The following is a 57,016-nucleotide window of genomic DNA, read 5'->3' as shown; positions in this document are numbered from 1 at the left end:
GATTCGCGCCAGCTTTTTTGACTTTACTGGCGTGGTGGATCAGCCCGACGACCTGGCCGGAAAGGCACGCTATCTGGAGGATGGCGTCATGGTGCTGCGTGACGGTCGCGTAGTGGGGCTGGATAGCTGGGAGAACAGCGAGGCGAAACTGGCGGGGCTGCCCGTCACCGACCTGCGCGGTAAACTGATTGTGCCGGGCTTTGTCGATACCCACATTCATTATCCCCAGACAGAGATGATCGGCGCTTTCGGCGAACAGCTGCTGGAGTGGCTGAATCACTACACCTTCCCGGTTGAAGCGCAGTATCACTGCCCGGATCACGCTGCCAGGATGTCCGCTTTTTTCCTGCATCAGCTGCTTTCTAACGGCACCACCAGCGCGCTGGTGTTTGGCACCGTGCATCCGCAATCTGTCGACGCGCTGTTCAGCGCTGCCGAAGCGCTCAATATGCGGCTGATTGCCGGTAAAGTGATGATGGATCGCAATGCGCCGGATAACCTCACCGAAACGCCGGAGCAAAGCTACCAGCAGACGCGGGCACTGATTGAGCGCTGGCATCAGCGCGGACGGCTGAGCTACGCCCTGACACCGCGCTTTGCGCCAACCTCATCCCCACAGCTGCTGGAAAAAGTGCAGCAGCTCCGTCAGGAATTTCCGGATACCTGGCTGCACACCCATCTCAGCGAAAACCCGCAGGAGGTGGCCTGGGTGAAAGAACTGTTCCCGGAGCGTGCGGGCTATCTGGATGTGTATCATCACCATCAGCTGACCGGCCGCCGCAGCGTTTTCGCTCACTGCCTGCATCTGGAAGAGGAGGAGTGGCAGTGCCTGCACGATACCTGCTCCTCTATAGCCTTTTGTCCCACCTCAAACCTGTTCCTTGGCAGCGGCCTGTTTAACCTCAGACGCAGCTGGCAGCAGGGCGTAAAGGTGGGGATGGGCACCGATGTTGGCGCGGGCACAACCTTTAATATGCTGCAGACGCTGGGGGAAGCCTACAAGGTGGGCCAGCTGCAGCATTACCGGCTCAGCGCCGCCGAAGCCTTCTATCACGCTACGCTGGGCGGGGCGCGTGCGCTGGATCTCGACCACCTGATCGGGAATTTCAGCGTCGGAAAAGAAGCGGACTTTGTGGTACTCGATCCGGCAGTTTCTGCCCTGCAACAGCTGCGCATCGGCAACAGCAAAGATATCTGGGAAAAACTGTTTGTATTAATGACGCTGGGCGACGACCGCAATATTGCCCAGACCTGGGTAGCTGGTCGTCCGGTCTGGCAGCGTGACGCACAGGAGCAAGCCGCATGATCCAGTTTCTGTTGAACAATCAGCTGGTCAGCGAAGACGCGCTTGACCCCAATCTTACGGTCCTGAACTATCTGCGCACCCGACAGCATCGCCCCGGCACCAAAGAGGGCTGTGCCTCCGGCGACTGCGGTGCCTGCAGCGTGACACTGGGCAAAGCCGTTGCGGGTGAGATGCAGTATGAAACGGTGAACAGCTGTCTGACGCTGGTCTCCTCGTTGCAGGGCAAACAGCTGATCACGGTTGAAGACTTGCGCCACGGTCGCGCGCTCCATCCGGCGCAGCAGGCGATGGTCGACTGCCACGGATCGCAATGTGGGTTCTGTACGCCAGGCTTTGTGATGTCGTTGTTCAGTCTGCAAAAAAACGCGGCAGGCTGGGATCGCCATCATGCGGAAACCGCGCTGGCGGGCAATCTCTGCCGCTGCACAGGCTACCGGCCGATTATGGCTGCCGCTGAACAGCTCTGCTCGCAGCCGGTCAATGACCAGTTCGACCACAGCGCCACCACCACCGTGCAGCGGCTGGAGGCGCTGGCTACCCCGGAGATGCAGGAGATTGGCGGTGAAGGTCGCCGCTGCTTCCTGCCAAAAACCCCGGCCCAGCTGGCGGCGATCTATCAGGCTTATCCCGATGCGAAACTGATTGCCGGTGGCACCGATCTCAGCCTGCAAATCACCCAGCAGCATAAAAAAATACCGCTGCTGATTGCACTTGAGCAGGTTGCCGCGCTCAAAGTCTGCAGCGAATTTGATGACCACTACCTGCTGGGTGCAGGCGCATCGTTGCAGCAGGTCAGCGAATTCCTTGCCAGCCGCATTCCCGGCGTCAGCGAGATGCTGCAGCGCTTTGCCTCACTGCAAATCCGTTTGCAGGGCACATTAGGCGGTAATATCGGCAACGCCTCCCCGATAGGTGACGCCTCACCGGTGCTGCTGGCACTCAATGCCAGTCTGCTGCTGCAGCGCGGTGAGCAGCAGCGCAGCCTGCCGCTGGATCAGTTCTTTACCGGCTATCGTCAGACGCTGCTGGAAAAGGGGGAGTTTATCCGCGCTATTCGCATTGATAAGGTGACGGTGTCACCTGATTTTGTGGCCTGGAAGGTCTCGAAGCGGCTGGATGATGATATCTCAGCCGTATTCGCCGCCTTTAACCTGCAAATGGAACAGGGCGTGGTCAGTGCTGCACGCATCGCATTTGGCGGCATGGCGGCCGTACCGCAACGCGCCCGCCACTGCGAACAGGTGCTCATCGGTCAGCCGCTGAATGCTGTGACGGTGTCACGTGCAGCCGCCGCGCTTGCAGACGATTTCCAGCCGCTTTCCGATTTCCGCGCCAGCAGCGACTACCGTTTGCAGGTCGCACGAAATCTGCTTCGCCGCTACTGGCATCGCCACAACGGCGAAATAACCTGTCTTGAGGTCTCCCGCTATGTCTCATAACCGTCCTGAACTCAACGAAGAGGTGATCAAGGCGCAGTTTGCCGCGGATTTACAGAGCGGTGTGGGCCGAAACCATCGTCATGAGAGCGCAGAAAAACATGTCTCCGGTGAGGCGCGTTTTATCGACGACAAGCCGGAACTGCCGGGTCTGCTGCATCTCTGTCCGCGCCTGAGTGAACATGCGCATGCGCGCATCCTGCACATTGACGTTCAGCCCTGCTATGCCGTTCCCGGCGTCGTCAGCGTTTTGACCTGGCAGGATGTACCGGGCATTAATGATGTCGGGCCGCTGGAACCTGGCGATCCGCTGCTGGCTCATGACAAAGTGGAGTATCTGGGGCAGATCATCATCGCGGTTGCAGCGGAATCCCCCGACGCTGCCCGCCTTGGTGCGGCGGCGGCGGTGATTGAATATGAGGTGCTGGAACCGCTGCTCGATGTGGAGCAGGCGCTGGCACAGGGCAGTTTTGTACAGGAACCCCATATTCATCAGCGCGGTGACGTGGAAGCGGCCCTGGCGCGGGCACCACACCGGGTCAGCGGATCGTTTCATATTGGTGGTCAGGAACATTTCTATCTGGAAACCCAGACGGCGCTGGTCATTCCTGGCGAGGACCAGCAGTTGCAGGTCTTCTCCTCAACCCAGAACCCCACCGAAGTGCAGAAGCTGGTGGCGGGAGTGATGGGCATCAGCCTGAATCAGGTCACCATTGATATGCGGCGGATGGGCGGTGGCTTTGGTGGCAAAGAGACGCAGGCGGCTGGCGTCGCCTGTCTCTGCGCTATCGTTGCGCGTCAGACCGGGCGGGCGGCGAAGATGCGGCTTTCCCGCCGCGATGATATGCGCGTCACCGGCAAGCGCCACCCATTCTTTGTGCGCTATGACGCGGGCGTTGAAGAGGACGGGCGTCTGTGCGGCATCAAAATCGATCTGGCCGGTAACTGCGGTTATTCACTGGATCTCAGCGGATCCATTGTCGATCGTGCTATGTTCCACGCCGATAACGCTTATTACCTGGGAGATGCACTGATTACCGGCTATCGCTGCCGTACCAACACGGCGTCGAATACCGCCTATCGCGGTTTTGGCGGGCCACAGGGCATGGTGGCGATTGAACAGATCATGGATCACATCGCCCGTGACCGTGGGCTGGACCCGCTGGCACTGCGCAAGCGGAATTACTACGGCAAGCAGGATCGTAACATTACCCATTACCACCAGCAGGTTGAGGACAATCTGCTGGATGAGATCACCGTACAGCTGGAGCAGAGCAGTGATTATCAGGCCCGCCGTAAAGAAATTACGGCCTTTAACGCCCGTAGTACGCTGCTGAAACGCGGTCTGGCGCTGACGCCGGTAAAATTTGGCATCTCCTTTACCTCCAGTTTCCTCAATCAGGCCGGGGCGCTGATCCTGATCTACACCGACGGCACGGTGCAGCTTAACCACGGTGGCACCGAGATGGGCCAGGGGCTGAACACCAAGGTGATTCAGATTGTCGCCGAAGTGTTGCAGATTGAGACCGATAAGATCCAGATCACCGCTACCGACACCGGCAAAGTGCCCAACACCTCGCCGACGGCGGCCTCCAGCGGCGCTGACCTTAACGGTAAAGCGGCGCAGAATGCAGCGGAAATTCTGCGTGACAGAATGACCGCTATGCTCTGTGAACTGCATCAGTGTGATGCGGCGGCGGTGAGCTTCCGTAACGGCGTTGTTCGCGCCGGCGAAAAACATTACACGTTTGCCGAGGTGGCAAAGCTGGCGTGGCTGAATCAGGTGCCACTCTCGGCCACCGGGTATTACCGCGTGCCGGGCATTCATTACGACCGGCAGGCGGGGCGCGGCACGCCGTTCTACTACTACGCCTTTGGTGCGGCCTGCTGCGAAGTGGTGATTGATACCCTGACCGGTGAATCCCGCCTGCTGCGTGCTGATATCCTGCATGACGTCGGGGCATCCCTGAATCCGGCTATCGACATCGGCCAGGTTGAAGGCGGCTTTGTTCAGGGCGTCGGCTGGCTGACCTGCGAAGAGCTGGTCTGGAATGACAAAGGTCAGCTGCTGACAGATGGCCCGGCGAGCTACAAAATCCCGGCCATCAGCGACGTCCCGGCAGATCTGCGGGTGACGCTGGTGGAGAACCGCAAAAACCCCAAAGACACGGTGTTCCACTCCAAGGCCGTAGGTGAGCCGCCCTTTATGTTAGGGATAGCCGCCTGGTGTGCGTTGCAGGATGCTGTCGCCAGCGTCGCCGGTTACCGGCAGCATCCGCTGCTGGATGCGCCCGCCACGCCTGAACGCATCTTCTGGGGCGTGCAGCGCCTGACAGGAGCCAGTGATGATCTATCATGACTGGATCGGCGTACTGCATCAGCTGCGTGAGAAACGTCAGAGCTGTGTATTAATCACCGTGCTCAGTGAGCACGGTTCAGTGCCGCGTGACAGCGGCAGCAAAATGGTCGTCACGCAGCAGGAGAGCTTTCTCACCATTGGTGGCGGGCATCTGGAGTTTGCCTGCATCGCTCAGGCCAGAGCCATGCTGCAAAGCGGGGCGACCGCGCCCCACACAGAGGATTACAGTCTGGGCGCACGGCTGGGGCAGTGCTGCGGGGGCAAGACCACACTGCTGTTTGAGCCGCTGCTTCAGGCGCAGCCGGAAATCCACCTGTTTGGCGCGGGCCATGTCGGGCAGGCGCTGGTGAACCTGCTGTCCACGTTACCCTGTCACATAAACTGGATCGACAGCCGTCCCGGCCAATTCGGCCACGTTCCTGCCGGGGTCGTTACGCAGCAGCCCGATGATCCGCTCGACTGCGTGGCGCAGGCCCCTGCGGGCAGCTACTTTATCATCATGACCCATCATCATCCGCTCGACCTGGCGCTGTGCGAAGCGGTACTCAAACGTGGTGATTTCCGCTATGCCGGGGTCATTGGCTCAGCAACGAAAAATCAGCGTTTCCGTTACCGGCTGGCGGGCAAAGGTGTTCAGAGCGAAACGCTGGCGCGGCTGCGCTGTCCGATTGGCCTGCCGGACGTCAAAGGCAAGCTGCCCGCCGAAATTGCGGTGGCGATTGCCGGTGAAATCATCAGCGTGTATCAGCAGCACGTCGCCTGAGTTGTCGCTTTCGCGGCAACCTGTCAGGATAAGACTTTGCGATGCCCATCAGGAGCGAACCATGAACGCCCGTCAGAATCCCTTCTTTAGCGTCAGCACACTGCCTTATCAGGCGCCTCCCTTTGATCAGATTGAGGAGGAGGATTTCATGCCCGCGCTGCAGGCGGGCATCAGCGAGAAGCGCCAGGAAGTGGAAGCGATCGCCCTGAACAGCGAAGCGCCCACCTTTCTTAACACCTTTGAGGCGCTGGAGAAGAGCGGACAGCTCCTCAGCCGGGTAAACCTGGTCTTCAGCGCCATGACCTCGGCCCACACCAGCCCGTATCTGCAACAGGTGGATGAGGAGATTGCGCCACAGCTCACGGCGCTTAACGACGACATTATGCTGAACCGCCCGCTGTTTTCACGGCTTGATGCGGTTTATCTGCAACGCGCAAAACTGGATGCTGAATCAAAACGGCTGGTTGAGGTGATCTGGCAGCGCTTCCAGCTGGCTGGCGCTAATCTGCCGGAGGCGCAGAAACAGCAGCTTAAAGCCCTGAATCAGGAAGCGGCGCGCCTCAGTACCCGTTTTACCAACAAACTGCTGGCCGCGACTCAGGCGGGCGGGCTGGTCGTCAGCGATCTGCACCAGCTGGCAGGACTGTCACCCGCCGATCTGGCGGTGGCCCAGGCAGAAGCGCAGGCACGCGGACTGGAAAAAAGCTGGCTGCTGGTACTGCAGAACACCACGCAGCAACCGGCGCTGCAGAGCCTTGCCAATCGTGCCACCCGTGAAGCGCTGTTTAAGGCGGGCGTGACGCGCACGGAAAAAGGCGATGAGAACGACACCCGCGAGCTGGTGCTACGGCTGGCGCAGGTCAGGGCGGAGCAGGCGCGGCTGCTGGGATTCACCAGCTATGCCGAATGGAAGCTGCAGGATCAGATGGCTAAAACCCCCACGGCGGCGCTGGCATTTATGCGCAACATCGTCCCGGCCGCGCGTGCGCGTGCGGAGCGTGAAGCGGCGGCCATTCAGCAGACGATCGATCAGCAGCAGGGCGATTTTACCCTGCAGGCCTGGGACTGGCGTTTTTATGCGGAGCAGGTGCGGCGTGCCCGCTACGATCTTGATGAGAGCCAGATCAAGCCCTACTTTGAACTGAACTCGGTGCTGCAGAATGGGGTGTTCTGGGCCGCAACGCAGCTTTATGGCATCCGCTTTACCCCGCGACAGGATCTGCCGGTTTACCATCCTGACGTTCAGGTCTACGAGATTTTTGATGCTGACGAGACGCCGCTGGCGCTGTTCTACACCGACTTCTTTAAGCGCGACAGCAAAGGCGGCGGGGCGTGGATGAGTAACTTCGTCAACCAGTCAACGCTGCTGGACAGCAAACCGGTGATCTACAACGTCTGTAACTACACCAAGCCGCCAGCGGGTGAACCGGCGCTGCTGAGCTGGGACGACGTGATAACGCTGTTTCATGAGTTCGGCCACACGCTGCATGGCCTGTTTGCCAGCCAGCGCTATCCGAGCCTGTCGGGAACAGAAACCCCGCGCGATTTCGTCGAATTTCCGTCGCAAATCAATGAGCACTGGGCCAGCGAGCCTTCGGTGTTCCGCCATTACGCCCGTCACTATCAGACTCAGGCACCGATGCCCGCTGAACTGCATGAAAAGATCGTTCGGGCCGCGACGTTCAACAAAGGCTATGAGATGAGCGAGCTGCTGGCTGCCGCGCTGCTGGATCTGCACTGGCACAGCATAAACCGTGACGCTGCGCCGCAAAGCGTGGACGGGTTCGAACAGCAGGCATTACAAAGTGACAATATGGCGCTTGTGGCAGTGCCGCCGCGCTACCGCTCCAGCTATTTCCAGCACATCTGGGGGGGTGGCTATGCGGCGGGGTATTACGCCTACATCTGGACGCAGATGCTGGCCGACGATGGCTATCAGTGGTTTGCGGAACAGGGCGGACTGACGCGTGAGAACGGCGAGATCTTCCGGCAGAAGATTCTGTCGCGGGGAAACAGCAGCGATCTCAAAGCGCTGTATGAAAGCTGGCGGGGCGCAGCCCCTCAGCTTGAGCCGATGCTGAAAAATCGCGGTCTGGCAGAGTAATAACGGGCAGAGCTGTCACGCTGACAGCCCTGATTTTTTTAACCCAGCGGGCCGCCTTCTATGGTTTCGCACATGCCGGCCAGCACCCGCTCACCGGTTTCGCTTTTCAGCGACTGATACCATTCTGCTGTGACCGCCGGGTCACGCGCATGGGTCACATCACAGCGCTTGCGCGCTTTCAGCACCAGGTCTTTTACCCGTTCAACCCGTCGTGCCTGATAACGCAGCAGGGCATCTTCTATACCCAGCGAATGCGAAGCCAGCGTCGTGGCCAGCACCACGGCATCTTCCATTGCTGCACAGCCGCCCTGACCGATATCGGGGGTGGTACTGTGGGCGGCATCGCCAAGCAGCGCAACGCGTCCTTTAACAAAGCGGCTGAACGGTTCGATGTCGTGGATCTCAACCCGGTTAGTGGTGTCGGGATTAATGGCCGCAATCAGTTGCTGCACCGGTTCCGCCCAGCCCTGGAAATAGCCGGTCAGGTCTGCTTTCACGGTGCTGCGATCCTGCGGCAATCCCTTCGGCAGCGGCACATCAAAGAAGAAGTAGAACCGATTGCCGCTGACCGGCATCAATGAAACACGCTTGCCGTCACCCACAAAAGTGGTCCACTGATCGGCGGGCGCAATGCGTTCATCGATGGTGACCAGACCATTCCAGTTAACGTAACCGGCATAGCGTCGCTCCAGCTTCTGCTCCAGCACATAGTCGCGGACTACCGAATGCGTACCATCGGCGGCAATCAGAAAATCGCCGTGCGCCTGGCTGTTGTCAGAGAAGGTGGCGATAACGCCATTTTCAGTCTGTTCGACCTGGATCACCCGCTTGCCAAACTGCACCCGTTCACGGCCGAAGGTATCGATCAGCATCGCCTGCAGTTCTGCGCGTGCCACCGGACAGGGATATTCGCCGACCTGCTCCACCAGCGGGGCCATGCTGAAGCGGGTCAGGGGCACGCCGGTTGCGCCGTCGTGATAGGCCATATACGCCATATTTCCGCCCAGCTCACGCAGCGCAGTTTTCATTCCCAGCGCATTCAGACATTTAACGCCATTGGGCCAGATGGAAATCGCCGCGCCGACGGGCTTCATCTCCTGTACGGCCTCAAAGACCTCGACGTCAAATCCCGCTTTCTCCAGCGCAATGGCGCTGCTCATTCCGCCAATACCGCCACCAATTACGATTGCTTTCATAATGCTCTCCTGTCTGCATGGACAACATCCTGCAACTTTTGTACCAGACCGGCGGTAACGGTGTGATTGCGTATTATTTCCAGCAAAAATAACAGGTTAACGGCACTGTGATGGCGTGCATCCTGCGTGTGCTTTTTCGCGCAATGCACTTTAATGAGGCAGAATGGGGGGCTAAAAGGGTGCAGCTGTGAATATGCTGTACCTTTTGTTTCAGCGATTTTCATAATCGCGCCTGGTTTCAGCGACAAACATCAGCCCGTCAGAATCGCCATGCTTTTATCCCGATCATCCTGTTTATTACTTTAAAAGTTATAAACTAATTAGCCGTTTCGCTTTGATAATATTCCTCATAAATATTTAAACAAACGCATAACAACTGGCGTGAATATTGCCCGGATAATTCTTGCTTTATTCAACAAGGGTTTAGCCTGACACAATTAAACACACCTGTTAATAAAAAACATACATTCATAAAAAGACACAACTGTGACCGTTTAATCACCGGGAGCAATCATTAGGAAAACTGTGTAAGCCGCGCCAGAAAAGGCTTTTAGGATATTGCTCAAGCGAATCAGCAGCAATCGCGTGATATAGATCACTCTGGACATAAAGGACTCTGGAAGACGATCATGAAAATTGGAATCACGAACAATCAGTATCCGGAGCAACGTAACATCCTGGTTAACCCGGATAACGAATATATCAATCTGAAAAAGAGCAATCTGTTCTATTTTATTAATCCGTTACGCACCCGATTGCTAAAAAAGAATAAAACCTTTGTTTTTCAGCCTGTGCCTTTTTCAGGCGCATCCCGGGCTGACATCCTGCATCTGTTCAATGAAGTTGCGGTCACGCAGCAGAAGTGGGTCGCGTCTTTTGAGACGGAGCTGCCGCGTGTGCTGCCGGTGGCGGGTGTCGCCAAGCAGGATAACCCTGAGCTGAAACGCCTGATCCCCTGGCTGTTAAAAGATAACTGCCTGGGGCTGATTGCCATCTCGGATGCCACGCTGAACATTCAGATGAAACTGTTTAAACCGGATGTTGCGCAGCAAATCCGCCGCAAAACCGTGGTGCTGCATCCGCCACAAAAGCTGTTTGTTCAGCAAAAAGCGCCGCGTCAGCCAGGCGTCCTGAAGCTTATCTTTGCCGGTAACGAGTTTTACCGCAAAGGCGGGGCGGAAGTCGTGCTGGCAATCAGTGAGCTTATTGAAGAGCACAGCGTGGATGAGTCGCAGCTGAACCTGCAGCTTATTGGCGACCTCACCAAACGTCGCAACGTTGCTCACCGCCAGTTCCAGGATGATGACGCTTTCTGTCGCGACATTGAGAACCGCATCAAGCGCTATCGCTGCATAACGCATCATTCACAGATGGAAAACAGCGCGCTGATGCAGCTGTTCCGCCAGAGCGATGCCGGGCTGTTACCGACCTGGCAGGAGACTTACGGTTTCTCCGTGCTGGAAATGCAGGCTAACGGCTGTCCGGTGATCACCAGCAACGTGCGTGCGCTGCCGGAGATCAATCCTGACAATGCGGGCTGGGTCATCGAAAGTCCGCTGAACGCCGATCGCGAATACGCAATTACGTCACCTGAGCAAAAATTGCAGCTGCGCCGGTCGCTGGTGGATGGGCTGAAAGCGACGCTGCTCGCCATTATCGAACGTCCCGAAATACTGCAGGAGAAAGGGGAAGCGGCCATACTGCGAATCAGGGAGCAGCATGACACTCAGCGTTACATTGCCCGGCTCAACGAGATTTACAGCCGTGGCGTGATAAATGTCACTCAACAGCCCCCCGTTGTCTCAATTTGATTAGATTTCTCTGACGGCGCACGCCAGACTGACCATACTTAGTGCTGCGTTCCTCAGGAGAAATGTTATGAAAATTATCCTTACTCTGCTGCTGTCCGGATTACTGGCCAGCAGCGCTTTCGCTCAGCCTGCACCGCTTTTTCCGGCCCGTGCGCCGCTTGCCCGGCTGACGCCCGTCGCTGAACGCTGCGATCTCTCCACCTGTCAGACCAACTGCTACGTAGAACAGTCCCACTGCAATACCCGGGACAGCGGTGCCTGCAGTTCAAAAGCGCAGATGTGCGTGCAGGCCTGTTCCAGCCAGTGTAAATAATTCGATTCAGTGAAAACCCTTAGTTGCCAATGAAAAAGTCCCTGTTTTACCTTGCTTTATTGTCTCTTTCTGCCAGCTGTGTTGCCGCCGATCTCTCTTCACAGCAGGTAACGTCTTTGGTTAAAGCCGCGATTGAACCGCTGATGGAGCAGCAGGCGATCCCTGGCATGTCGGTGGCGGTGCTTTACAAAGGCCGGGCGCAGTTTGTGAATTTCGGGGTGGCCGATCTGGCGTCAGGCCGCCGGGTCACGGAAAACACGCTGTTTGAGCTGGGCTCGGTGAGTAAAACCTTTACCGGCACCCTGGCCGGGGTCATGATCCGCAACGGCGAAATACGCCTTAACGATCAGGTGCAGAAATACTGGCCACAGCTGACCGGTGAGCAGTGGCGTCCGGTGCGTATGCTGCATCTGGCGACCTATACCGCAGGCGGCCTGCCTTTGCAGCTGCCGGAAACGGTCACTGACCAGGCGTCGCTGCTGCGTTTCTATCAGGAATGGCAGCCCGAGGCAGCGCCGGGTACGCAGCGCCAGTACTCAAATGCCAGTATCGGTCTGTTTGGCGCGCTGATGGTAAAGGGCGATTATGAGCAGGCGATGGCGCGGAATGTGTTTCAGCCGTTACGCCTGACGCGTACCTACATCACCGTGCCGCCCTCAATGATGCTCAGTTATGCGTGGGGCTACAAAAATGGTCAGCCGGTGCGGGTTTCGCCCGGCATGTTAGACGCGGAAGCTTACGGCATTAAATCTACAGCGCGAGACATGCTCACCTTTATGCAGGCGAACGTTGATCCTAACCGCTTATCGGCGGGCAATGCGGTGCTGCGTAATGCTATCCGCACCGCGCAGTCGCGCTATTTCAGCGTCGGCAGTTTCTATCAGGGGCTGGGCTGGGAGATCTACGACTGGCCGGTTGCTGCCGGGACGATCGCCAGCGACGCCGATAACGGTGTTGCGCTGAAGCCGCGTCCGGCGACGCAGGTGAATCCGGTCGGGCCGTCGCAGAGCGCCAGCTGGGTACACAAAACCGGTGCCACCAATGGGTTTGGTGCCTATATTGCCTTCATTCCTGAGCAGAACAGCGGCATCGTGATTCTCGCGAACAAAAACTACCCCAATCCGCTCCGCATCAGGGCAGCGTGGCAGATTCTGCAGGCGTTGCAGCAGGGGGTGCCTGAATAACGCCTCTGGAGTCTGGAAGGGATGCTGACTGGCCTGCCAGCCCGGACAACGGCCCTGTGCCGGGCAGGTTGTCCGTCAGACGGCATACCCTGAGAAACCCGTCATCCGGCGGCAGCTGGCATCATCCGTTATGGGGGGGATCCGTTTTTGGCCACCCGCCTGTCCGGCTGCACCAGGACGCGCGGTCGCCCAAAAATGCATCACGCTGACGCCTGCGATTCTGATAACGCCTGCGCCGCGCAGATGAGCGCCAGATGGCTCAGCCCCTGCGGCATATTGCCACGCCAGCTCTGACTGCGGACATCAAACATCTCATTGAAGATATCGACGTTACCCTGACCGTCCAGCGTCGTCAGAATCTCCTGCATCGCCTGTTCTGCCCGGCCTGTCTCACCCAGTCCGGCCCAGGCTTCCACCAGCCAGAAAGCGCAGGCGAGAAAGGTACTCTCTTCCTCTCTGACGCCGCTGTAGCGGTAAAGCATGGCGCTGCCGTCGCCCAGCTCCTGCTGAATGACACGGTAAGTTGAGCGCATCCGCTGCGGATTCACTGTGGTGCCATAGTTGTGAACCAGCGCCAGCGAGGCGTCGAGACGCTCGTCACTGCCCGCGTAGAAGAGATAAGCCTGTTTCTGTTCTGACCAGCAGTGTGACTCAATCCAGTCGCGGATGCGGTCACGCTCGCGCTGCCAGCGCCCCAGCCACGTCGGTTCTATATGCTGGCTTTCGGCCAGAGCTACCGCCCGGTCCAGCGCCATCCAGCAGGCCATTTTGGACTGGGTATAATGCTGCAGCTCCGGCAGTTCCCAGATGCCGCAATCTTTCTGCCGCCAGTGGTCGGCACAGCAGTTCGCCAGTTCGCCCAGCATGCGCGAGGTCGTGATATCCAGCACGTGTCCCGCCTCAATAAATCGCTGCGCGGTAACCAGCATGTCGCCATACATGCTGAGCTGCAGCTGGTCACGGGCATTGTTGCCGACCCGCACCGGCTGAGAATGCTTATACCCGCTCAGTGGCGGATAACGTTCGGCGGGGACTTCATCACCGTTCAGGGCATAGCAGGCGCGCAGCCTGACGCCGTGGCGCATAATGGTCTGCGACAGCCAGGAAAAAGCGGCTTTACAATCTTCCAGCGCGCCAATGTAGACGAACGCTTTAATGATCAGGCAGGCATCACGTACCCAGGCGTAGCGGTAATCATAATTTTTCTCGCCGCCGATCCCCTCCGGTAAAGATGTCGTCGCGGCAGCGGCCAGTGCGCCGGTCGGGGAGTACCAGAGAAATTTCAGCGACAGGGCAGAGCGCTTCACCAGCGCCGGGTAGCTGCCAGCATAAGTCAGGCTCTCTACCCAGCTGGTCCAGCCGGTGTGACTGGTTTCAATTCGCTGATCGATAGCCTCCAGCGGCGGCACCGCCAGCGGCTCTTTCTCGGTCACCAGCAGTGCGCAAAGCGATCGGGAACCGGCTGTGGTGCCCAGCGTGGCGCAGACCTGCTCGTCATCCAGTTCTGTTATCTGAATATCTTCACTGGTGCGGAACATCGCCATGATCTCCGCGATGTGAAACACCCGGCCTTTCTCATTGTCAGCGACCCAGGGCGACCGGGTTTCGGCAGCGGTGCCGAAGCGCAGGGTAATGGCGAGTTCCACTTCACCGCTGACGCCTTCAATGCGGCGCGCCAGTTCACACCAGGGCAGGCGGCCCGCCAGCGTGCTGTTGATCGATTCAGTCAGCAGCACAATGCCGCTCTCCGTTTCAAAACGGGTCTCCAGCACGTTGCTGTTGTCACGGTAGCGACGAGAAACCTGATAAGGCATGCGCGGGGCGATCTGAAAGTAGCCACCGAGTCCGGCATCCAGTAAACGATCAAACAGCGGTTTCGCGTCAAGATTCGGCGCGCACCACCAGTCAATAGATCCATCCGGCGCAATCAGTGCGACCGAACGGCCCTCACCAATAGCGGCATAATCACCCAGACCCGCAAAGCCATCTTCTCTGACCGGCGAATGAAAGATCGGGTTTTCCATGGTCTGCTTCCTCCCTTCACGGTAACGAGGGGTTTTCTGTGCGGTAAACGCGGGACATAAAAATGGCCGCGTCAGGCGGCCATTAAAGAAACGTTACAGCGTACCGGTGCCGCCATCAGAGCACCAGACCTGACCAGAGGCGTAGCTGCTTTCGGTTGACGCCAGGGTTACGTAAAGCGGGGCGATCTCAACCGGCTGGCCCGGGCGGCCCATTGGCGAATCGGCACCAAACTGCTTCACTTTTTCCATTGGCTGTCCGCCGCTTGACTGCAGCGGCGTCCAGTATGGACCTGGGGCGACGGCATTGACGCGGATTCCGTCACCACCCAGCTGTTTAGCCAGTGATTTAGTAAAGGCAACGATGCAGGCTTTGGTCTGTGCATAGTCGAGCAGAATATCGCTGGGTTTAAATGCCTGTACTGACGAGGTATTAATAACAGATGCACCGCGTGGCAGATATTCCAGCGCCGCTTTGGTGATCCAGAACATCGCATACACGTTGGTTTTAAATGTCGCGTCGAAATCTTCCGTACTCAGGGTACGAATGGACTCATTAAATTGCTGACGACCGGCGTTATTTACCAGAATATCCAGTCCGCCTAATTTATCAGCGGCTTCTTTAACCAGTTGCTGACAGAATTCTTCAGAACGAATGTCGCCGGGAATAGCGAAAACTTTACGGCCTTCCGCTTCGATTAATTTAATCACCTCATCGGCATCGGGCTGTTCTTCCGGCAGATAGTTAATAACCACATCCGCGCCTTCGCGGGCATAAGCAATTGCCACTGCGCGGCCAATACCGGAGTCACCGCCGGTGATCAGCGCCTTGCGGCCGGTCAGGCGGCCAGTGCCGCGATAGCTGGTTTCACCGTGGTCGGGAACCGGGATCATTTTGCTGGCAAGACCGGGTGCCTGTTGTGGCTGATCCTCAAACGGAGGCTTAGGAAAGTGATCCAGATCGAGCGTCTTGTTAGTCGTTGTAGCCATTGTATGCTCCTTGAACAGAGTTATCTGAGACGTTTTTATCTGAGACATTAAGCCTGGCACAAATGTGATGTTTGTCACATCTGACTGCTGATTCATTGAGCAGATAAAACCAGATGAGTTTAATAATGCAGATAAAGCGTAGACAGGAAATCGGTGATGTGTGCCGCACTGTCCGATTATTTTTCAGGGGAGGGAGGTGATATTAAAAGCGAAGCGTAAAACTGTCCGGGCATTATTTCAGCACGTGAAAGGCACCGGAAGAAAATAAAAGGGCAGTGATCCGCCGCGCACCAAACCCGCCAGAGCCCATCGGCCGGATATATTCTCCGCGCAGGCCGCTGTTCATGTTTTGGTTTCCGGTTGCGCTTCTGTTTTCACCCGCCAGGCAATGGCATCGCGGGCGAACTGCTCGACTGGCTGGGCAAAGGTGGAGAGCTTGTAAGAGGAGCAGCACGACTGCGGGATATTCTCCTTTGATGCCGGGGTCGTCCGGGATACGCCGCGCAAAGCGGTAACGCGCCTTATCCATAAAGCCGCAGGCGAGGGTTCTCGTGCGGGTATCTGTGCAGGGCTGGCGCTGCGTCATCCGGCCGCAGGAGAGCGTCATGGATTTTTCGCGAAAACGGCTGTGGCTGATGATGAGCTACCGCAGCGTCGCGAGTCGCTGGTGGGCACCCGGCACACGACCGGCCGTTTTATATCGGGTTTGAGCAGCCGGGCCTGCTGAAATGGCGACTGAGGGCCAGTTGAATCACACATTGGCTAAACAACAAACAAACGATCAGTTAAAACTTGAGAGTTAATGAGCCATTAAGTTAAATGGTCTTAACACTGGCATTTCGCCATGACAACGGACTTGTAATGAAATTTTTAAAACGGTTCTCAAAGGACTATCGCCGCATTACCTCCCGGCACAATATCCCTTACGCGCAGGTTGCGGGCAGCCATAGCCGCAATGACATATCCAGCGTGGTTATCCCGACTGTAGGCGCTGATTTCACAGACGAAGCTATGCTCAGCGCCGCGTTTGCGGCACGCTTTGCACCCGACTTACGCGAAATCGTTATCGTGACCGATCAGCCTGCAGCCGCATTTACCCGTCTGCCGGAAAAGGCGCGGGTAGTGACGCTGGATATTCAGATCCCGAACCCTGAACATCGCTATGCGCAGATCTACAAAAGCCGCCTTTTAAAAATGCAGGCTCCCTTGTCAGCCAGCCCGGACTCGACTGGCGTACTGATGATTGACTCAGACCTGAACCTGCTGAAAATGCCGAACTACCGGCTGGAGAAATTCAGCCTCTATTCATGCTTCCGTAACGGACGTATGGGGGCGAAGTTTGAAAAGCAGGGTTATCCGTATGTACCGGCGTACTACGCTAACAGCGTGCGTCCTGGGCTGGAGCAGCATGTTAACAGCGCGTTCCTGGCGGCGACCTGCCTCACATGGCAGAGGCTATGCCCGCTGTGGATTGACCTGTTCAATGACACCTGGACGACGTTGCCGGATGATCAGCCTCCTACAGATCAGCCCCCACTGGCGGCAGCACTGGATATCCTGGACTATCAGACTGTTAACCTGGGTGACTGGACTAACTGGCCGGTATCTAAAAAGATTGGCGGCACGCCATCGGTTATCCCAAAAGACGTGATCGGTGCGCACGGTGGCTTCCCGTTAAGCGAATGGCAGAAGTATCTGGAAAACCCGGATCAGCCGCTGCTGTTTCACGGTCAGGATTATACCCGCAAGGTCCGCTATCTGACGGACGAAGAAAAACGTGCGGGTTCAGCATCCTGATCTGAATGACCATCGGCTGTCCGATCGATGGTACCAGCCCGTTTCTCAACGGGGTGGTGTGTCTATCGCGCTTATACCAGCCTGTGACCCTGTCACATTCACTGCATGGTGTTTAAATCATTTCAGACAACCCAGTTTGCCCGCCTCCTGTTCTGCGGCTTCCAGCAGTGCGCCACCCAGACCACTGCCACGCAGCGTTTCATCCACCCAGAGATAATCGATGCAAAGCCAGTTGCCTTTGCGTGCGGCGATTAATACGCCCGCGGTATCCCGGTGAGAAACCGACAGCGGGCCCCAGTTCTCACGGCGGATAAACTGCCGGTTATAAGCGCCTAATCCTGCCAGCAGTTCTTCCCGGTCGTCGTCATTTAGCTGATGGGTAAGGGTAAATGCGCTCATCCTGTTCCTCTTTTATCCGTGAGGTGTAGTTATCCCTTATAAGGGATAATTGTGTATTTATCCGCTATAGAGTATAAAATACTTATTATCCCTCCCAGGGTATAAGGTGGTATTTATCCCCTTTAAGGGATAATAATCCTGCGCTATGCTTATCGCCTGTGATCCTGAAGGAGTCACCCCATGATATACAGCCCGCTACAGCTGGCAAACCGGCTAAAGCTTATCCGCCAGCGCAATGGCTGGACCCAGAGTGAACTGGCGAAAAAGGTTGGTCTGAAACAGGCCACTATCTCTCACTTTGAAAATGCGCCAGACAGCACGTCGCTCGCCACGCTGTTCAAGTTGTTACAGTCGCTGGAACTAAGCCTGGAAGTAGTGGAAAAAGAGGCGTCCAGTGCGCCTCAGTTACATGATGAGGATGAGTGGTAATGCAAAGGCTGATTGCGTGGATGAACGGCGAGCGGGTGGGCGTGCTCACCCGGCAGCGAAACGGCGCTCATGAATTTCAGTATGATACCGGCTGGCTGAGTAACCCGCTCTGCAGGCCGCTGTCACTTTCTCTTCCGTTGCAGGTTAAGGCGATTACCTCACACGCCGTGATTAACTTCTTCGATAACCTGCTGCCAGATAGCCCATTGATTCGTGACAGAATTGTGGCGCGCTACCAGATAAAATCCCGTCAGCCTTTTGATTTGTTGCAGGAAGTGGGACGTGACAGCGTCGGGGCGACCATGCTGTTGCCGCCCGATATGCCGTTGCCCGCGCTGCAGGCTCGCTATGAGGTCCTGGATGAAGCCCGGCTCGAAAGCGTGTTGTCAGCTTATCAGTCAGATATTCCGCTGGGGATGCTGCGTGAAGAGACCGACTTCCGCATCTCGGTGGCGGGAGCGCAGGAGAAAACAGCGCTGCTGCTGACTGAGAAGGGCTGGAGCATTCCCGCCGGTGCCACGCCCACTTCGCACATCATTAAGCTGCCAATCGGTGAAATTAAGCAGCCAGCCGCCACGCTGGATATGCGCGACAGCGTGGAGAATGAGTATCTCTGTCTGGCGCTGGCCCGCGCACTGGGTATCGACGTCCCGAAGGCAACCATAATCCGGGCCGGAAAGATGCGTGCCCTCGCCGTGGAACGCTTTGACCGGCGATGGTCACGCGACAAAACCCGGCTGATTCGTCTGCCGCAGGAGGATTTCTGTCAGGCGCTGGGGCTGCCATCGTCCACCAAATATGAGTCGGACGGCGGGCCGGGCATCGCAGAAATCATGCAGATTCTGATGGGATCGAGCAACGCCATTGAGGATCGCTATCGCTTTATGCTGTTTCAGGTATTTCAGTGGCTGACGGGCGCAACCGACGGTCACGCCAAGAACTTCTCGCTGTTTATTGAGCGCGGCGGCAGTTATCGTCTGACACCTTTTTATGATGTGATCTCCGCTTATCCGGTGCTGGGCGGGACCGGTCTGAATAAGCGCGCACTGAAACTGGCGATGGGGCTGCGTGCAACTAAGGGCAGAAAGACGGAGATCGATAAAATCTTCCCGCGTCATTTTATCGCCACGGCAAAGCAGGTGAGTTTTGATCGTGACAGCCTGCAGCAGATCTTCGACTTCTTCGTGCGTGAGTTCCCCAAAGCGGTTGTCGCGGTGCGCGACGCCTTACCGGCTGATTTCCCGCAACACATCGCTGACGCAATTTTCAGCCATTCCCTGATTATGCTGGAGCGGTTACGGCACCATGAGTAATGGCGAATTTAAGATGGCACTATCCTGAAAACCCTTCTCTCCCGTCCCGATTAAAAGCCTGTCAGCTATGCTTGTCTGACAGATGCGATAAAGGAGTGAGGGTATGAAGTGTCCGGGATGTGAAGGAGAGGCGTTTGTTTACGCCACGCGTGATGTCAGCCTTAATACGGGGAATCCCGATGACGTTGTGCCGGATGTGAAGGGTGACCACTGTATCCGATGCGGGGCGGTGATCATGAACGCCGGAACGTCGGCGCTTTACCCGGAAAAGGCAGAAGCGCTGGAGAATGCAGGCGTGCCGATCAAATAACCCCCTGAGCCCGCTTAACGCGGGCTTTTTTTGCTGAATAAGCAGCGTGCGCAGGGGCGTCAGGAGAGGATTAACCGGCGGCATCAGGCCGGTAATAATTTGTAAAATTTAACTGAGAGTAAAACGCAGGCGCTTCTGTCAGGATACGCGCCTCAGACGTTCCTGGTTGCTCTCATTCGATGAAATGGTTTACCAAAAACGCGGTTTTGTTTGCCTGCAAAACCTCCCTTGCCGCGTTTATCGCACTCTCTGTGGCACTGTTACTTAACTTTGAAAAACCGGCCTGGGCGCTGACCACCGTGTTTGTCACCTCGCAACTCTATGCTGCATCGACCGTCTCGAAATCGCTGTTTCGTCTGATGGGCACGCTGCTGGGCGGCATCTTTATTCTGCTGATTTACCCCGAAACGGTGCAGTCGCCGGTGCTCTTCAGCCTCTGTGTGTCACTGTGGGTGACGGTCTGCCTTTATCTTTCTCTGCATGACCGTACGCCAAAGAGCTATATCTTTATGCTGGCAGGGTACAGCGCGGCGATTATGGGCTTTCCCGATGTGGATACGCCGTCGGCGATCATCAATACCGTGATTTCACGGATTGAGGAGATCACGCTGGGCATCCTCTGCAGCACGCTGGTCCACCGGCTGGTGTTTCCGGTGTCGATGCATCATCTGCTGGGGCAGAGCGTCAATCTCTGGTTTCAGAACGCGCGCAAATTATGTGACGAACTGATCAGCGGAATGGCAAAGAACAAATCGCTGGAGCGGGAAGATATTCTGATTCAGATGGCGGGATATCCGCTGAACGTTGAAACGCTGCTGACCCACTGCGTGTATGAGGGCGAAGCGGCGCGTAATGTCATCCGTCTGGTGAGCGTACAGTATCAGCATCTGACCTATCTGCTGCCGACCCTGACCGCGATTGAGTCACGACTGGGCGTGCTGGCCGAACTGAATATTCGTTTTCCGCAGTGTGTCACCCGCGTTTTTCAGGAGTTTCTGCTGTGGCTGCATCACGATCGCATCAACGATATTGCCGGACTGCGTGAGGCGATTGCGGCCAGCCAGGTGACCCTGGAAGAACAATGGCGGGCAGGGCAACTGGCCACCGAAGAGAGTCTGCTGCTGATTGGCCTGCTGGAGCGGCTGGCTAATTTTGTGCGTATTGCCGATGCCTACGAGAACGTCAGTGCGCGTGCCGGGGATCTCTACAGCCATGGGGATGGGGCGGCGATCCGCAATATCCGCGAACACCGCCACATCGACAAAGGCCTGCTGAGGCTTTCTGCACTGACCGCTTTTCTGGCGACTTTTCTTTCCAGCCTGTTCTGGATTGGCAGCGGCTGGGCCGACGGCGCGAATGCGCCTTTAATGGCGGCGATCATCAGCTCATTTTTTGCCGGCGTCGACTCCCCGGTGACGCCGATGAAACTGTTTGTTAAAGGCGTGATGATTGCGCTGGTGGTCAGCCTGTTCTATATCGCGTTTCTGATCCCGCAGGCCAATACCTTACAGGCGCTGATGATCTGTCTGCTGCCGGGATTGATGCTGCTGAGCCTGGTCATCGCCAATCCGGCAACCAATATGGTGGGGCTGAGTGTCGCCATTCAGATCCCCGGCTTTATCGGCCTGAGCCATCACTATGTCCCCAACCTGATCGTCACGCTGAATGCGGCCATCTCCTCAATGGTGGGAATTATGTTTGCGGTGGTGCTGACGGCGCTGATCCGTAACAAACGCCCATCGTGGATAGCCAGAAGAGCGGTGCAGCGCGGCCTGCGCGATCTGTTAGGGTTTATCAAAATGGTGGAGCGCAATTCGGCCACGCTGCTGTCACGCCAGCAATTTATTGCGCGGATGCTCGACAGGGTTAACATCATTCTGCCGCGTAAACGGCTCGATCCGGTGCCGGATATCGTGGTGGGTGGGTATCTGATTACCGAAACCTGGCTGGGGGCCAACTGCTACGATTTCTATGCACGCTATCGTGAGGTGCTGGAGAGCCATCGGATTGATAGCGGGCAGATGTTTCACGAGCTGGCGCTCTATCTGAAGCGCAAAATGAAGAGGTTGCAGTTGGCACCGCATCAGGATCTGCTGGATGAACTGGACCTGTTACTGCTGCGGCTGGAGCCGATTGCCCGGCAGGAGAGCGTTGCGGTCGCACCGTTAATTCACCTGTTCAATATTCGTGTTTCGCTGTTTCCGCATCAGCGCTGGCCGGCGTAACGCAGGGGCTGCTGGTGGGCTAAAAGGACATGGAATTAAGGCAAGTAGCCTTTTAGTTACATCATACAATCGATCTTTAAAAAACTCATCTGGCAACATGCCTGTATTTTTTAGCCTGGCAGTAAAGGAAAGCTGGCTATTAAGAATAGGTGAAGGGGGAACCGATGCTCACGCGCTGGCAATATAGCCGTCAGGCAGCATCAGAATACCCGTTACAGCACGCGGCACATAGCGCCAGCAATAAGAGCAGGGCGCGTGTACCTTGCTGAGAGAGACAAGATTCAGCAGTTTACCTGCGGCTGAAGCTGATAAACCCATGCAGTGCATGGCTGACTGTCTTTAACACAAACGCGAACTTCGACGCGGTCATAGCCATCTTCAAAGGCATCCAGCATCGGCCAGTGAGCCTCCAGCTGGTCGGAAACAAACAGGTAGCCCGGCACTGCGGGGCCATTTTCATCCAGGATAATGCCGGGGAAATCGGCCGCCGCACCCCAGCCACGCTCATAGAAGGTGCCGTTCACCGAACCGGCCAGCCATTCTCCGCCAATGTTTTCCAGGATAGAGGCGTTCTCACGGCCCGGACAGAGCGTGCCATAGACAAATAAGCGTTTCATTGTTTCCCGTCATACCCGCAATCGAAGCCAGCAACTTTAGCGTGACGGGAGTCTAATGTCATGCAGGTGATGGAATTACCTGACATCAGACAATAAGAAAATGACGTGCTGTCGTAAATTCTGTGTGCCATCAGCCACACGGGCGTCTCAGAATTCACGTAGCGTTGTCATTTTGATTCCTGCGGATATGTTCTGAAAGGCAGGCTGCCTGAAAAACGCTGTGGTGATCGTCAATGTGAAGCGTCCTGAGCGGATTCAGAAGCCTGGTCGGGAACGGCAGGATAGCAAAGCCAGAAAACAGATCTGCAGGCTTTAGTTAACGGATAAGCCGCAAAGAAAAAAGAAACAGCAGACGCTCATAGATGACGTGATGCAGACATTGCTCGCCAGCGAAATGACATGAGGGATGCAGCACGGAAACCGTCGATACCGCAGCGGAGTTGCGGAGTTAAGGCTATCGATAATGACATCAGTCCGGGAACAGTCCAGGATAGCAGCGGCATTTGATGAAAGGGATAATTGAGTGGCAAAGGTGAAACAGCGGTCAGAATCCGGCAATGTCGGGATGTCCGGGCATCATAACCAGATACGCACTAAAGAGCGCATAATGTATATTATGTTAAATAAGGTATTTGATTGCCCGGTCAGACCCGTTCTTCTGTTCCCTTCCGTGCCTTTACCTATTTGCTGAATATGGTCCTGAATGACTTTTGCACCCGGCGGCTCGTTAAACCGTCATTGCCTCTTTTGCCTGCGATGAGCTGCCAAACTCACTGGCAGCAAAACGCGCACTCGCGGCAGATAACTAACCTTCCCGCTGCTGACCCGCATCTGTTGACGCAGGATGTTAATCTTTTCCGGTTTCAGAACAGCACCCGATTGTCGCCACGCGCATACCGGACATGCTTTCACTTTTCCGCGATGCTCAGGCTTTGCATAACCGGACACAGCGGCAATCTGGTCATCGTTAAGTAAACTGAAAAGCCGACCTGTTTCGGAAAGACGTCTTGCAGGCAGACATTGCCTGCCACAGAATTATGCAACTGCAACTGCAACTGCAACTGCCGTGGAGTTATCCGCGTTGCCGGTGCCGGATGTTTTCTTTTGAGGCCAGCCAGACGCCGAAATGCGGTTTGAGTCACACCTGAGGCGATCTCAGCAGGCTGTTTTGCCGCAACCAGCGATCGGCGTGTCACCACCCTGCTTTTCAGCACCGAATCGCGCGAAGGTTCAGGTTGTCGCCCCGACCACGCTGCTTAGCCATTAACGCACCGTGGCTGAATGGTTAAATAGACAAATATTGTATGATGTAACTAAGTAAGCATCTCGGAAATTTCACATTTCTTTCAGGTAAATATCGCTTTGCCCGCAGGCACATTACTCTTTCAGCACTGTCACCCGACCTCAAACAGTCAATAAAGGAAACATTGATGAAAACGTCATATGCTTTGATTGCCACATTACTGATGACCTCTGGCGCATCCGCTATCGCAGCCCAGCCCGCTGCCGCCAAAAACCCACTGAGCGTACACGTGCTTAACCTGCAGACCGGCCAGCCCACAGCAGGCATTGAAGTTGAACTGGATCAGAAGCAGCAGGATAACTGGGTGAAACTGGCGTCAGGCGTCACCGATAACAATGGTCGCATCAGCGCCCTGTTCCCGCAGGACAAAACGGCCAGCGCAGGCAGCTACCGCGTCGTATTTAAAACCGGCGACTTCTATAAAAAGACCAGCCAGAAGACTTTCTTCCCGGAAATCCCGGTTGAGTTCAACATGGAAGCCAGCGGTGAGCACTACCACATTCCGTTACTGCTCAGCCCGTTTGGTTACTCAACCTATCGCGGCAACTGATGCTGATCCGGCACACAGGTGCCGGATTTCCCCTCTCTGGTCATAAAATCTCGCGTTGCTTTAACCCCGGTCTGTGGAATCTCCCGCTATAGTTATTGCCTGTCACGTTAGTCATAAAACCACGGAGATAACATGAGCCAACTTTTTTCGACTGTCTCACTGGGCGAACTTACGCTGGATAACCGCATTGTGATCGCGCCAATGTGCCAGTATTCCGCTGAAGCGGGCAATGCAACGGCCTGGCATCGGATTCATCTTGGTCAGCTCTCCTTTTCCGGCGCCGGTCTGATGATTATTGAAGCCACTGCCGTAGAGGACATTGGTCGAATCTCTCCCGGCGATCTGGGCCTGTGGAATGATGACAATGAAGCAGCACTGAAAACGGTGCTGGACGATGTACGCCGTTACTCCTCTATTCCGGTGGGCATTCAGCTGGGTCATGCAGGCCGTAAAGCATCGTGCGCCGTTCCCTGGGAAGGCGGTAAGCAGATTGCACCGGATGCCGGCGGCTGGCAGACAGTGGCCCCGTCAGCGCTAAGCTACAGCGCGGATGAAGTGAAGCCACTGGCTATGTCCCTTGAGGATATGCAGCGGGTAAAACAGGCCTTTGTCGACAGCGCCCGACGCGCGGTGCGTCTGGGCATTGAGCTTATCGAAGTGCATGCTGCGCACGGCTATCTGCTGCATCAGTTCCTGTCGCCGCTGTCGAATCAGCGCAGTGATGAATATGGCGGTTCGCTGGAAAACCGTATGCGTTTCCCGCTGGAGGTGTTCAGCACCGTTCGTGACGCTGTCCCCGCTTCTGTGCCGGTTGGCGTGCGTATTTCCGCTACTGACTGGGTCGAAGGTGGCTGGGAAATTAAGCAGTCGATTGCCTTCTCACGTGAGCTGGAAGCACTGAACTGCGCCTACATCCACGTCTCAAGTGGCGGCCTGTCAGAAGATCAGAAAATCAGCGTCGGGCCTAATTATCAGGTGCCGTTTGCCCGCGATATTCGTGAACAGGTATCGGTTCCGGTCATTGCGGTAGGTTTGATTACTGAACCACAGCAGGCAGAAGATCTGCTGCAACAGGGTGAAGCTGACCTGGTGGCGCTGGCACGCGGTATTCTCTACGACCCACGCTGGCCGTGGCACGCGGCAGCCGCCCTGGATGGCAACGTTCAGGTTCCGCCGCAGTATCTGCGTTCTGAACCCCACGATGTTAAGGGCATTCTGACGCAGGATCAGTAAGCTTAACGGGCAGAGCTGACAACCAGCGCTCTGCCCGTTCTCTTATAAAATGCCTTTCAGTCGCAGATGCTGCAGCAGCATGATGGTTTTGGCATCCACAATCCCGCCCTGGTCAATCGCCTGCAACGCCTGGTCGAATTCAAGTTCCAGCACCTCGATATCTTCACCCTCTTCCGCTATCCCGCCGCCTTCACCGCTGCGCTGCTGGTCACCGTACTCCGCGATAAAGAAATAGAGCTTCTCCGTTACTGACCCTGGACTCATAAAGGCTTCAAACACCTTCTCTACCCGGCTGACACGAAAACCGGTCTCTTCTTCCGCTTCAGCAACAATGCGCGCTTCCGGCGAGGCGTTATCCAGCAGGCCCGCTGCCGCTTCAATCAGAAAACCATCATGACCATTCAGGAAAATCGGAAAGCGAAACTGGCGGGTCAGCACCACCGTGCGTTTATCGCGGTTATAGAGCAGGATCACCGCGCCGTTGCCACGATCATAGGCTTCACGGCTCTGCTCCTGCCAGCGGCCGTCACGACGCAGCAGCGAGAAAGTATATTTCTTCAGGGTATACCAGTTATCTGACAGCAACTGCTCATTGATGATGCGCACGCGGGGATGATTCTGCTGCATGATGCTCTCCAGGATGGGTAGACAGCCATCACGCTATCATGCACAATCGTGCAACTTCAAGAAAAAACATGCAGGCGTTAATGATGCTATCCAGCCAGCGAAAACAGACGATACTCACCCTGCTCGCCCAGGAAAAACAGGTGCAGTCGCGCGATCTCAGCCAGCGCTTTGGCCTTTCCGAAGACTCAATCCGTCGGGACTTACGTGAACTGGCAGCAGAAGGATTATTGCAGCGGGTACATGGCGGTGCGCTGCCGGTTTCCGCTGCGCTGGGCACCTTCGAAACACGCAAAAGCGTGCAAACTGCGTCTAAGCAGATTATCGCGCAGAAGGCGGTCTCACTTATCCAGCCGGGTCAGATCGTCCTGATTGATGGCGGGACCACCAGCGCCGAACTGGTGCGGCAGTTACCGGCAACGCTGAGCTTTACCGCCGTCACTCACAGTCCCAGCGTCGCGCTGGCATTAGCCGATCATCCGCAGGCAGAGATCATTATGCTTGGCGGGTCGCTGTATAAACATTCGGTGGTGACCGTAGGTGCAGCGATGCTGGAGTCGATTAACCGCATCAGCGCCGACCTGTTTTTCATGGGCGTCACCGGTGTGCATCCGGCTGCAGGCCTCACCACCGGAAATTTTGAAGAGGCGACGGTTAAACGTGCGCTGGCAGGACGCGCTGCGGAAACCGTGGTGCTGGCGTCAGCCGAAAAGCTGAACTCCGCTTCGGCTTTTGCCATCGGCGATCTGTCCCTCGCCAGCATGCTGGTCGTCGAAACGCCGCCCGACGACGCGCTGCAACAGGCGCTGCGCCAGCACAATGTCACGATCATCTGAGATCGTAGCAGGCCTGCAAAGCAAGATAGGGTCCGGTCAATGGCCGCTGCCTGTCGGGAAAATGCTGTGCGGCTGGCGTCATGGAGCTTTGCGCCAGCGCCACCGCAACAGCGCCCTGCTCATAAGCCTGCCCGGTCGCCGCCGCAATCAGCGCAAAGTAGCGTGTAACGTCCCCGGCTTTAAACGCCGCCCATGCGCCCTCCACCAGCGCGACCTCAACCTGCGTCCCCGGCTGACAGAAAAGTGCCCGCGTTGCCGCAAGCGTGGATTCTGCCGCACAGAGCGCCACCGTCCGGCCTGTCTGACGCTGCAGCGCCTGCGCTAACATCGCGTCGGTGCGCATAACCCGATCCTGCTCATTAAAATCATCGGCAACGGGTGCCAGCGTCGAACAGGTTATCAGTACAGCATCGAACTGCGGCACGACCGTCTCAATCAGTTGTGCGATACGGCGGCGTAACGTCGCCGTCATCCCGCCACTGCGTTCGGCCTCCGCCAGCAGCGCGGGCATCACCAGATGATTCAGCGGCGGATTGTCCCGCCCCAGTGCGGCGGCGGCATCATCAAATATCGCGATATTACTGGCGGCGGTGTGGAAGCAAAGAATATTCAGGGTGAACTCCACGTTATCAAAGGGGTCAGGGAGCAGGCGGCCAGGCGGCCTGCTGAATAACAACACGATAACCATCGCTGTCCATAAATGTCACGCCCCGTTGCGCCCAGTAAGGATTAAACGAAGGCACCCGCCGGAACCCGGCGTCATCCATACAGCTGCAACGCGCCAGCCAGTCAGGCTGATGTGGCATGTAAAGCACCAGCAGATCATCATCTGATGGCGAGGGGCTGATGGGATGGGTATGACAGTGCGTGAATTCGAGATGCCAGGCCAGCCCTTCCGCGCCCAGCATGACGCCACTGAACCCCTGATGTTCGCTAAACTCGCCGATTCTTTGCAACCCCAGTCCCTGGCAGTAGCTGTGCATACTTTGAATCAGGTCACTTACCGGTCGTGCAATACGCAGATGCTGAATTGTCATCATGCTTTTCTCCTTTGTTGCCTGATCTCTATCACACTCCGTTGTGCTACCCGTGGCGCTGGATGCGATGCAATATCGTCGCACCTTTTATTGCAAGCGGATGTGAACACACTCAGGGTCATCGCATGGGGAATATCGCCCCGCAACCTGTGTGCCGCTGCGGCATGCCCGCATACCCCTGTTATCCGCTTACCGCTCACAGCGCTAAATGCATTCCCGCCGCAGTCATCTACACTTTCCGGGTATTCATATGGCAATGCCCTGTGTATTGCCCGGCGATAAAAGGAAGACACTATGACTGAACAAGCAACCCAGAACCACGCCTGGTTACTGGCTTCACGCCCGCAGGGTGAGCCGACCAAAGAGAATTTCCGCCATGTGGCGCAGCCCATCCCGGAAATCAAAGAAGGCGAAGTGCTGCTGAAGACCATCTACCTTTCACTCGACCCCTACATGCGGGGCCGGATGGATGACGGTAAATCTTACGCTGCACCGGCAGAGCTGGATCAGCCGATGGTGGGCGGCACCGTGTGTCAGGTCGCTGAATCAAAAAACAGCGATTTCAAAGCGGGTGACTGGGTGCTGGCGCAGAGCGGCTGGCAGGAATATGCCGTTTCCGATGGCAAAGAAATTGCGAAGCTGGGCAACGATCTGCCGCATCCATCATGGGCGCTGGGTATTCTCGGGATGCCAGGCTTTACCGCCTATATGGGGCTGATGGATATTGGTCAGCCTGAAGCGGGTGAAACGCTGGTGGTCGCTGCGGCAACCGGCCCGGTAGGCGCAACGGTGGGTCAGTTAGGTAAACAGAAAGGCTGTCGTGTGGTGGGCGTCGCGGGCGGTGAAGAGAAATGCCGTTATGCGGTCGATACGCTGGGCTTTGATGCCTGCCTCGATCACCACAGTGCCGACTTTGAAGAACAGCTGAAAAATGCCTGCCCGGATGGCATTGATATCTATTTCGAAAATGTCGGTGGCAAAGTGTTTGATGCGGTCTTCCCGCTGCTTAACACCGCCGCACGCGTGCCGGTCTGTGGCCTGGTTTCTGCGTACAGCCAGCGTGAACTGCCGGAAGGCCCGGACAGAACGTCACTCATTATGGCGGGCATTCTGAAGCGCCGTATCCGTATGCAGGGCTTTATTATCTTCCAGGATTACGGTGACCACTATCCGGCGTTCCTGGAGGCGATGCGTCCCCTGGTGGAGAGCAAAAAAATCCACTATCGCGAGCACATGATCGACGGCTTAGAAAACGCACCGCAGGCGTTTATCGATATGCTGAATGGCAAAAACTTCGGTAAAACCGTGGTGAACGTCGGCGCATAAGGGTCAGCGTGCTGCGTCACTGACGTGGCACGCTGCAATCAACGTACTCTCCCCGCTGCGTGACCTCCCTGAAGTCAGCCCCCGCGTAATCCGAAGACGTCCCCGTACCTGTTGCAAACCCATTGAGACAGTCTGAAAGCGAAGGTGTGATGCCGGAAGGAAACCCGCGTGAGCACGGGAAAAAACTGAGCGCCAGGGCGGCGCTCAGCATGACTTATTTCAGACGGAACGCGACAACGCTGTCGCCTGGGGTGGTGCCAAGCGAGCCGTGGCCGCCTGCGGCGATCACCACATACTGCTTACCATCTTTGCCCATAAAGGTGGATGGCGTGGCCTGCGCACCCGCACTCAGTTCAGTCTGCCACAGCAGTTCGCCAGTGGTGCTGTCATACGCCCGGAAGAAGTTATCTGCCGTTGCGCCGTGGAACACCAGATCACCCGCAGTCAGCAGCGGTCCGCCGTGCGCCACCATACCCATCGGGAAACCGAGCGGGAAGCGGCCTGGCAGGAAGCTGGTCTTCAGGTTTTTGGTGGTGCCGACGCGACGCAGCCATTGGGTTTTGCCGGTGGTGAGATCCACACCCACCATACGACCCCACGGTGGCGCGATGCAGGGGATCCCCAGACCCGACGCCATTTGCTGAATGTGGATAGCGTAATCCCCGTGGAAGTTCTCGTTCCAGTACGGCGTGCCATCTTTGGTGAAGGTACGCTGGGTTTCCGTTTCCGGCGTGCGTCTGATGAGGTTGTATTTGTACGCGAGGCGCACCGGTGCCGCAATCAGCATCTGACGCTGTGGGTCAACGGCCACGGAACCCCAGTTGAACACCCCGATATTGCCCGGGAAGATCAGGGAGCCTTTCTCCGTTGGCGGCGTCCACGGGTTACCGTCATACCGCAGCTCACGGAGGGTGGTACGGCACGCCATCTGATCAAACGGCGTAATGCCCCACATCGACTTCTCCGTCAGCGGCTGCGGAATGAAGTTCAGGCTGGAGACCGGCTGGGTCGCCGCATACTGCTCACCTTTAATCCCATCCGTAGAGACCTTAACCTGCTCTACCGGGTAAACCGGTTCACCGGTCAGGCGGTTCAGCACAAACAGGTTGCCGGTTTTGGTCGGCAGGATCACCGCCGGTTGCGGTTTGCCCTGATAGTTGATGTCCACCAGCGACGGCTGTGACGGGTTATCGCGATCCCACAGGTCGTGGTTCGAACTCTGATAACGCCATTTGAAGGCACCGGTTTTCAGATCCAGTGCCACCAGCGCATCACGGAATTTTTCGGTGTTGCTGGCAGGATCGCGTTCAATACCGACTTCATCCGGTGAGGCGTTACCAAATGGCACATAGACCAGACCGTTTTTCAAATCGGCGCTCAGGGTGGCCCAGGCGACCGGCGTATCCTGCGGGTAGGTTGCCCCTGTAGCGATCGGTGCGGTGTTATCGGGATTCGCCGGATCGAAGTTCCACACCAGACGCCCGGTGACGGCATCATAAGCACGGATCACACCCGATGGGTTACCGCTGTTGAAGCCGTTATCCATCACCGAACCGCCAACAATCACCAGATTGCCAGCCACCAGAGGCGCGGCAGTCTGCATCAGCGCGTGCGGACGCACGTCACCCATGCTGGTGCGCAGGTTCACGACACCATTGTCACCAAAGTCAGCACAGGGTTTACCGGTGTCGGCATCCAGCGCCAGCAGGCGGGCATCGGTCGTTGCATTGAAGATACGCTTGCGGCAGAGAGCCGGTGATGCGCCCGTCTGCTGCTGCGCCTGCTGACCGGCATCAAAGTAGCTCACGCCACGGCAGGTCTGATGCTGCTGCAGATAAGAGCGGTTTTTATCCGGCATCGTTTTCCACTTCACCGCACCGGTTTCCGGGTCAAGGGCATGAACCTCGTTGTGCGGTGTACAGAAATAAAGCATACCGTTGGCTTTCAGCGGCGTCGCTTCAAAGGTGTATTCGGTTGCATCATCACCCTGACGCAGATCGCCGGTGTGATAGGTCCAGGCGACTTCCAGATCTTTCACGTTCTCTTTAGTGATCTGCTTCAGCGCTGAAAAACGCTGTCCATCTGCGGTTCCGCCATAGGCGCGCCACTCTTCAGCAGCACCGCCGGTCGCAGAGGCGTTGCGCGGCGTATTAATGGTGCCCTGTTGCGGCAGCGGATCGTAAAAGCAGAGGCCAATGACCAGCAGCACCATCAGCACCACGGAGCCGCCAAGGAAAGGATGGAAGCGACGCTGCCCCTGATAGAGAGGACGTACCACCCACGGCAGTGCGAGCCAGACGCCCAGCACACCAAACAGGTCGCCACGTGGGATCCACTGCCATTTATCGAAGCCCACTTCCCAGATTGTCCAGAACAGCGTGACCCACATCAGCAGCGCGTAGAGCGTCAGCGCACTGCGTTTGTTCATCATCAGCAGAATTGCGCTGAGCAGTACGCCCACGCCCATCAGCGCATAGAACGCGCTGCCGCCTGCAAGCAGAAGTTGTCCTCCCATGTAAATCAGGGCAATAGCAAATATCGCCATGATTATACTGGTTATTTTATTGATCATGATCCATCCTCGGGTCATTAGCGGTAATCAGAAAGTTAAGCCAGAAACATAAACTCAACGATATTTTAACTTACGTGTGAAATATGTAAAAACGTGTACAGACGTAACCCATTAAAAATATTTATTAAACATATTGAATACAGCGGCTCTGAAGCCGCTTTTTTTACTTTCCTAAGGGGTAAATACGCGATATCCATCACAAAAAGTTAACCATAGGCCGACAGTTACCGCACCTTTTGTTCAAAGGCGAACAAATAACAGGCCAGCCGCGCTTCTTTAACGCCAGCCTGATTTCGATCAAAGAAGGATAATGAGTGTCAAATAATAATAATGGTTTGCACGCTCTGCTCTGCAACAACTCTTAATGCCAGAATCAGGAAACTTAGCGCCCTGTTGTTTTTAACCTTCCGGTTATCAGTGCTCATGCGGTTTTAAGGGTTTTCAGATTATTAATAATGGCCGTTGACTTTACTCTGCCCCTATTTTTTTAACGCTGCCTTCAAAAAGGAATAGATTAATAATGGAAAGGATTCTGACGATGAAAACGATTTCAGATATTCCGTAGCCTGACGCCACTTTTATCTGTGATATATATCATCACTCTTATTTTATATTCATCCGGCCAGCAGGCGGGATTTTCTCTGGCAGCAATAACCAGGCAGGTTAACTATGTCCGCACTCAACGCTATTTATCGCAAGTTTCGTTTCCCGTTTAAATTTATTAATGCGGCCATTCGCTACCCTGCTGCACAGGCACGGGTAAAGCGTTATTCCGTCATGTCGATAGAAGAAACTATCGATCTGCTATTACGTAACCCGCAATTATCGCTGGCCCGTTACGGCGACGGGGAGCTGGAAATGACCTGGTATAAAAATATTGGTTTTCAGCCCTTTGACCCAAAACTGTCGGCAAGGCTCAAGGCGCTGCTGCAGCAGGAACCCCAGCACAACCCGAACTGCCTGATTTGCCTGCCGGATGCCTTTCGCACAACCCGCAATATGCGGCGTGGATCGGCCCTGTTCTGGTTCTTCCATAAATCATTTTACTTTAAACATTATGATGCTCTGCTGAATAATCAGTACCAGTATGGAAATACCTCCGTTACCCGCCCCTATCACGATTATAAAGCCAAACACTTATCACAGACGATATTCGACAAATTTAAACAGCTTTATCAGGGTCGCCGGGTTTTAATTGTTGAAGGCAGTGGTACCCGTCTGGGATTAGGCAATAATTTACTGGAGGGAGCCAGCGAAATTAAACGCATCACGACACTGAACCGTAATGCTTTTTCCGTTTATGATCGTCTCTTTGATACGGTATTAGCGAATGCAGTCAACTTTGATCTGGTCTTGATTTCATTAGGGCCGACGGCAACCGTCCTGGCCTATGATTTGAGTCAGCGTGGAATTCGCTGCATCGACAGCGGCCATGTGGATATTGAATATGAGTGGATGCTGGCCAGTGCCACCCGTAAAGTAAAAGTGGAAGGGAAAAACGTCAATGAAGCGGGCGTGCTGCTGAGTGAACAGACCACGGTCGCCGATGCGACGTATCAGCAGCAGATTTTGCAGCACATCGGCGAAATGCCGGAAGATCACCCAGCAGCTGAAACCCGGGTTCTCCCGCTGCCCCACGTCAGCACCAGCCATCATAACGCCGCCTGAGGTTCCCCATCGACAGGCAACGACTGCACCGCATTGATGCGCAGGCGAATAATTAGCGGGCTCATTGAGCCCCTGAGCAGCCCGCAGCCGCTGTCAGCCCAGGTTTTGCCGGATGCCCCTCGTTTCCGGCATTAATCTTGCTTCGGCTCTCCTGAGACATTTAATCAGGAGACGTGAGATGACATCCAGCCGTTACCGTTACACCATTTTTTCACTGCTGTTCCTGATCGCGCTGATCAACTACATCGATCGCGGCGCGCTGTCGTTCGCGGCCAACGCTATTGCGGCGGAGTACCACTTCAGCAAAGTCCAGCTTGGCGCAGTGCTGGGGTATTTTGGCTTTGGCTATCTGTTTGGTTCGCTGTGTGGCGGTTTTCTTGCCGACCGTATCGGCACGAAAAAGGTCTGGCTGCTGGCTGGCGTGCTCTGGTCGCTGCTGGAGATCGCCACCGCCTGGGCCGGTGAACTGGGCATGGCGCTGTTTGGCGGCTCTGCCATTATGGGGTTTGCTGCCCTGCGGATACTGTTTGGATTTTCCGAAGGCCCGGCCTATGCACTGATGAATAAGGCGATTGCCCACTGGGCACCCGATAACGAACGCGGCTTTGCGCTGGGCATCGGCCTGCTCTCTACCCAGGTTGGGGCGCTGCTGACCGCCCCCATTGCGGTGGGCCTGCTGCTGCTGACTCACGACTGGCGCATGATGTTTATCCTGCTCGGGGTTTTCTCCCTGCTGGCGATGGCGCTGTTTGCCCGCACCTTCAGCGACAGCCCGGAAACGAGCCCCCACACCAGCGAAGCCGAACGGTTGCTGATTCAGCGCGGTCAGCGTCGCAGCGCAGGCGACAGCCGTTCACTGCCCTGGTGGCGCTTTTTTACCAGCCGCACGCTGGTCTGCAACGCGCTGGGCTACTTCTCCTTCCTCTACATCACCTTTACCCTGGTGACCTGGATGCCGAAGTATCTGCAGGATAATTTTCATTACGACCTGCACTCGCTGTGGTACGTGGCGATGATCCCGTGGAGCGGTGCCTGCATCACGGTACTGCTGGGCGGGCGTATTGCCGATGCCCTGCTGGCCCGCTTCCGTAATCTGCGGCTGGCGCGCAATCTGTTTGCGGCGGTCACGCTGTGCGGCACCGCCTGCTGCTTCATGGCCATTCCCCATGTGCAGTCAGCCGCCGGGATTATTGCGCTGATGACGCTGGGCAATGCGCTGAATGCGCTGGTAAATAATGTCTACTGGTCGGTGGTGATTGATGTCACCCCGAAAGCCTCGGTCGGCACCTTCAGCGGCATGACACTGGCGATTGCGAATCTGGCGGCGATCATCTCTCCGATGCTCTGTGGCTGGCTGGCGGAATATTACGGCTACAACGCCATGTTTACCGTTACCGCACTGATCGCCTTCGGCAGCATGCTGGCGATGACGCTGCTGCAGCCGGAAAAACCGCTGGTCGCCGAGGCGCAGACCGGCGCAGCGGACGTTTCAGCGGCATGATCTCATGCCCTGTCACGACAGAACCGGCAGCTGCCTCGCACACGGGCGATCCGCCCTCCGGGAAGCCTGACAGCCCCTGAATAAAAGCCGCCTCCAGGCGGCTTTTTCCTTGTTATACCGCGTCATAAACGGACTGCACGGGTTTGCCACGGCGATCCCAGCGGCTGGCGATAAGCCATAACAGTGCCGTCGCCAGCCAGCCGATAATCCACGAGACATCATTTCCGGCAAACATCCAGGTCAGTGAGCCGTGGTGCAGAGGGTTGTCGATAAAAGGCAGTTGCACCGCGACCCCCAGAAAGTAGACAGCAATGCCTGTCAGGTTCCAGCGTCCATAACGTCCGTCCGGCTGCGACAGTGCGGGAACATCAACCCGGCCTTTGGTGATCAGATAGAAATCGGTCAGGCTGATTGCGCTCCAGGGCACAAAGAAAGCCAGCAGAAAGAGCAGGAAGTGGGTAAAGGATTTGAGAAAGGCCGGTTCACTGAGCAGAGCAATAACGCAGGCCAGAGTCACCATCAGCACCACAAACAGAATGCGTGCCCCCCGGCTCAGCGTGGTTTGCTGGCGGAAGCCAGAGACGATGGTCGTCAGTGACATAAAACTGCCGTAGGCATTCAGCGTGGTAAACGTGATTTTTCCAAAGCAAATCGCGAAATAAATCACCATAGCCATGGTCGCAGTGCTGCCCATGCTCACGATGTAACCGACCTCATTGCCTGCAAACGCACTTCCGGCAATGGCCGCAACAATCACGCCCAGCGTCATCGAGGCCTGCGTGCCCAGTACGGTGCCAAAAAAGACCGCGCTGAACAGCTTCTTCGCGGAGACGTCTGCGGGCAGATAGCGTGAATAATCCGAGACATAAGGACAGAAGGCAATTTGCCAGGAGGAAGACAGGGAGACGGCCAGCAGGAAATTTGCCAGGGTAAAGTGCTGGTTTTGCCACACCGCAGATAAGTCATGCGCAGAGAACAGCGTGATAAACAGATAAGCAAAAGCTAAAACGCCAATGATGCTCGCCAGCTTCCCTAACTGGTGGATCACGCGATACCCCAGCACCGCAATGATCACGATAAGGGCGCTGAACAAAATCATCCCGGCTGAATGACTGACATGGATAAGTTTAGCCAGCGCCTGCCCCGCCAGCACTGTCCCGCTGGCTGAGAACCCCACATACATAATGCAGACCAGCACAAGCGGAATCACGGCCCCAAACACACCAAACTGCATACGGCTGGTAATCATCTGCGGTAAGCCGAGGCGCGGTCCCTGAATAGCATGCAAAGACATGATCGCTGCACCCAGAATCTGCCCCACCAGTAACCCGATGAGCGACCATACAACGTCTCCTCCGAGAACTACGGCCAGCGCACCCGTAACAATGGCCGTGATTTGCAGGTTGCCACCGAACCAGAGCGTGAACTGGCTGAAGGGATGACCGTGCCGTTCGCGCAACGGGATGTAATCAATGGAACGGGTTTCTGAGAGGCGCTGTTTCTCTGCGCCTGAATACTCTGCTACAGATGGTTTGACCGACATAGATTCCTCGCTGAACCAGTGAGAGACGCATTAATTGAAAGAGTGATCTGCCAGAACTGCGGTTGAAGAGACATGTCTATACAATTGGCAATGGTGTCATGCGCTCCGGGAACTTACAAGGCAACCCGTCATTGGAAAATGTGATGATACCGGCCGTTTCGTTTTACTGCGGATCAGTCAGATAAGAGCGCGTGCGGCGCGGTTTTTGAGGAAAACGGCATTATAGCGAGGCGTAAATCGGGCGTGATGCCATCTCCGAACACCGCAAGCGATGATCGGTGATGTCAGGCTCAGAAAGCACCCAGAAGGAAAGACTTAACCTTCGGCGACTACCCGCTGACGATGACAGTCGGCAGGGCCAAGTTTTTGCCCCGTTGAGGAGTACACTTCCAGGCGCGGCAGCGGCTTCCCTTCGGCATTATCCAGCAGGACCGAGTGCGTTTCGCCCTTCTCAAACAGATAACGCTCACCCCACTGACGCATGGCCACCACAACCGGAAACAGCGAACGGCCTCGCTCGGTCAGGACATATTCGCTGTAGGCACTGCCATCGGAGGCGGGTGCAATCGCAAGCACGCCCGTCTCCACCAGCTGCTTCAGGCGCGACGCCAGGATATTTTTCGCCAGCCCTAAATTGCGCTGAAAATCACTAAATCTGCGGACGTCATCAAAAGCTTCCCGCACGATCATCATGCACCAGCGTTCACCTATCGTTTCCAGAGTTCGGGCAACCGGACACTCACTGGTCCTCAGGGATTCCTGCTTAGCCATGCTCTTTTCTCACTTTACCTGTCACAGAGTGTCAGCTTAACCACCCGGAAAAGAAGTTGCAAAAAAAAACCTCTGCTGCTAATTGTATTGCCAATCCAGTTTCAAATAAAAACCAGAGTGCTAACATGAATACGACAATTGGCAGGGTTCGCAAGTCAGACACCGATTCGCCCCCCGGCGCGACGCCAGCGCTTACGCCCCGGATGATCTTTTTGTTTTCACTCACCTCGGCACTGGCGGTCGCCAACGTTTACTCCGCTCAGCCGTTGCTGGAATCAATCGCCGACAGCCTGCAGGTTTCACCCGGCAGCATCGGTACGGTGGTAACCGCCACGCAGACCGGTTATGCCATCGGGCTGATCGTTCTGGTGCCGCTGGGCGACTGCGTGAACCGCAAAAAACTGGTGATGACCCAGCTGCTGCTTTCCGTGCTGGCGCTGACAGTTGCGGCTTTCGCCCCCGATCTGATCACGCTGCTGGGTGCCATGCTGCTGGTGGGATTCATGGCGGTAGTGACGCAGCTGATGGTGGCCTGGGCCGCCATGCTGGCGTCGCCAGAACAGCGCGGACAGGTGGTGGGCAGCGTGACCAGCGGCATCGTCATCGGCATCCTGCTGGCACGTTTTGTTGCCGGGATAATAGCTGACGTGGCGGGCTGGCGCGGGGTCTATCTGACGGCCGCCAGCCTGCTACTGCTGATCTCGCTGGTACTGGCAAACGCGCTGCCCGCCACCGCCGGTACGACGCAGCGCACATCCTATCCGCAGCTGTTCATGTCGGTTTTGCGGCTTTTCCTCACGGAACCGCAACTGCGCCGACGCGGTATCCTGGCGCTGCTGATTTTTGCGGCCTTCAGTATGCTCTGGTCCTCAATGGTCCTGCCGCTGACCGCCCTGTCACTTTCACACACCCGAATCGGGTTGTTCGGACTGGCGGGCCTGGCCGGTGCGCTGGCGGCCGCCCGGGCAGGTGGATCGGCTGATCGGGGCCGGGGGCAGCGAGCCACCGGTCTGGCGCTGGCGCTGCTGACCGTCGCCTGGCTGCCAATAGCCGCGCTGCAAAGCTCACTGTTGTTGCTGGTGTTGGGGGTGATCCTGCTCGACTTTGCTGTTCAGACGGTCCACGTGATTAACCAAAGCCTGATCGTGGCTGCCCGGCCTGAGGCGGCCAGTCGTCTGATCGGTGCCTACATGTGCTTTTACTCGCTGGGCAGTGCGCTGGGGGCCATCGCCGCAACTCAGCTTTACGTCCACGGGGGATGGCACGCCGTCTGTTATGCCGGAGCTGCGGTCAGTGCCTCTGCCTTTCTTTGCTGGTACGGAGCACGTCACGTATGAAACGTTCTCATCTGTTACTCGCCGTGCTGATCACCGCCATCTGGGGCGTTAACTTTTCTGTTATCAGGCTCGGGCTGCACGCGGTCGATCCGTTTATCCTGGCGGGCATCCGCTTTACGCTCTGCGCCCTGCCCGCGCTGTTCTTTATCCGGAAACCGGACGTGCCGTGGCGCTATCTGATCAGCTATGGCCTGGTCTTCGGGATCGGTCTGTGGGGGCTGGTAAATCTGGGAATTAAAACCGGGCTGTCGGCGGGCATCGCCTCGCTGCTGTTGCAGTTCAGCGCCTTTTTCACCCTGCTGCTGGGAAGCCGGGTATTCAAAGAGCGCCTTAGCCGCTATCAGATCGCCGGTTTTTTGCTGGCCTGCGCGGGTCTGCTCAGCATATTTTCCATCACCGATGGCTCGGTGACGTTCTCCGGGCTGCTGCTGGTGCTGGCGGGAGCGATAGCCTGGAGCATCGCTAACATCATCAGCAAAAAAGCCGCCACCCGGCAGGTGTTTGCGTTTCTGGTCTGGTCGAGCGCCTTTGCGCCAGTCCCGCTTTTCCTGCTCGACGGGCTGGTCAATGGCAGCGCGGGCTATCACGCGCTGTTCACCCAGCTGGATGCAAAGGCTCTATTTTCGATACTGTTTCAGGTCTATCCCAACACCCTGCTGGGCTACTGGGTGTGGAACTGGCTGCTGAAACAGTATCCGGTCTCCACGGTAGCACCGCTGTCGCTGCTGGTGCCGGTTTTCGGCATTCTGGGATCGGTGGCGATATTTGACGAAACCCTTTCAGCGCCGAAACTCGTTGCCCTGCTGCTGATCGTCGCCGGGCTGGTGGTGGGACTCTACGGGCATCGGGTCGTGCGCGTTATCGGCGTGCGAACCGGCTGACGCCGTTAGGGTTATTCACCGTGCCGCTGGCAGAACTGTTCGATGTCGCCGTGCTGAAAGTCGGGCAGATTCGCCAGCAGTTTCTCCAGCGGCCAGTTCCACCAGGCAATGCGCTGCAGGCGGGCGACAATCGCAGGGGTAAACCGCATCCGCAGCGGCCGGGCCGGAACACCGCCCACCACGCTGTAGGGGGCGACATCTCTGGTCACCACTGCGCCCGCTGCCAGCACTGCGCCATCACCGATCGTAACGCCGGGCAGCACAATCACCCCATGCCCGATCCAGACATCGTTTCCTGTCACCACCCGATCGGCACGACGGGCAGCAAAAAAGCCCTGATCGCGGCGGGCGTCGGGGTGGTAATACTCCGGGCAGTAGGTAAAGCGATGCTGCGAGGCGCGGTCCATCGGGTGATTCGGCGCGCCGATCCGCACATAATTGGCAATGGCGCAGAAGCGCCCGACCTGCGTGTCGGCCAGACAGCAGTACTCGCCGACATAAGAAAAGTCACCCAGCTCGCTGTATTCCAGCGTGCTGTGCGCCAGAATCTCACACTGCTGACCCACGGTGGTTTCCCGCATCCGCACACTCTCATCAATCCAGGTGTGCGCTAATCGCGCGGGCATAACGGCGGCTATGGACATATGACTCCCGGTCAGGATACGCAACGCCCCGGCGGCGTGCTTTTGTCGCCCCACCTTACCCGCCTTTAATGACAGCGAATTGACACAGAAAAAAGGCGGAGTGGTTAGCTCCGCCTTGTTTCAAGTTCCGGTAAACCTGCGTGACCGGTCAGTTGCATAAGGGCAACGATGATCTGCAAGATGACCCGGATAAGATCCAGAATCAGCTTAGTCAGTTCCATCACTTTCCTTCTCCTTTTTCAGGAGCGCGCTGTTCGGCAACCAGGGCTTTGACTCTACCCGCCGGGTGCCTAAGCACATCTTTGTGGAGAGGGCTGAGCGGCACTCATGGTTAAAGCCACAGGCCAGCACCACCTGATGCCTGCCGGGATTTTAAAACCGTGCCCCTGGGAGCGGCCAGTCGACAATGAGGCGATGCTCAACACCCAACACATGTATAAACATACAGTATTTTGGCGAAACTTGAAATCCTTAGCCGCACATTTTACAATCTTGTTTGTGGAGAGTGCTGAGCACCTCGTTCGCAGCGCGGTTACCAGCCGGGTAGCGAACAAAAAAATAAAGGATTTGGCGAGATGCCAAATCCTTTTTTTATGCCTGCTTTCCGGCGATAACAGAATGCGTGCAGAACTTACTTCGCGGCGCTGATACGCCAGACGGTGTTCCCTGCGTCGTCAGCAATCAGCACGCCGCCCTGTTTATCGCTGGCGAGACCGACCGGCAATCCACGCACCTGCTTTTCATCGTCCGTCAGGAAGCCCGAGACCACCGTCTGCGGCTGCCCCACCGGCTTGCCGTTTTCAAACTTCACCCACACCACTTTGTAGCCATTCAGCGGCGTCCGGTTCCAGCTGCCATGCTCGCTGATAAACGCGCCGCCACGGTATTGCGGCATGTTATCACCCCCGTAAAACAGCAGGCCCAGCGGGGCGACATGCGAGCTGAGGGCATAATCCGGCCTGATCGCCTTCTCAACCAGGTCAGGACGCTGCGGTTCGGCACGGGTATCAACATGCTGACCAAAGTAGCTGTAAGGCCAGCCGTAGAAGCCTTTCTCCTGCACCGAGGTCATGTAGTCAGGCACCAGATCGGAGCCGATTTCATCACGCTCGTTAACGATGGCCCACAGTTTGCCACTCTGCGGCTCCCACTGTAAGCCGGTCGGATTGCGCAGTCCGCTGGCATAAATACGGCTGGCACCGCTGGCCGCATCCACTTCCAGTACCGCCGCACGGCGATACTCTGCGCCAATGCCGTTTTCGGTGACGTTACTGTTAGAGCCGACACCCACGTAGAGCTTGCTGCCATCCGGGCTGGCTAACAGCGCTTTGGTCCAGTGGTGGTTAATCGGCCCACCCGGCAGTTCCGTCACCTCTTCAGGCGCGGTGCGGATCGCCGTCTCGCCTTCGCGGTAGGGGAATTTCACCAGGCTGTCAGCATTCGCAACGTAGAGCGTATTACCAATCAGCTGCATACCAAACGGCGAGTGCAGATTCTCAATAAAGCGATGCTGTTCCCATTTGCCATTAACGTTGCGCAGCAGCGTAATGCGATTGCCGCCTGCACCGCCCTTACCTGACGCTTTCTGCACAATGCCCATGATCAACTGTTTAGGCCGGGTGGTCGGTTTTGGCGGGCCGTTGGATTCCGCGACCAGCACATCGTTGTTCGGCAACACATAGACCTGACGCGGATGCTGCAGATTCTCAGCAATCTTTTCAATCTTCAGCCCGTCAGCCACTTTTGGCATCTCGCCCGCTTTCCAGGGCGTGCCCTCCGGCACCTGCATCGGCGGCATAAAGAAGTTCTGCGCCTGCGGCAGTTCGGGGTTCGGACCGATCTGCTTTTGCGGATCGACCAGCGCACCGTCATCACAGCCTGCCAGCATGGCAGTCAGGGTCAGCGCGAGCAGCGTTTTATGCGGTATCTTCATGATGGCTCCTCCTTAAGCGCTACGCTGACGTAACGCAAGTTGCACATTCGCCAGCAGCAGCAGCACGACCACCAGCGTTGAGAGCGTTACGCCCAGCGGGATCACAGCGGCGGCATCACGGCTGTGAATAAACGCATTGACGATAGCGATGATGATGGCCACCAGCCAGAGCCAGAAATGGGCCTTTTCCGCGCGGTCACTGCCGCGAAACTGATACACCAGCGCAATGAGACGCGGCACGATCGCCAGTATCAGTCCCAGCGCAATCAGCCAGCCTGCGGCATCCGTCCAGAACAGCACAAAGGTCTGGGTGTAGAGAATATCGAACAGCCAGGCCGCCACAAAAAAGCCCAGCGGCACCGGCTCCAGCAGAGCATACAGCGTCACGGCAAATGCCGATCTTCCCAGGGTATTGCGCATGTTTCTCTCCATTTTTCAACGTGAATGCGGACCGGGTCAGATGTCGCGCTGCTCAGCGTAACCGACCCCGCGCCTGTAAAAGATTAGTAAATCTGAAGAGAAACAGCGGGTTTATTCAGGAGGAATTGCACATCAGGCGGATGACGTCCCTGTCATCGCCGGTCAGTCAGGGCTTGTCAGCGGGTAACGTGACCCAGTAGCCTGGCTGGTAAGGCAGCGGCAGGAACTTCTCGTGGAATGCGCGGAAGGTGGCATCCGGATCGAGATCGGCAAACAGATCGGGATGCAGCCATTTCGCCAGCGCCTGGATCGCCACAAACTGATAGGGGCTGTCGTAGAACTGATGCCAGATGGCGTGGACGTTGCCGTTGTGCGCCACTGGCAGGGTTTTGAAGGCATCGCGCATCATCAGGGCTTTAAGACGCGCGGTGGCGTCGGTGGCGTTGGCACCCGGACCGACGCCGACCCATTTGCCCACGGTGTTGTAGTTTTTCCAGTTAGCGCCGGTCACCACCACCACGTCCGGCTGACTGGCAATGATCTGCTCCGGATTCACCGTCCCGAAGGTGCCAGGAATCAGGTCTCTGGCGATGTTGCGGCCACCTGCAATTTCCACCATCTGACCAAAGTTCTCATTGCCAAACGACATGCAGCATTCGTCGCTGTAGCCGCCTGCACGGTCGATCATCACTTTCGGGCGATAGCCGGTGAAGTTCTTCAGGCGCGACGTGACAAGGTCAATCTGCTGCTGGCGGAAGGTGATAATCTCCTGCGCACGCGCCGGTTTGTTCACCAGTTCGCCCATGATGCGGATGCTTTTCTCCGCGTTAACCATCGGGGCTTCGCGGAAGTCGATAAACACCACCGGTACGCCAACGGCCTGCAGTTTTTCAATCAGCTTGCCCTCATCGGTGGCGGCTTTTGATTCCAGATTCATCAGCACCAGATCGGGCTTGAGGGTTAACGCCTGCTCAACGTTGAAAGTGCCATCTTTCGCGCCGCCAAAGGTCGGTAATTTTTTAATGTCGGGATAGCGTTTCTCATACGCCTGATAACCGTCCCAGTCCGCTTTCGGGAAGTCATCACGCCAGCCAATCACCCGTTTGAACGGGGCGTCGGTATCAAATGCCGCCAGCAGATACATCTGACGGCCTTCACCCAGAATGATGCGCTTTGCCTCCTGCGGCACCTCGACCTGACGGCCTGCAACATCGGTAATCATTTTGGCCGAAGCCGTCCCTGCCAGCGTGAGCAGCCCCAGCGCTAAAAACCATTTTTTCATGATGAAAACCCGCACAAATGATAATGAGAATTATTAATGTAAAGCGGCGTTACTATCACCTAAAAACAGGGTCAGGGGAAGTCATCCGGTTAAATGTTTTTTGCCGCAGCGTTAACAGGCTGAGTGGCTGCTAAAACGAACGCGACACGAGAGCAAAAACGCAGCGTGTCGCTGCTCACAAAACGGTCAGCTTTCGTGAATATGCTCACAACACCCTGGGCGACTGCACACATATTAGCCATTAATCGTATCGTTTTTTCCAGTGCGTTAATGAATTGTGAACGCTAGATTAAAAATGAAACAACGTTTTAATAATTTATCAGGACAGCCTGCCACAGGAGCATAACCGTGAAGATCAGCGCCATTGATGTCACCCTTTTTACCTACCCCACCCGGCGCTGCGCCGACAGCGCCGGTCACTCCCATCCCGGCCCGGAACAGGATGCGCAGATGGCGCTGTTGACCCTGACCAGCGAGGAGGGCGACTGCGGCTACGCCTTTGCGCCGCCGGAAGTGGTGCGCCCCCATGTGGTGAATGCCTTCTTCCGCAACGTGCTGATCGGTCAGAACGCCTTTGACCGCGAGCGCCTGTGGCAGTCGCTGGTGCACTGGCAGCGCGGCAGTGCCCACCAGCTCACCGAGCGGGCGCTTTCCGCGGTCGAGCAGGCACTCTGGGACATGATTGGTCGCAGGCTGAAACAGCCGGTGCATAAACTGCTGGGGGGCTATCGCGAGAAGATCCCGGCTTACGGCAGCACCATGTGTGGCGACGAGCTGAGCGGTGGATTATCGACCCCGGATGCGTATGCACAGTTTGCAGAAAAGCTGGTGGCGCGGGGGTATCAGGCGATCAAGCTGCACACCTGGATGCCGCCGGTCTCCTTTGCGCCCAGCCCGGCGATGGACATTAAAGCGTGTGCAGCGGTGCGTGAAGCGGTAGGCCCGGATATCGCACTGATGCTGGATGGCTATCACTGGTACAGCCGCAGTGACGCGCTGACCATCGGCAAGGCGCTGGAGACGCTTAACTTCACCTGGTTTGAAGAACCGATGGAGGAAGAGAGTATGGCCTCTTACGCCTGGCTGGCAGACAACCTCTCAATTGACGTGCTCGGTCCGGAGAGCCTGGGCGGCAAGCATCACAGCCGTGCCGACTGGGTGCGTGCGGGTGCCTGCGACATTCTGCGGGCAGGCGCCAATGGTGTGGGCGGCATCTCCGCCACCCTGAAAGTGGCCAGTCTGGCCGAGGCGTTTGGCATGGATTGCGAAGTCCACGGCAACGGTGCGGCCAGCCTGGCGGTGGTTGGCGCGATCCGCAACTGCCGCTGGTATGAGCGCGGCCTGCTGCATCCCTTCCTGGATTATGAGACGCCGCCCGCCTACCTCAACAGCCTGATTGATCCGATGGACGATCAGGGCTTTGTCACCCTGCCCACCCGCAGCGGACTGGGTGAGGATATCAACTTCAGCTGGATTGAGACCCACACGCTGAACCGCTGGTAAAAAAGTACGGCAAACAATAATAACCCCGTTACCGCGCAGCCGTGACAGCGCGGTAAACGGGAATACCCTCTGACCTGCTGGACTTTACCTATGACTCTGACACAACGATGTGGCGCATGGCTTGTCGCGTTGCTGATGCTGACGGGCGGCGCATCCGCTCAGGCGCAGACCCCGGATGACCAGCTGATCGTCGGCATGAACATGAATAACCTGCTCACTCTGGATCCGGCCGCCATGACCGGCAACGAAGTCGTGGGCATTGTGGTGAATCTTTATGACGGCCTGGTTGAGCTTAATCCGCAGCAGCTCACCGGGGTGCGCCCGGCGCTGGCGGAACGCTGGTCAGTCAGTCCCGATAACCGCACCCTGACCTTTCACCTGCGCGATAACGTCAGGTTTCACTCCGGCAATCCGCTCACCAGCGCCGATGCAGTCTGGTCAATGCGGCGGGTGCTGCACCTGAACCTGGCACAGGCGTCGGTGTGGAAGTCTTACGGCTTCAGCCGCGACAACGTGGATCAGATGATCACCGCACCCGACGATCGCACGCTGGTGATCACCCTGCCAAAGCCTAACGATCCGCAGCTGGTGATCTACTCGCTGGCGGCGCTGGGCAGCATGGTAGTGCTGGACCGCAAAACGGTGCAGCAGCATGAGGTCAATGGCGACTGGGGCAACCGCTGGCTCACCACCCACGAAGCGGGTTCCGGCCCATTCCGGCTGGATATCTGGCAGGCGAAAGATGTGCTGCGCATGAGTCGTTCCGCTGACTACTGGCGCGGTGAGGCGAAGATGTCACGGGTGGTGTTCCGTCATCTGCAGGAGTCGCAGACCCTGCGGCTGATGATGGAGAAAGGCGATCTGGATATCGCCAGCAACATGGCGATCCCCGATGTACGCGCCCTGCGTCACGACCCTGATCTGTCCATCGACGCCGTCCGAAAAGGGACGATCTACTATCTGGCGATGAGCATGAAAGATCCCCACTTCGGCAATCGTAAAGTACGTGAGGCCGTGCGCTACCTGGTCGATTATCAGGGCATCAATAAAAGCCTGATGACCGGCTACGGCGAACTGCATCAGCGGCCGATTCAGGCGGGGATGCCCGCTACGCTGCCCGATCCCGGCTACCGGCTTGATGTGCCACGCGCCCGCGCCCTGCTGGCTGAAGCGGGCTATCCGGACGGTTTTGACACCACGCTGCGGGTACTGGCCGATCAGCCGTTTCTGAATATCGCCATCGCGGTGCAGTCCACGCTGCTCCAGGGAGGGATTCGCGCCAGAATCATTACCGGCACCGGCAACCAGATCTATGGCGCGATGCGCGATCGCCAGTTTAATTTGCTGGTCGGACGCGGCGGCAGCGGCGTGGAGCCGCATCCCCACTCCAGCCTGCGGGCGCTGGTCTACAACCCGAACAATGCCGACAGCGCCCGGCTGACCAACTTCCAGGGCTGGCGCACCGGTTTTTACGACGCGCAGCTCAACCGCATGATCGATCAGGCACTGGTGGAACGCGACAAAACCCGCCAGCAGCAGGCCTATTTCGCCATTCAGCAGCGCTATGACCAGCTGGTTCCCGCGCTGATGCCGCTGTCGCAGATGCTCGACTCCGTGGTGGTCAGCAACCGGGTGCAGGCGTATCAGCCGCACCCTTCTGCAACCACCTTCCTGCGAGACGTCTGGAAAACCCCTGATCGCCTGACGGGAGACACGCCATGACCTTCATCCTGACCCGACATCAGTGCCGCCGCATCAGCCATCGCGTGGTGCAGGTGTTAATCACGCTTTTCGGCCTGCTGCTGCTGACCTTTTTTATTGGCCGGGTGATGCCGCTGGATCCCGTGCTGGCGATTGTCGGCCCCGACGCCGATCAGGCCACCTATCAGCAGGTCTACCATCAGCTTGGCTTTGATAAACCGCTGTGGGTGCAGTTTGGCCTCTACCTGCATGCGCTGCTGCAGGGCGACCTGGGCCATGCGCTGCTGACCGGCCAGCCCGTAGTGCATGACATTCTGCGCGTCTTTCCGGCCACGGTTGAGCTGGCCACACTGGCGATTGTGATTGGCGCGGGGCTTGGCGTTCCGCTGGGTGTGCTGGCGGCGGCGCGACGTAACAGCGTTATCGACTATCTGGTGCGAATGGTCAGCCTGGCCGGTTACTCCACGCCGATATTCTGGGTGGGCATGATGGGCCTTCTGCTGTTCTATGCCCACCTCGGCTGGGTCGGCGGCGCAGGACGGGTGGACTTCAGCCTGGATGGCATCGTGCCACGTCGCACCGGCTTTATGCTGATTGACGCCCTGCTGGCGGGCAACAAACAGGTGTTCCTGAATGCCCTGAATCATCTGGTGCTGCCCGCCTCGCTGCTCGGCTTTCACTCTATGGCCTACATCAGCCGGATGACGCGCAGCTTTATGCTCGCTCAGCTGTCGCAGGAGTTCATTCTGACCGCACGGGTCAAAGGCCTGACCGAATGGCAGGTGATCTGGCAGCACGCTTTCCGCAATATCCTGGTGCAGCTGCTGACCGTGGTGGCGCTGGCTTATGGATCGCTGCTGGAGGGCGCAGTGCTGATTGAAACGGTCTTTTCCTGGCCCGGCTTTGGCTCCTACCTTACCGGCAGCCTGATGCTGGGCGACATGAATGCGGTGATGGGCTGTGTGCTGATAGTCGGCCTGATTTTTGTGCTGCTTAACCTGATCTCCGACCTGCTCTATCAGGTGTTTGATCCGAGGACCAAAGTATGACGATCTCCTTTGATGCCCCTTCCGCCGGTCACACCCGCGAGCGGCTGGCGCGCTGCCAGCGTTTTGCGGCACGCTGTGGCGGCTTTCTCTGGCGCATGGCCTGCAATCCCCTGACCGCCATCGGCGGCGGCATCGTGCTGTTGCTTTGCATTGTGGCGCTGTTTGCCCCCTGGATCGCGCCGTACCATCCGCTGATTCAGAATCTGGACAACGCCCTGACGCCGCCCGGCGCGGCCCACTGGTTCGGCACTGACGAGTTTGGCCGGGATATCTTCAGCCGTCTGGTGTGGGGGGCGCGCATCACGCTCTACATCGTGCTGCTGGTGTCGGTTACGGTCGGCCCGCTGGGCCTGCTGCTGGGCGTCACCGCCGGTTACTTTGGTGGCAACGTTGATGGCGTGCTGATGCGCGTCACCGATATTTTCATCTCCTTTCCCAGTCTGGTCCTGGCGCTGGCGTTTGTTGCGGCGCTGGGGCCAGGCCTGGAGCATGTGGTCATCGCCATTACGCTCACCGCCTGGCCACCGATTGCGCGTCTGGCGCGCGCCGAAACGCTGTCGCTGCGTCAGGCGGACTTTATCTCGGCGGTGCGTTTACAGGGCGCATCGCCGCTGCGGGTGCTGTGGAAGCACATTATTCCGCTTTGCCTGCCCTCGGTGATTATCCGCATCACCATGAACATGGCGGGCATTATTCTGACCGCCGCCGGGCTGGGATTCCTCGGGCTGGGTGCGCAGCCGCCTGAGCCGGAATGGGGCGCGATGATCGCCAGTGGCCGCACCTACATGCTGGAGTGCTGGTGGGTGGTCACCGTGCCCGGTCTGGCGATCCTGATTAACAGCCTGGCATTTAACTTCTTAGGAGATGGCCTACGTGACCTGCTCGATCCCCGCAATGAGTAACGCCTTGCCGTTGCTCGACGTGCGCGATTTGCACGTGAACTTTGTTAACGGACGCCAGATAACCCCGGCGGTGCGCGGCGTCTCCTTTCAGCTCGGCCACGAGAAGCTGGCGATTGTCGGCGAGTCCGGCTCCGGTAAATCGACCGTGGGCCGCGCCCTGCTGCATCTGCATCCGGCGAAAGCACGCATTGAGGCGAGCCGGATGCAGTTTGGCGATATCGACCTGCTGCATGCCAGCCCGGCCCGGATGCGCGCCATTCGCGGCAAACGCATCTCAATGATCATGCAGGACCCGAAATATTCGCTGAACCCGGTGATCCGGGTTGGCGATCAGATTGCCGAAGCCTGGCGCAGTCATCATCGCGGCCAGAAAGCGGCTGCCCGTCAGCGGACGCTGGCGATGCTGGAAGAGGTACAGATCCGCGATCCTGAAGGCGTTTATCAGCGCTATCCTCATGAAATTTCCGGCGGTCAGGGACAGCGCGTGATGATCGCCATGATGCTGATCACCGAGCCGGAACTGGTGATTGCTGATGAACCGACCTCGGCACTGGATGTGTCGGTTCGCCTGCAGGTTCTGGCGCTGCTGGATGATCTGGTGAAGGCTCGCGGGCTGGGACTGATTTTTATCAGTCACGATATCAATCTGGTTCGCAATTTCTGCGACCGGGTGCTGGTGATGTACGCCGGACGTGTGGTGGAGTCGCTGGCCGCCAGCGAACTTGACCGCGCTGCACATCCCTACACGCAGGGATTACTGGCAGCACTGCCCGACCTTGATCACCGGCGCACGCGCCTGCCGGTGTTACAACGTCACGCCAGCTGGTTAACAGACTAAGGAGTTTGCGATGATTGATGTGAAAAATCTCAGTCTCAGTTTTGGTGAAGCAGACAGCCGCAATCAGGTGCTGTCTGACGTGAATCTGCGGGTTGAACAGGGTGAAATTTTCGGGCTTGTGGGCGAGTCAGGATCGGGCAAAACCACGGTGCTGAAATGCCTGGCGGGCCTGTTTACTCACTGGCAGGGAGAGCTGGCGATTAATGGTCAGCCGCTGACGCACCGCATTGATCGTGCGCGCTGTCGTCAGGTGCAGATGGTGTTTCAGGATCCTTATGGCTCGCTGCATCCGCGTCATACGCTGGGTGATATTCTTGAGGAGCCCTTGCAGATTCACGCCATCGGGCAGCGTCAGCAGCGGGTGCTGGCAATGCTGGATAAGGTCGGGCTGCATCGCGGCTGGCAGACGCGCTATCCCCACCAGCTTTCGGGAGGTCAGCGACAGCGCGTAGCAATTGCCCGTGCGCTGATTTTAGCGCCACGCGTGCTGCTGCTGGATGAGCCGACCTCTGCGCTGGATGTGTCGGTGCAGGCAGAGATCCTGAATCTGCTGAGCGATCTGCAGCAGCAGGAGAAGCTGACCTACCTGATGGTTACGCACGATCTCGGCGTGGTGGCGCACCTCTGTCATCGTGTGGCGGTCATGCAACAGGGCAAAGTGCTGGAGACGCTGGATGTGCCGACGCTGGTAGCCAACCGCGCTGCGATGCCCTACACGCGGATGCTGGTGCAGGCGAGTCGTCATAGCCCTCCGGTGCAGGCGCAGCCGGGCTGAACATTTGCGGACGTCGGGAGAGAATAAAGAAGGCCGGTCAGACCGGCCTCGTGGAATCGGAAAGCTTAGTGCGTCAGCTGACGCACAAAGGCAACGATCTCCTGATTTTTACCCTGCTCAAACAGGCATTGCTGGAAACGCGGGCCGCTGACCGCGGTACGCACCAGTTCAGGATCGATGGCGCGCAGGGTGTCGAGATAGTTCTCTTTGATCACGGCGGCTTTAACCTGGTTCAGCAGTCCGGCATTACGCACCTGCGGCTCTTTACGCTCTGGCGGATAGCCATTGCCCTTCTCGCCGGTGAACGCTTTTTCAAAGATAAAGCGCAGGTTGAGTTCTGCACCCCAGCCAAACCCTTTGGCGAATGGCAGGGATAAGGCGTTCCCGTTGTTGATCTGTGCGAACAGGTAAGCATCGGCCGGATCGATACAGTAGCCGCAGACGACGCCCGGATGGATATTAAGGGACATCAGCGCGCCCTGTCCGGTGCCGCAACCCGCGACCACGAAATCAACCGCCTGGCTGTTGAGCAGAATGCTGGCCTGAATGCCAAGGTGAATGTAGGTCAGATGGTGATCCTGCTCATCGCTCATCCCGACGTTGAAGACCTGATGGCCCAGCGGCTGTGCAACGCCCTCCAGTTCTTTCAGCACGGTAACGTTTTTTGCGGCCTGGCTGTTTTCCATCATTAATGCGATTTTCATGATCTACCCTTATAAATTAAATGAAACACCGTTTCATTTTAATGAAAAAGCACTAAAGTGCATGGGCTAATTCACCTGCGCGCTGTGAGAGCCATCACAAAACGGCCATTGCAGTGCCTGCTACCACATGAGGGATACGATGTTTATCTACCATAAAGACTCACCGCTGGACGATCTGGGGCGTGGCGTAACCCGCCGCGTACTGGCGCATGGCGGCACCATGATGGCAGTTGAAGTCAGTTTTGAAAAAGAGGCGGTTGGCCCACTGCATCACCATCCCCATGAGCAGCTGACCTATGTGCTGAGCGGACGCTTTGCCTTCACCATTAACGGTGAAACGCGGGAAGTCGGCCCTGGAGATACCCTTTACAAGGCCCCTGATGTGGTTCATGGCTGCGTCTGCCTTGAGGCGGGTGTGCTGCTGGATACGTTTACGCCGCAACGCGAAGATTTTCTCACCGCTAAATAACCCACGCGGCCCGGCGGGCCGCGTGCTGAACCGACACAATACTGTGTGATTTTCCCTGCCTGCCGGATTTGACTTAAAACCTGCCCGCTTTTTCAGAAATTATCGTTCCTGCTAACTGAATGATTCGCCAGCATTTACGCCGAAGCCGCGCTACGCTTAGCCCCGGCGTAAAAATCAATCCGGCAGATTCCTGTACAAAAAGCTGATCACTGTATAAGTTTAATAGCAACACCAGTGCATTTTTTAACCCGAAACAGGACAATAATATGCCAGTACAAAACACCCTCACTCTGCCGGTGAACCACACCCTCCCGGCCCGGAATACGTTTGAGTCCTCCTTTGCCGCGTCTGAGCAGGACAAACTTAATTTTCTTATCGAAGAGTTAATGGAAGCAGGCAAAGAAAAAAGCTGTATGGAATTGCTGCGCCATCTGGCTTCCGCAGACAGCGCGGAAGAAGAAGCGTGCTGCCGTGAGTTGCTGACGTTACTGATGGCACAAAAATGACGCCTGTGGCTGGCTGTTCAGCGCAGAACCCCTCCCCGTTAAAGCCTTCATTGATCGTCCAGACGCTCGCCTGACCGCATCCAGCCGTTCAGGCGAGTTAACGCTCCCCAAGAAAGCCTCCTGCTGCACCCCGTGTAACCCTGTCCTCCGCACTTGATGCTGTCCTGGCGGGTCATACCGGCGTTTACTCACGAGAACCTTATGCGTGTCATTGCTTGTTCATTTTGTTAGCCTGAATGACGCGTCGGCAAGACACGTTTCAGGTCTGCCGAACGGTCCCTTACCCGGCTGTTAAAGGAGTGACATGATGACTGTCCCTGCTACGCTGCATCTGCTGTGTGGAAAAATGGCGTCCGGAAAATCGACGCTTGCGGCTGAGCTGGGCGCTGCACCCGGCTGTGTGATGATCAGCGAGGACGCGTGGCTGGCCGCGCTCTATCAGGACGAAATGCAGTCGGTAGCCGATTACGTGCGCCTGTCAGCCACACTCCGAAAGGCGATGACGCCCCATCTTGTGGCACTGCTTAACGCAGGTGTGTCGGTGGTGCTGGATTTTCCTGCTAACACCCGGGCAAACCGTGACTGGATGCGATCGGTCATTCAGGCCACCTCTGCCGACCATCGTCTGCATTACCTGGATGTGCCGGACGCGCTGTGTAAATCGCGTCTGCACACCCGTAATCAGGGCGGCGAACACGCCTTTGCCGCAACGGACGAGCAGTTCGCGCTGATTACCCGTTATTTCGAACCGTCGCAGAAGGAGGAAGGCTTTAATCTGGTGCGCCACGGTTAATCACTTCTGACGTCAGGCGAGTTCGAGTGCCGCGAGCACGTCAGCGATCTGCTGGCAATCGACTGCGGAAAGCGGCAACAGCGGGCGCGGCAGATTGTCACGCCCGGTCAGTCCCAGCAGCCCCGCCGCCGCGCTAATCACCCTGAAACTGCCACCATGCTGGCGAAACAGCGCCCACAACGGCTGCAGGCGTTCTGACTGGGCGCTGACGCGCTCAAAATCGCCTGCGGCTGCCGCATCGGTCATCGCTTTTGCGGTGCGCGGAAACAGCCCGCCGCACACCGAAAACCAGCCATCACAGCCCGCAATCAACGCATTCGCGGCAGAGGCGTCGCCGCTGATGCCAACCGACACGGCAGCAGGCAGCGTGCTCCGCAGTTGAGCCAGTCGGTCATTCGCCGCAGATTGCGCCGCCGGTACGCCAGGGATTTTCACGGCACCAATACCGGGCAGTTCCGCTATCCGGCCCAGCAGCGCATCCGGGAAAGTAAAGTGTGTCGTGCCCGGATTGTCATAAATGCAGACCGGGACTGAAGCGTGACGCGTCACGGTCTCAAAAAGCGTGAAAACCTCATCCTCTTTCAGTGCCTGATAACCCAGCGGGGGCAGCAGTAAAGCGGATGCCCCTGCCTGCTGCGCATCCTCCGTCAGCGCCAGCACCTCGTCGGTGCTTACCGCGCCGACGCAGATCATCACCGGAATCGCCTCGGCATGTTCAGTTGCCAGCGTTGCGATGCGTTTGCGCTGCGCGCGCGTCAGATAAGCGTAGCTGCCGGTAGATCCCAGCACGCCGAGGGAATCCACTTTTGCCTCCGTCAGCCTGTGCAGCAGCCGCAGAAAAGCCGCTTCATCGGGCTTGCCATCAGCAAAAGGCGTAAGAGGAAAAGCACTGAGTCCGCTAAACATGGTCTGCTCCTGATTATCGAAGGTGATCGGTAAGAATCACCGGTGCCAGAGAGGTTTCGACCTCACCAGCCCGTAACACGCTTATGAATTCTGTCACATTTCCGCAAACTCGCCTCAGAGCCGCTAACACGCTTAAAAAACAAGCCACCCACTTAACCCGTTGAATAAAAGCATTTTTATTGATAACGCACGGCAATCATGCGGTTAACACATTAATCATTGTCCTTTTTGCACTTATTTAGCGCCGGGCAGTGATCCACTCTTCAGTGACAGGCGCGGCAAAAAGCGTCATACCTTACTGGAGTTACTGATGCAGACAACCTCACCCATGACTCACCGCGCCAGGATTGGCGCGATATTTCGTGTTACCTCAGGCAATTTCCTCGAACAGTTTGATTTCTTCCTGTTCGGTTTCTATGCCACCTATATCGCCCACACCTTTTTCCCGGCCAGCAGTGAATTCGCCTCACTGATGATGACCTTTGCCGTATTTGGCGCTGGTTTCCTGATGCGGCCCATCGGCGCAGTGGTACTGGGCGCGTACATCGACAAGGTCGGTCGTCGTAAGGGGCTGATCGTCACGCTCTCCATCATGGCGGCGGGCACCTTTATGATTGTGCTGATCCCCTCTTACCAGAGCATTGGCCTGTGGGCACCGCTGCTGGTGCTGATCGGCCGACTGCTGCAGGGCTTCTCCGCCGGTGCGGAGCTGGGCGGCGTATCGGTCTATCTGGCCGAGATCGCCACGCCAGGCCGCAAGGGCTTCTACACCAGCTGGCAGTCGGGCAGTCAGCAGGTGGCGATTATGGTGGCGGCGGCGATGGGCTTTATTCTCAATGCGGTGCTGGAAGAGAGTGCCATCCGCGAATGGGGCTGGCGCATTCCTTTCCTGTTTGGCTGTTTGATTGTGCCGTTTATTTTCGTGCTGCGTCGCAAGCTGGAAGAGACTCAGGAGTTCAGCAATCGCCGCAGTCATCCTGACGTGAAACAGGTGTTCCGCATCCTGCTGGCCAACTGGCAGGTGGTGATTGCCGGGATGCTGATGGTGGCGATGACCACGACGGCGTTTTACCTGATTACCGTTTACGCCCCGACCTTTGGCAAGAAAGTTCTGCTGCTGAGTGCCTCAGACAGCCTGCTGGTGACCTTGCTGGTTGCGGTATCCAACTTCATCTGGCTGCCGATTGGCGGCGCGATCTCCGACCGCTTTGGCCGTAAACCTGTGCTGGTCGCCATGACCCTGCTGGCGATCGCCACCAGCTATCCGGCCCTGAGCCTGCTGGCAGCCGCACCGGGCTTCTCAATGATGCTGGGCGTGTTGCTGTGGCTGTCGATGATTTATGGCCTCTACAACGGCGCGATGATCCCGGCGCTGACCGAAATCATGCCTGCGGAAGTCCGTGTGGCAGGCTTCTCGCTGGCCTACAGTCTGGCAACTGCGCTGTTTGGCGGCTTCACCCCGGTAATGTCAACCGGCCTGATTGAGCTGACCGGCGATAAAGCGTCACCGGGCTACTGGATGAGTTTTGCAGCTGTCTGCGCCCTGGGCGCGACGCTTTACCTCTATCGTCGCACCCGCCGTGCCGTCTCACCTGCCCGTGAAACCGTGAGCTAAGGAAAAGAAAATGAAACTGAAAACGATGTCGCTGTGCGCTGCCCTGCTGTTCAGCATGGCGGGCAGTGCCACGGCGCAGGCAAAAGAACTGACGGTGATGATCTCCGGCGGGTTTAAAGCAGCCTGGGACAGCCTGTCGCCCCGCTTCGCCAGAGAAGAGGGCATCACCCTTAAAACCGTCGCTGGCCCGTCAATGGGCAGGACGCCACAGGCCATTCCGGCCCGGCTGGCGCGCGGTGAACCCGCCGATGTGGTGATTATGGTTGGCGATGCGTTAAGTGATCTGCAAAAGCAGGGTGCGACGCTGCCAGGTTCACGGGTTGAGCTGGCTGACTCGCGCATCGGTGCCGTGATTAAACAGGGAGCCGCGCCGGTTAAAATTAACAGCGAAAGCGCACTACGCACCGCCCTGCTGAACGCCGCGTCCATCGCCTACTCAGACAGCGCCAGCGGCAAATATGTAAGCAGCCAGCTGTTCAGCCGACTGGGCATTGAGGATCAGGTTAAGGCGAAGGCGGTCAGGGTTGAGCGCATTCCTGTGGCCTCCGAGGTGGCAGCCGGTAAATACGCTATCGGGTTTCAGCAGGTCAGCGAACTGCTGCCGGTATCAGGCGTTACCTTTATTGGCGAACTGCCGGACACGCTGCAATACACCACCCGCTTCGCCGGTGCGGTGGTACGCAGGTCAGCGCAGCCGGATGAGGCGGCAAAGCTGCTGCACTGGCTCGCCTCGCCTGCGGCACAGCAGGCGGTGCTCGCCAGCGGACTGCACAGCGTGAAGGCGTCAGAACCGGTTAAAGTCGCTGATACTGTTCAATGATCAGGTTCTCCAGTTCGCTGGCAATATGTGACAGCGTCCGGCCATTTTTACGCAGCAGGCCCACGGTGCGTTTCACCTGTGGATCGGTTAACGGCACCGCCATCAGCAGAGCATGATCGTAGCCGGGCATCGACATGGCGGGGACGGCAGCAATGCCAAGCCCCGCCTCTACCATCCCCAGCATGGTGGTAACGTGCCGGGTTTCACAGACACAAGGCTTCTCCGGCATGATCGTATGCAATGCCTGATCCAGCAGGTTGCGATTGCCGGAAGTTTTATCCAGCCCGACCCACTCATACTGATAAAACTCACGCCAGCTGAGACTCTTTTTGCCTGCTATCGGGTGCTCACGCCGACAGGCTGCCACATAAGGGTCGTCCATCAGCGGCTGGAAATGCACG

The 57,016-nt window shown here is 57.1% G+C and carries 51 protein-coding genes and 1 pseudogene (2 of these 52 cut by a window edge); 32 read left to right on the top strand and 20 right to left on the bottom strand.

Going from position 1 to position 57,016, the window contains the following annotated elements; genetic code table 11:
• The 5 genes from guaD to dcp all read left to right on the top strand — a co-directional run.
• Positions 1-1,306, top strand: partial view of a guanine deaminase gene (gene guaD / locus N5J69_RS01360; RefSeq protein ID WP_279767603.1) — the 3' portion only. Its footprint begins 23 nt before the window's first position; 1,306 of the gene's 1,329 nt are visible here — the last part of the coding sequence; its start codon lies off the left edge, out of view; its stop codon occupies positions 1,304-1,306.
• The gene (xdhA, locus tag N5J69_RS01355; RefSeq protein ID WP_279767602.1) at positions 1,303-2,745 is read left to right on the top strand and encodes a xanthine dehydrogenase small subunit; all 1,443 of its coding nucleotides are present in this window, start codon (positions 1,303-1,305) and stop codon (positions 2,743-2,745) included. The genes guaD and xdhA overlap by 4 nt, the downstream gene beginning before the upstream one ends.
• Positions 2,735-5,101, top strand: a complete 2,367-nt coding sequence (xdhB, locus tag N5J69_RS01350; protein ID WP_279767600.1) for a xanthine dehydrogenase molybdopterin binding subunit — start codon at positions 2,735-2,737, stop codon at positions 5,099-5,101. Before xdhA ends, xdhB begins: the two co-directional genes overlap by 11 nt.
• Entirely contained in the window at positions 5,088-5,864 is a 777-nt protein-coding gene (gene xdhC / locus N5J69_RS01345; RefSeq protein WP_279767599.1) for a xanthine dehydrogenase accessory protein XdhC, read from the top strand. Before xdhB ends, xdhC begins: the two co-directional genes overlap by 14 nt.
• Positions 5,865-5,925: 61 nt before the next feature.
• On the top strand, positions 5,926-7,968 hold the full coding sequence (gene dcp / locus N5J69_RS01340) for a peptidyl-dipeptidase Dcp (RefSeq protein WP_279767597.1): 2,043 nt from the start codon (positions 5,926-5,928) through the stop codon (positions 7,966-7,968).
• 38 nt (positions 7,969-8,006) lie between these two features.
• Here dcp and hpxO read toward each other — a convergent pair whose 3' ends face one another.
• Together hpxO and N5J69_RS01330 are read right to left on the bottom strand one after the other, a co-directional pair.
• Positions 8,007-9,164: an FAD-dependent urate hydroxylase HpxO gene (hpxO, locus tag N5J69_RS01335; protein ID WP_279767594.1), complete on the bottom strand. Its 1,158-nt coding sequence runs from the start codon at positions 9,162-9,164 to the stop codon at positions 8,007-8,009.
• Positions 9,161-9,388, bottom strand: coding sequence for a hypothetical protein (locus tag N5J69_RS01330; RefSeq protein ID WP_279767592.1), 228 nt, complete (start codon positions 9,386-9,388; stop codon positions 9,161-9,163). Before N5J69_RS01330 ends, hpxO begins: the two co-directional genes overlap by 4 nt.
• A 405-nt stretch (positions 9,389-9,793) precedes the next feature.
• On the opposite strand from N5J69_RS01330, the gene N5J69_RS01325 reads away from it, so the two are divergent.
• The 3 genes from N5J69_RS01325 to ampC all read left to right on the top strand — a co-directional run bounded on the left by N5J69_RS01325 (position 9,794) and on the right by ampC (position 12,472).
• Positions 9,794-10,975 (top strand): glycosyltransferase family 4 protein, encoded by a 1,182-nt coding sequence (locus N5J69_RS01325; RefSeq protein ID WP_279767591.1) that lies wholly within the window; start codon positions 9,794-9,796, stop codon positions 10,973-10,975.
• Between the two features lie 67 nt (positions 10,976-11,042).
• Positions 11,043-11,288 (top strand): hypothetical protein, encoded by a 246-nt coding sequence (locus tag N5J69_RS01320; protein WP_279767588.1) that lies wholly within the window; start codon positions 11,043-11,045, stop codon positions 11,286-11,288.
• 29 nt (positions 11,289-11,317) lie between these two features.
• The gene (ampC, locus tag N5J69_RS01315; RefSeq protein WP_279767587.1) at positions 11,318-12,472 is read left to right on the top strand and encodes a class C beta-lactamase; all 1,155 of its coding nucleotides are present in this window, start codon (positions 11,318-11,320) and stop codon (positions 12,470-12,472) included.
• A gap of 200 nt (positions 12,473-12,672) precedes the next feature.
• Here the strand turns inward: ampC and N5J69_RS01310 are convergent, their stop codons facing one another.
• The 3 genes and pseudogenes from N5J69_RS01310 to N5J69_RS01300 all read right to left on the bottom strand — a co-directional run.
• Positions 12,673-14,496 carry a glycoside hydrolase family 15 protein gene (locus tag N5J69_RS01310; protein ID WP_279767581.1) on the bottom strand — a complete coding sequence of 608 codons (1,824 nt, stop codon included), beginning with the start codon at positions 14,494-14,496 and terminating at the stop codon, positions 12,673-12,675.
• A gap of 93 nt (positions 14,497-14,589) precedes the next feature.
• A complete protein-coding gene (locus N5J69_RS01305; protein ID WP_279767579.1) occupies positions 14,590-15,483 on the bottom strand; it encodes an SDR family oxidoreductase in 894 nt (297 codons plus the stop codon).
• A gap of 296 nt (positions 15,484-15,779) precedes the next feature.
• A pseudogene (locus tag N5J69_RS01300) lies at positions 15,780-16,027 on the bottom strand (LacI family transcriptional regulator); the annotation flags it as partial.
• Between the two features lie 317 nt (positions 16,028-16,344).
• Between N5J69_RS01300 and N5J69_RS01295 the strand changes: the two are divergent.
• Positions 16,345-17,280 carry a hypothetical protein gene (locus N5J69_RS01295; RefSeq protein ID WP_279767577.1) on the top strand — a complete coding sequence of 312 codons (936 nt, stop codon included), beginning with the start codon at positions 16,345-16,347 and terminating at the stop codon, positions 17,278-17,280.
• 117 nt (positions 17,281-17,397) lie between these two features.
• Here the strand turns inward: N5J69_RS01295 and N5J69_RS01290 are convergent, their stop codons facing one another.
• A complete protein-coding gene (locus tag N5J69_RS01290) occupies positions 17,398-17,679 on the bottom strand; it encodes a GNAT family N-acetyltransferase (RefSeq protein WP_279767575.1) in 282 nt (93 codons plus the stop codon).
• A gap of 180 nt (positions 17,680-17,859) precedes the next feature.
• Here N5J69_RS01290 and hipB point away from each other — a divergent pair, with 180 nt between their 5' ends.
• The 4 genes from hipB to N5J69_RS01270 all read left to right on the top strand — a co-directional run bounded on the left by hipB (position 17,860) and on the right by N5J69_RS01270 (position 21,956).
• A complete protein-coding gene (gene hipB / locus N5J69_RS01285) occupies positions 17,860-18,108 on the top strand; it encodes a type II toxin-antitoxin system antitoxin HipB (protein WP_279767573.1) in 249 nt (82 codons plus the stop codon).
• Entirely contained in the window at positions 18,108-19,421 is a 1,314-nt protein-coding gene (locus N5J69_RS01280) for a type II toxin-antitoxin system HipA family toxin (RefSeq protein WP_279767572.1), read from the top strand. Before hipB ends, N5J69_RS01280 begins: the two co-directional genes overlap by 1 nt.
• A 103-nt stretch (positions 19,422-19,524) precedes the next feature.
• Positions 19,525-19,731 (top strand): type II toxin-antitoxin system MqsA family antitoxin, encoded by a 207-nt coding sequence (locus tag N5J69_RS01275; protein WP_279767571.1) that lies wholly within the window; start codon positions 19,525-19,527, stop codon positions 19,729-19,731.
• 179 nt (positions 19,732-19,910) lie between these two features.
• Positions 19,911-21,956, top strand: a complete 2,046-nt coding sequence (locus N5J69_RS01270) for an FUSC family protein (RefSeq protein WP_279767570.1) — start codon at positions 19,911-19,913, stop codon at positions 21,954-21,956.
• Positions 21,957-22,237: 281 nt separating this feature from the next.
• Here N5J69_RS01270 and N5J69_RS01265 read toward each other — a convergent pair whose 3' ends face one another.
• Positions 22,238-22,573 (bottom strand): gamma-glutamylcyclotransferase family protein, encoded by a 336-nt coding sequence (locus tag N5J69_RS01265; RefSeq protein ID WP_279767569.1) that lies wholly within the window; start codon positions 22,571-22,573, stop codon positions 22,238-22,240.
• A 1,430-nt stretch (positions 22,574-24,003) separates the two neighbouring features.
• Between N5J69_RS01265 and uraH the strand changes: the two genes are divergently transcribed.
• Positions 24,004-24,426 carry a hydroxyisourate hydrolase gene (uraH, locus tag N5J69_RS01260; protein WP_279767567.1) on the top strand — a complete coding sequence of 141 codons (423 nt, stop codon included), beginning with the start codon at positions 24,004-24,006 and terminating at the stop codon, positions 24,424-24,426.
• Between the two features lie 132 nt (positions 24,427-24,558).
• Positions 24,559-25,659: an NADH:flavin oxidoreductase/NADH oxidase gene (locus N5J69_RS01255; RefSeq protein WP_279767566.1), complete on the top strand. Its 1,101-nt coding sequence runs from the start codon at positions 24,559-24,561 to the stop codon at positions 25,657-25,659.
• A 42-nt stretch (positions 25,660-25,701) separates the two neighbouring features.
• On the opposite strand, the gene N5J69_RS01250 is transcribed toward N5J69_RS01255, so the two are convergent.
• Positions 25,702-26,286: an NUDIX domain-containing protein gene (locus tag N5J69_RS01250; protein WP_279767565.1), complete on the bottom strand. Its 585-nt coding sequence runs from the start codon at positions 26,284-26,286 to the stop codon at positions 25,702-25,704.
• Between the two features lie 83 nt (positions 26,287-26,369).
• On the opposite strand from N5J69_RS01250, the gene N5J69_RS01245 reads away from it, so the two are divergent.
• Positions 26,370-27,119: a DeoR/GlpR family DNA-binding transcription regulator gene (locus N5J69_RS01245; RefSeq protein WP_279768090.1), complete on the top strand. Its 750-nt coding sequence runs from the start codon at positions 26,370-26,372 to the stop codon at positions 27,117-27,119.
• Here N5J69_RS01245 and N5J69_RS01240 read toward each other — a convergent pair.
• Positions 27,112-27,807, bottom strand: coding sequence for a glutamate racemase (locus N5J69_RS01240; protein ID WP_279767563.1), 696 nt, complete (start codon positions 27,805-27,807; stop codon positions 27,112-27,114). The genes N5J69_RS01245 and N5J69_RS01240 overlap by 8 nt on opposite strands.
• Positions 27,758-28,156, bottom strand: coding sequence for a VOC family protein (locus tag N5J69_RS01235; protein ID WP_279768089.1), 399 nt, complete (start codon positions 28,154-28,156; stop codon positions 27,758-27,760). Before N5J69_RS01235 ends, N5J69_RS01240 begins: the two co-directional genes overlap by 50 nt.
• A 294-nt stretch (positions 28,157-28,450) precedes the next feature.
• Here N5J69_RS01235 and N5J69_RS01230 point away from each other — a divergent pair, with 294 nt between their 5' ends.
• On the top strand, positions 28,451-29,482 hold the full coding sequence (locus N5J69_RS01230) for an NADP-dependent oxidoreductase (protein ID WP_279767561.1): 1,032 nt from the start codon (positions 28,451-28,453) through the stop codon (positions 29,480-29,482).
• A gap of 214 nt (positions 29,483-29,696) precedes the next feature.
• On the opposite strand, the gene N5J69_RS01225 is transcribed toward N5J69_RS01230, so the two are convergent.
• A complete protein-coding gene (locus N5J69_RS01225) occupies positions 29,697-32,054 on the bottom strand; it encodes a membrane-bound PQQ-dependent dehydrogenase, glucose/quinate/shikimate family (protein ID WP_279767558.1) in 2,358 nt (785 codons plus the stop codon).
• 669 nt (positions 32,055-32,723) lie between these two features.
• Between N5J69_RS01225 and N5J69_RS01220 the strand changes: the two genes are divergently transcribed.
• Both N5J69_RS01220 and N5J69_RS01215 read left to right on the top strand, forming a co-directional pair.
• Positions 32,724-33,722 carry a GT-D fold domain-containing glycosyltransferase gene (locus tag N5J69_RS01220; RefSeq protein WP_279767556.1) on the top strand — a complete coding sequence of 333 codons (999 nt, stop codon included), beginning with the start codon at positions 32,724-32,726 and terminating at the stop codon, positions 33,720-33,722.
• Between the two features lie 178 nt (positions 33,723-33,900).
• A complete protein-coding gene (locus N5J69_RS01215; RefSeq protein WP_279767554.1) occupies positions 33,901-35,223 on the top strand; it encodes an MFS transporter in 1,323 nt (440 codons plus the stop codon).
• 112 nt (positions 35,224-35,335) lie between these two features.
• On the opposite strand, the gene N5J69_RS01210 is transcribed toward N5J69_RS01215, so the two are convergent.
• On the bottom strand, positions 35,336-36,766 hold the full coding sequence (locus tag N5J69_RS01210) for a cytosine permease (RefSeq protein WP_279767552.1): 1,431 nt from the start codon (positions 36,764-36,766) through the stop codon (positions 35,336-35,338).
• A gap of 315 nt (positions 36,767-37,081) precedes the next feature.
• Positions 37,082-37,537 carry a helix-turn-helix domain-containing protein gene (locus N5J69_RS01205; RefSeq protein WP_279767550.1) on the bottom strand — a complete coding sequence of 152 codons (456 nt, stop codon included), beginning with the start codon at positions 37,535-37,537 and terminating at the stop codon, positions 37,082-37,084.
• 125 nt (positions 37,538-37,662) lie between these two features.
• Here N5J69_RS01205 and N5J69_RS01200 point away from each other — a divergent pair, with 125 nt between their 5' ends.
• Positions 37,663-38,874, top strand: a complete 1,212-nt coding sequence (locus tag N5J69_RS01200; RefSeq protein ID WP_279767548.1) for an MFS transporter — start codon at positions 37,663-37,665, stop codon at positions 38,872-38,874.
• Positions 38,871-39,755, top strand: coding sequence for an EamA family transporter (locus N5J69_RS01195; RefSeq protein ID WP_279767545.1), 885 nt, complete (start codon positions 38,871-38,873; stop codon positions 39,753-39,755). The genes N5J69_RS01200 and N5J69_RS01195 overlap by 4 nt, the downstream gene beginning before the upstream one ends.
• Positions 39,756-39,766: 11 nt before the next feature.
• Here N5J69_RS01195 and N5J69_RS01190 read toward each other — a convergent pair whose 3' ends face one another.
• The 4 genes from N5J69_RS01190 to N5J69_RS01175 form a co-directional block, all read right to left on the bottom strand.
• Positions 39,767-40,399 carry a DapH/DapD/GlmU-related protein gene (locus tag N5J69_RS01190; RefSeq protein WP_279767543.1) on the bottom strand — a complete coding sequence of 211 codons (633 nt, stop codon included), beginning with the start codon at positions 40,397-40,399 and terminating at the stop codon, positions 39,767-39,769.
• A gap of 631 nt (positions 40,400-41,030) precedes the next feature.
• Positions 41,031-42,332, bottom strand: coding sequence for a sorbosone dehydrogenase family protein (locus N5J69_RS01185; protein ID WP_279767541.1), 1,302 nt, complete (start codon positions 42,330-42,332; stop codon positions 41,031-41,033).
• Positions 42,333-42,344: 12 nt separating this feature from the next.
• A complete protein-coding gene (locus N5J69_RS01180) occupies positions 42,345-42,752 on the bottom strand; it encodes a DUF2231 domain-containing protein (RefSeq protein WP_279767539.1) in 408 nt (135 codons plus the stop codon).
• A 166-nt stretch (positions 42,753-42,918) separates the two neighbouring features.
• Entirely contained in the window at positions 42,919-44,034 is a 1,116-nt protein-coding gene (locus tag N5J69_RS01175) for an ABC transporter substrate-binding protein (RefSeq protein ID WP_279767537.1), read from the bottom strand.
• 348 nt (positions 44,035-44,382) lie between these two features.
• Here N5J69_RS01175 and N5J69_RS01170 point away from each other — a divergent pair, with 348 nt between their 5' ends.
• The 6 genes from N5J69_RS01170 to N5J69_RS01145 all read left to right on the top strand — a co-directional run bounded on the left by N5J69_RS01170 (position 44,383) and on the right by N5J69_RS01145 (position 50,802).
• A complete protein-coding gene (locus tag N5J69_RS01170) occupies positions 44,383-45,537 on the top strand; it encodes a mandelate racemase family protein (RefSeq protein WP_279767535.1) in 1,155 nt (384 codons plus the stop codon).
• Between the two features lie 90 nt (positions 45,538-45,627).
• Positions 45,628-47,259 carry an ABC transporter substrate-binding protein gene (locus N5J69_RS01165; protein WP_279767532.1) on the top strand — a complete coding sequence of 544 codons (1,632 nt, stop codon included), beginning with the start codon at positions 45,628-45,630 and terminating at the stop codon, positions 47,257-47,259.
• Positions 47,256-48,287, top strand: coding sequence for an ABC transporter permease (locus N5J69_RS01160; RefSeq protein WP_279767531.1), 1,032 nt, complete (start codon positions 47,256-47,258; stop codon positions 48,285-48,287). The genes N5J69_RS01165 and N5J69_RS01160 overlap by 4 nt, the downstream gene beginning before the upstream one ends.
• On the top strand, positions 48,284-49,189 hold the full coding sequence (locus N5J69_RS01155; protein WP_279767530.1) for an ABC transporter permease: 906 nt from the start codon (positions 48,284-48,286) through the stop codon (positions 49,187-49,189). Before N5J69_RS01160 ends, N5J69_RS01155 begins: the two co-directional genes overlap by 4 nt.
• Positions 49,161-50,027, top strand: coding sequence for an ABC transporter ATP-binding protein (locus N5J69_RS01150; protein ID WP_279767529.1), 867 nt, complete (start codon positions 49,161-49,163; stop codon positions 50,025-50,027). The genes N5J69_RS01155 and N5J69_RS01150 overlap by 29 nt, the downstream gene beginning before the upstream one ends.
• Positions 50,028-50,037: 10 nt before the next feature.
• On the top strand, positions 50,038-50,802 hold the full coding sequence (locus N5J69_RS01145; RefSeq protein WP_279767527.1) for an ABC transporter ATP-binding protein: 765 nt from the start codon (positions 50,038-50,040) through the stop codon (positions 50,800-50,802).
• Positions 50,803-50,867: 65 nt separating this feature from the next.
• On the opposite strand, the gene N5J69_RS01140 is transcribed toward N5J69_RS01145, so the two are convergent.
• Positions 50,868-51,506: an RpiB/LacA/LacB family sugar-phosphate isomerase gene (locus tag N5J69_RS01140; RefSeq protein ID WP_279767525.1), complete on the bottom strand. Its 639-nt coding sequence runs from the start codon at positions 51,504-51,506 to the stop codon at positions 50,868-50,870.
• Between the two features lie 139 nt (positions 51,507-51,645).
• Here N5J69_RS01140 and N5J69_RS01135 point away from each other — a divergent pair, with 139 nt between their 5' ends.
• From N5J69_RS01135 to N5J69_RS01125, 3 genes are all read left to right on the top strand, one after another.
• Positions 51,646-51,975 (top strand): cupin domain-containing protein, encoded by a 330-nt coding sequence (locus N5J69_RS01135; protein ID WP_279767523.1) that lies wholly within the window; start codon positions 51,646-51,648, stop codon positions 51,973-51,975.
• A 266-nt stretch (positions 51,976-52,241) separates the two neighbouring features.
• Positions 52,242-52,481, top strand: a complete 240-nt coding sequence (locus N5J69_RS01130) for a hypothetical protein (protein WP_279767522.1) — start codon at positions 52,242-52,244, stop codon at positions 52,479-52,481.
• 304 nt (positions 52,482-52,785) lie between these two features.
• Positions 52,786-53,274: an ATP-binding protein gene (locus tag N5J69_RS01125; RefSeq protein WP_279767521.1), complete on the top strand. Its 489-nt coding sequence runs from the start codon at positions 52,786-52,788 to the stop codon at positions 53,272-53,274.
• A gap of 12 nt (positions 53,275-53,286) precedes the next feature.
• Here the strand turns inward: N5J69_RS01125 and N5J69_RS01120 are convergent, their stop codons facing one another.
• Complete coding sequence (locus tag N5J69_RS01120; RefSeq protein ID WP_279767518.1) at positions 53,287-54,180, bottom strand: dihydrodipicolinate synthase family protein; 894 nt, start codon at positions 54,178-54,180, stop codon at positions 53,287-53,289.
• A 307-nt stretch (positions 54,181-54,487) separates the two neighbouring features.
• Here N5J69_RS01120 and N5J69_RS01115 point away from each other — a divergent pair, with 307 nt between their 5' ends.
• Both N5J69_RS01115 and N5J69_RS01110 read left to right on the top strand, forming a co-directional pair.
• The gene (locus tag N5J69_RS01115; protein ID WP_279768088.1) at positions 54,488-55,795 is read left to right on the top strand and encodes an MFS transporter; all 1,308 of its coding nucleotides are present in this window, start codon (positions 54,488-54,490) and stop codon (positions 55,793-55,795) included.
• 10 nt (positions 55,796-55,805) lie between these two features.
• Positions 55,806-56,615 carry a substrate-binding domain-containing protein gene (locus tag N5J69_RS01110; RefSeq protein ID WP_279767517.1) on the top strand — a complete coding sequence of 270 codons (810 nt, stop codon included), beginning with the start codon at positions 55,806-55,808 and terminating at the stop codon, positions 56,613-56,615.
• On the opposite strand, the gene N5J69_RS01105 is transcribed toward N5J69_RS01110, so the two are convergent.
• Positions 56,590-57,016 carry the 3' portion of a LysR family transcriptional regulator gene (locus N5J69_RS01105; protein WP_279767515.1) on the bottom strand. It continues 473 nt past the right edge of the window, so the window shows 427 of its 900 coding nt (coding positions 474-900); its start codon lies beyond the right edge, outside the window; it ends in the stop codon at positions 56,590-56,592. The two genes, N5J69_RS01110 and N5J69_RS01105, sit on opposite strands and share 26 nt — an antisense overlap.

Origin of the sequence: Pantoea sp. GD03673 (assembly GCF_029844725.1) — a bacterium.
Classification (GTDB): domain Bacteria; phylum Pseudomonadota; class Gammaproteobacteria; order Enterobacterales; family Enterobacteriaceae; genus Pantoea.
The sequence above is the reverse complement of the archived record's forward strand: the minus strand, read 5'-3'. Positions and strand labels throughout refer to the sequence as shown.

Excerpts from the sequence above, each read along its gene's own strand:
- xdhA (WP_279767602.1), top strand. The coding sequence starts at position 1,303 with ATGATCCAGTTTCTGTTGAACAATCAGCTGGTCAGCGAAGACGCGCTT.
- xdhB (WP_279767600.1), top strand. The coding sequence starts at position 2,735 with ATGTCTCATAACCGTCCTGAACTCAACGAAGAGGTGATCAAGGCGCAG.
- xdhC (WP_279767599.1), top strand. The coding sequence starts at position 5,088 with ATGATCTATCATGACTGGATCGGCGTACTGCATCAGCTGCGTGAGAAA.
- dcp (WP_279767597.1), top strand. The coding sequence starts at position 5,926 with ATGAACGCCCGTCAGAATCCCTTCTTTAGCGTCAGCACACTGCCTTAT.
- hpxO (WP_279767594.1), bottom strand. The coding sequence starts at position 9,164 with ATGAAAGCAATCGTAATTGGTGGCGGTATTGGCGGAATGAGCAGCGCC.
- N5J69_RS01330 (WP_279767592.1), bottom strand. The coding sequence starts at position 9,388 with ATGAAAATCGCTGAAACAAAAGGTACAGCATATTCACAGCTGCACCCT.
- N5J69_RS01325 (WP_279767591.1), top strand. The coding sequence starts at position 9,794 with ATGAAAATTGGAATCACGAACAATCAGTATCCGGAGCAACGTAACATC.
- N5J69_RS01320 (WP_279767588.1), top strand. The coding sequence starts at position 11,043 with ATGAAAATTATCCTTACTCTGCTGCTGTCCGGATTACTGGCCAGCAGC.
- ampC (WP_279767587.1), top strand. The coding sequence starts at position 11,318 with ATGAAAAAGTCCCTGTTTTACCTTGCTTTATTGTCTCTTTCTGCCAGC.
- N5J69_RS01310 (WP_279767581.1), bottom strand. The coding sequence starts at position 14,496 with ATGGAAAACCCGATCTTTCATTCGCCGGTCAGAGAAGATGGCTTTGCG.
- N5J69_RS01305 (WP_279767579.1), bottom strand. The coding sequence starts at position 15,483 with ATGGCTACAACGACTAACAAGACGCTCGATCTGGATCACTTTCCTAAG.
- N5J69_RS01295 (WP_279767577.1), top strand. The coding sequence starts at position 16,345 with ATGAAATTTTTAAAACGGTTCTCAAAGGACTATCGCCGCATTACCTCC.
- N5J69_RS01290 (WP_279767575.1), bottom strand. The coding sequence starts at position 17,679 with ATGAGCGCATTTACCCTTACCCATCAGCTAAATGACGACGACCGGGAA.
- hipB (WP_279767573.1), top strand. The coding sequence starts at position 17,860 with ATGATATACAGCCCGCTACAGCTGGCAAACCGGCTAAAGCTTATCCGC.
- N5J69_RS01280 (WP_279767572.1), top strand. The coding sequence starts at position 18,108 with ATGCAAAGGCTGATTGCGTGGATGAACGGCGAGCGGGTGGGCGTGCTC.
- N5J69_RS01275 (WP_279767571.1), top strand. The coding sequence starts at position 19,525 with ATGAAGTGTCCGGGATGTGAAGGAGAGGCGTTTGTTTACGCCACGCGT.
- N5J69_RS01270 (WP_279767570.1), top strand. The coding sequence starts at position 19,911 with ATGAAATGGTTTACCAAAAACGCGGTTTTGTTTGCCTGCAAAACCTCC.
- N5J69_RS01265 (WP_279767569.1), bottom strand. The coding sequence starts at position 22,573 with ATGAAACGCTTATTTGTCTATGGCACGCTCTGTCCGGGCCGTGAGAAC.
- uraH (WP_279767567.1), top strand. The coding sequence starts at position 24,004 with ATGAAAACGTCATATGCTTTGATTGCCACATTACTGATGACCTCTGGC.
- N5J69_RS01255 (WP_279767566.1), top strand. The coding sequence starts at position 24,559 with ATGAGCCAACTTTTTTCGACTGTCTCACTGGGCGAACTTACGCTGGAT.
- N5J69_RS01250 (WP_279767565.1), bottom strand. The coding sequence starts at position 26,286 with ATGCAGCAGAATCATCCCCGCGTGCGCATCATCAATGAGCAGTTGCTG.
- N5J69_RS01245 (WP_279768090.1), top strand. The coding sequence starts at position 26,370 with ATGCTATCCAGCCAGCGAAAACAGACGATACTCACCCTGCTCGCCCAG.
- N5J69_RS01240 (WP_279767563.1), bottom strand. The coding sequence starts at position 27,807 with ATGGTTATCGTGTTGTTATTCAGCAGGCCGCCTGGCCGCCTGCTCCCT.
- N5J69_RS01235 (WP_279768089.1), bottom strand. The coding sequence starts at position 28,156 with ATGACAATTCAGCATCTGCGTATTGCACGACCGGTAAGTGACCTGATT.
- N5J69_RS01230 (WP_279767561.1), top strand. The coding sequence starts at position 28,451 with ATGACTGAACAAGCAACCCAGAACCACGCCTGGTTACTGGCTTCACGC.
- N5J69_RS01225 (WP_279767558.1), bottom strand. The coding sequence starts at position 32,054 with ATGATCAATAAAATAACCAGTATAATCATGGCGATATTTGCTATTGCC.
- N5J69_RS01220 (WP_279767556.1), top strand. The coding sequence starts at position 32,724 with ATGTCCGCACTCAACGCTATTTATCGCAAGTTTCGTTTCCCGTTTAAA.
- N5J69_RS01215 (WP_279767554.1), top strand. The coding sequence starts at position 33,901 with ATGACATCCAGCCGTTACCGTTACACCATTTTTTCACTGCTGTTCCTG.
- N5J69_RS01210 (WP_279767552.1), bottom strand. The coding sequence starts at position 36,766 with ATGTCGGTCAAACCATCTGTAGCAGAGTATTCAGGCGCAGAGAAACAG.
- N5J69_RS01205 (WP_279767550.1), bottom strand. The coding sequence starts at position 37,537 with ATGGCTAAGCAGGAATCCCTGAGGACCAGTGAGTGTCCGGTTGCCCGA.
- N5J69_RS01200 (WP_279767548.1), top strand. The coding sequence starts at position 37,663 with ATGAATACGACAATTGGCAGGGTTCGCAAGTCAGACACCGATTCGCCC.
- N5J69_RS01195 (WP_279767545.1), top strand. The coding sequence starts at position 38,871 with ATGAAACGTTCTCATCTGTTACTCGCCGTGCTGATCACCGCCATCTGG.
- N5J69_RS01190 (WP_279767543.1), bottom strand. The coding sequence starts at position 40,399 with ATGTCCATAGCCGCCGTTATGCCCGCGCGATTAGCGCACACCTGGATT.
- N5J69_RS01185 (WP_279767541.1), bottom strand. The coding sequence starts at position 42,332 with ATGAAGATACCGCATAAAACGCTGCTCGCGCTGACCCTGACTGCCATG.
- N5J69_RS01180 (WP_279767539.1), bottom strand. The coding sequence starts at position 42,752 with ATGCGCAATACCCTGGGAAGATCGGCATTTGCCGTGACGCTGTATGCT.
- N5J69_RS01175 (WP_279767537.1), bottom strand. The coding sequence starts at position 44,034 with ATGAAAAAATGGTTTTTAGCGCTGGGGCTGCTCACGCTGGCAGGGACG.
- N5J69_RS01165 (WP_279767532.1), top strand. The coding sequence starts at position 45,628 with ATGACTCTGACACAACGATGTGGCGCATGGCTTGTCGCGTTGCTGATG.
- N5J69_RS01160 (WP_279767531.1), top strand. The coding sequence starts at position 47,256 with ATGACCTTCATCCTGACCCGACATCAGTGCCGCCGCATCAGCCATCGC.
- N5J69_RS01155 (WP_279767530.1), top strand. The coding sequence starts at position 48,284 with ATGACGATCTCCTTTGATGCCCCTTCCGCCGGTCACACCCGCGAGCGG.
- N5J69_RS01145 (WP_279767527.1), top strand. The coding sequence starts at position 50,038 with ATGATTGATGTGAAAAATCTCAGTCTCAGTTTTGGTGAAGCAGACAGC.
- N5J69_RS01140 (WP_279767525.1), bottom strand. The coding sequence starts at position 51,506 with ATGAAAATCGCATTAATGATGGAAAACAGCCAGGCCGCAAAAAACGTT.
- N5J69_RS01135 (WP_279767523.1), top strand. The coding sequence starts at position 51,646 with ATGTTTATCTACCATAAAGACTCACCGCTGGACGATCTGGGGCGTGGC.
- N5J69_RS01130 (WP_279767522.1), top strand. The coding sequence starts at position 52,242 with ATGCCAGTACAAAACACCCTCACTCTGCCGGTGAACCACACCCTCCCG.
- N5J69_RS01125 (WP_279767521.1), top strand. The coding sequence starts at position 52,786 with ATGATGACTGTCCCTGCTACGCTGCATCTGCTGTGTGGAAAAATGGCG.
- N5J69_RS01120 (WP_279767518.1), bottom strand. The coding sequence starts at position 54,180 with ATGTTTAGCGGACTCAGTGCTTTTCCTCTTACGCCTTTTGCTGATGGC.
- N5J69_RS01110 (WP_279767517.1), top strand. The coding sequence starts at position 55,806 with ATGAAACTGAAAACGATGTCGCTGTGCGCTGCCCTGCTGTTCAGCATG.